This is a genomic window from Pseudoalteromonas sp. SWXJZ10B (genome assembly GCF_015864475.1).
In the GTDB taxonomy this organism is placed as follows: domain Bacteria; phylum Pseudomonadota; class Gammaproteobacteria; order Enterobacterales; family Alteromonadaceae; genus Pseudoalteromonas; species Pseudoalteromonas arctica.
This window is the reverse complement of the sequence record NZ_JADYXD010000009.1, coordinates 115,344-163,820: the sequence shown is the minus strand read 5'-3', so window position 1 is coordinate 163,820 and position 48,477 is coordinate 115,344. Positions and strand designations below refer to the sequence as shown.

General features: G+C 40.3%; 41 protein-coding genes (1 of these 41 cut by a window edge). 20 read left to right on the top strand and 21 right to left on the bottom strand.

Going from position 1 to position 48,477, the window contains the following annotated elements; translation table 11 throughout:
• Positions 1-1,149, top strand: a 1,149-nt coding sequence (gene tuf / locus I6F54_RS10825) for an elongation factor Tu (protein ID WP_024589504.1), incomplete at its 5' end; no start/stop codon positions are given.
• Positions 1,150-1,576: 427 nt separating this feature from the next.
• Here the strand turns inward: tuf and I6F54_RS10820 are convergent.
• The 5 genes from I6F54_RS10820 to I6F54_RS10795 form a co-directional block, all read right to left on the bottom strand.
• On the bottom strand, positions 1,577-2,773 hold the full coding sequence (locus I6F54_RS10820; protein WP_165729563.1) for a dipeptidase: 1,197 nt from the start codon (positions 2,771-2,773) through the stop codon (positions 1,577-1,579).
• Between the two features lie 64 nt (positions 2,774-2,837).
• Complete coding sequence (locus I6F54_RS10815) at positions 2,838-3,092, bottom strand: YheU family protein (RefSeq protein ID WP_007582257.1); 255 nt, start codon at positions 3,090-3,092, stop codon at positions 2,838-2,840.
• Entirely contained in the window at positions 3,089-4,081 is a 993-nt protein-coding gene (locus tag I6F54_RS10810; RefSeq protein WP_165741905.1) for a hydrolase, read from the bottom strand. The genes I6F54_RS10815 and I6F54_RS10810 overlap by 4 nt, the downstream gene beginning before the upstream one ends.
• 843 nt (positions 4,082-4,924) lie before the next feature.
• Complete coding sequence (locus I6F54_RS10800; RefSeq protein ID WP_165729561.1) at positions 4,925-5,347, bottom strand: TIGR02444 family protein; 423 nt, start codon at positions 5,345-5,347, stop codon at positions 4,925-4,927.
• Positions 5,331-7,253 (bottom strand): ATP-binding cassette domain-containing protein, encoded by a 1,923-nt coding sequence (locus I6F54_RS10795; RefSeq protein ID WP_197141340.1) that lies wholly within the window; start codon positions 7,251-7,253, stop codon positions 5,331-5,333. Before I6F54_RS10795 ends, I6F54_RS10800 begins: the two co-directional genes overlap by 17 nt.
• Positions 7,254-7,385: 132 nt before the next feature.
• Here I6F54_RS10795 and I6F54_RS10790 point away from each other — a divergent pair, with 132 nt between their 5' ends.
• Positions 7,386-7,589, top strand: coding sequence for a YheV family putative zinc ribbon protein (locus I6F54_RS10790; RefSeq protein WP_007378899.1), 204 nt, complete (start codon positions 7,386-7,388; stop codon positions 7,587-7,589).
• 32 nt (positions 7,590-7,621) lie between these two features.
• Here I6F54_RS10790 and I6F54_RS10785 read toward each other — a convergent pair whose 3' ends face one another.
• The gene (locus I6F54_RS10785) at positions 7,622-7,837 is read right to left on the bottom strand and encodes a SlyX family protein (RefSeq protein WP_007378900.1); all 216 of its coding nucleotides are present in this window, start codon (positions 7,835-7,837) and stop codon (positions 7,622-7,624) included.
• The gene (locus tag I6F54_RS10780; RefSeq protein ID WP_024589508.1) at positions 7,824-8,822 is read right to left on the bottom strand and encodes a WD40 repeat domain-containing protein; all 999 of its coding nucleotides are present in this window, start codon (positions 8,820-8,822) and stop codon (positions 7,824-7,826) included. Before I6F54_RS10780 ends, I6F54_RS10785 begins: the two co-directional genes overlap by 14 nt.
• Positions 8,823-9,037: 215 nt before the next feature.
• Between I6F54_RS10780 and fkpA the strand changes: the two genes are divergently transcribed.
• Complete coding sequence (gene fkpA, locus I6F54_RS10775; RefSeq protein WP_197141332.1) at positions 9,038-9,784, top strand: FKBP-type peptidyl-prolyl cis-trans isomerase; 747 nt, start codon at positions 9,038-9,040, stop codon at positions 9,782-9,784.
• Between the two features lie 65 nt (positions 9,785-9,849).
• Here the strand turns inward: fkpA and I6F54_RS10770 are convergent, their stop codons facing one another.
• Complete coding sequence (locus I6F54_RS10770; RefSeq protein WP_007582240.1) at positions 9,850-10,320, bottom strand: Rsd/AlgQ family anti-sigma factor; 471 nt, start codon at positions 10,318-10,320, stop codon at positions 9,850-9,852.
• 530 nt (positions 10,321-10,850) lie between these two features.
• On the opposite strand from I6F54_RS10770, the gene hemE reads away from it, so the two are divergent.
• The gene (gene hemE, locus I6F54_RS10765) at positions 10,851-11,915 is read left to right on the top strand and encodes a uroporphyrinogen decarboxylase (RefSeq protein WP_002961084.1); all 1,065 of its coding nucleotides are present in this window, start codon (positions 10,851-10,853) and stop codon (positions 11,913-11,915) included.
• A gap of 107 nt (positions 11,916-12,022) precedes the next feature.
• On the opposite strand, the gene sthA is transcribed toward hemE, so the two are convergent.
• Complete coding sequence (sthA, locus tag I6F54_RS10760; protein WP_033040546.1) at positions 12,023-13,453, bottom strand: Si-specific NAD(P)(+) transhydrogenase; 1,431 nt, start codon at positions 13,451-13,453, stop codon at positions 12,023-12,025.
• 13 nt (positions 13,454-13,466) lie between these two features.
• A complete protein-coding gene (locus I6F54_RS10755; protein ID WP_024589509.1) occupies positions 13,467-14,600 on the bottom strand; it encodes an acyl-CoA desaturase in 1,134 nt (377 codons plus the stop codon).
• Between the two features lie 126 nt (positions 14,601-14,726).
• Between I6F54_RS10755 and fabR the strand changes: the two genes are divergently transcribed.
• The 10 genes from fabR (at position 14,727) to leuD (ending at position 28,735) form a co-directional block, all read left to right on the top strand.
• The gene (fabR, locus tag I6F54_RS10750) at positions 14,727-15,350 is read left to right on the top strand and encodes an HTH-type transcriptional repressor FabR (RefSeq protein WP_007582233.1); all 624 of its coding nucleotides are present in this window, start codon (positions 14,727-14,729) and stop codon (positions 15,348-15,350) included.
• Between the two features lie 129 nt (positions 15,351-15,479).
• On the top strand, positions 15,480-16,667 hold the full coding sequence (locus tag I6F54_RS10745; protein ID WP_231611911.1) for a hypothetical protein: 1,188 nt from the start codon (positions 15,480-15,482) through the stop codon (positions 16,665-16,667).
• 9 nt (positions 16,668-16,676) lie between these two features.
• Positions 16,677-17,333 (top strand): PGRP and LysM peptidoglycan-binding domain-containing protein, encoded by a 657-nt coding sequence (locus tag I6F54_RS10740; protein ID WP_197141328.1) that lies wholly within the window; start codon positions 16,677-16,679, stop codon positions 17,331-17,333.
• Position 17,334: 1 nt separating this feature from the next.
• Positions 17,335-17,697 carry a hypothetical protein gene (locus I6F54_RS10735; RefSeq protein ID WP_197141319.1) on the top strand — a complete coding sequence of 121 codons (363 nt, stop codon included), beginning with the start codon at positions 17,335-17,337 and terminating at the stop codon, positions 17,695-17,697.
• Positions 17,698-17,791: 94 nt separating this feature from the next.
• The gene (locus I6F54_RS10730) at positions 17,792-18,862 is read left to right on the top strand and encodes a hypothetical protein (protein WP_197141317.1); all 1,071 of its coding nucleotides are present in this window, start codon (positions 17,792-17,794) and stop codon (positions 18,860-18,862) included.
• Between the two features lies 1 nt (position 18,863).
• A complete protein-coding gene (locus tag I6F54_RS10725; RefSeq protein WP_197141316.1) occupies positions 18,864-23,492 on the top strand; it encodes an OmpA family protein in 4,629 nt (1,542 codons plus the stop codon).
• A 556-nt stretch (positions 23,493-24,048) separates the two neighbouring features.
• The gene (gene leuA / locus I6F54_RS10720) at positions 24,049-25,602 is read left to right on the top strand and encodes a 2-isopropylmalate synthase (protein ID WP_008171909.1); all 1,554 of its coding nucleotides are present in this window, start codon (positions 24,049-24,051) and stop codon (positions 25,600-25,602) included.
• Complete coding sequence (leuB, locus tag I6F54_RS10715) at positions 25,599-26,675, top strand: 3-isopropylmalate dehydrogenase (protein ID WP_007582207.1); 1,077 nt, start codon at positions 25,599-25,601, stop codon at positions 26,673-26,675. The genes leuA and leuB overlap by 4 nt, the downstream gene beginning before the upstream one ends.
• A gap of 60 nt (positions 26,676-26,735) precedes the next feature.
• On the top strand, positions 26,736-28,136 hold the full coding sequence (leuC, locus tag I6F54_RS10710) for a 3-isopropylmalate dehydratase large subunit (protein WP_197141313.1): 1,401 nt from the start codon (positions 26,736-26,738) through the stop codon (positions 28,134-28,136).
• Positions 28,136-28,735: a 3-isopropylmalate dehydratase small subunit gene (leuD, locus tag I6F54_RS10705; protein ID WP_197141312.1), complete on the top strand. Its 600-nt coding sequence runs from the start codon at positions 28,136-28,138 to the stop codon at positions 28,733-28,735. Before leuC ends, leuD begins: the two co-directional genes overlap by 1 nt.
• Before the next feature lie 91 nt (positions 28,736-28,826).
• On the opposite strand, the gene I6F54_RS10700 is transcribed toward leuD, so the two are convergent.
• Positions 28,827-30,326, bottom strand: a complete 1,500-nt coding sequence (locus I6F54_RS10700) for a DUF3360 family protein (RefSeq protein ID WP_197141310.1) — start codon at positions 30,324-30,326, stop codon at positions 28,827-28,829.
• 1,105 nt (positions 30,327-31,431) lie between these two features.
• Positions 31,432-33,057, bottom strand: a complete 1,626-nt coding sequence (locus I6F54_RS10695) for an endonuclease (protein ID WP_197141308.1) — start codon at positions 33,055-33,057, stop codon at positions 31,432-31,434.
• 303 nt (positions 33,058-33,360) lie between these two features.
• On the opposite strand from I6F54_RS10695, the gene I6F54_RS10690 reads away from it, so the two are divergent.
• From I6F54_RS10690 to I6F54_RS10675, 4 genes are all read left to right on the top strand, one after another.
• The gene (locus tag I6F54_RS10690) at positions 33,361-35,175 is read left to right on the top strand and encodes an assimilatory sulfite reductase (NADPH) flavoprotein subunit (RefSeq protein ID WP_197141306.1); all 1,815 of its coding nucleotides are present in this window, start codon (positions 33,361-33,363) and stop codon (positions 35,173-35,175) included.
• A gap of 61 nt (positions 35,176-35,236) precedes the next feature.
• The gene (cysI, locus tag I6F54_RS10685; RefSeq protein WP_197141304.1) at positions 35,237-36,934 is read left to right on the top strand and encodes an assimilatory sulfite reductase (NADPH) hemoprotein subunit; all 1,698 of its coding nucleotides are present in this window, start codon (positions 35,237-35,239) and stop codon (positions 36,932-36,934) included.
• Between the two features lie 42 nt (positions 36,935-36,976).
• On the top strand, positions 36,977-37,717 hold the full coding sequence (locus tag I6F54_RS10680) for a phosphoadenylyl-sulfate reductase (protein WP_197141296.1): 741 nt from the start codon (positions 36,977-36,979) through the stop codon (positions 37,715-37,717).
• A 144-nt stretch (positions 37,718-37,861) separates the two neighbouring features.
• Positions 37,862-38,410, top strand: coding sequence for a DUF4124 domain-containing protein (locus I6F54_RS10675; protein WP_165739221.1), 549 nt, complete (start codon positions 37,862-37,864; stop codon positions 38,408-38,410).
• Here I6F54_RS10675 and I6F54_RS10670 read toward each other — a convergent pair whose 3' ends face one another.
• From I6F54_RS10670 to I6F54_RS10655, 4 genes are all read right to left on the bottom strand, one after another.
• Positions 38,411-38,665 carry a hypothetical protein gene (locus I6F54_RS10670; protein WP_165739223.1) on the bottom strand — a complete coding sequence of 85 codons (255 nt, stop codon included), beginning with the start codon at positions 38,663-38,665 and terminating at the stop codon, positions 38,411-38,413.
• A gap of 137 nt (positions 38,666-38,802) precedes the next feature.
• A complete protein-coding gene (acnA, locus tag I6F54_RS10665) occupies positions 38,803-41,547 on the bottom strand; it encodes an aconitate hydratase AcnA (RefSeq protein ID WP_197141294.1) in 2,745 nt (914 codons plus the stop codon).
• 365 nt (positions 41,548-41,912) lie between these two features.
• Complete coding sequence (locus I6F54_RS10660) at positions 41,913-42,341, bottom strand: hypothetical protein (protein ID WP_197141292.1); 429 nt, start codon at positions 42,339-42,341, stop codon at positions 41,913-41,915.
• Between the two features lie 101 nt (positions 42,342-42,442).
• Complete coding sequence (locus I6F54_RS10655) at positions 42,443-42,826, bottom strand: RNA-binding S4 domain-containing protein (protein WP_010554787.1); 384 nt, start codon at positions 42,824-42,826, stop codon at positions 42,443-42,445.
• A 255-nt stretch (positions 42,827-43,081) separates the two neighbouring features.
• Here I6F54_RS10655 and I6F54_RS10650 point away from each other — a divergent pair, with 255 nt between their 5' ends.
• Both I6F54_RS10650 and I6F54_RS10645 read left to right on the top strand, forming a co-directional pair.
• Positions 43,082-43,369 carry a hypothetical protein gene (locus tag I6F54_RS10650; RefSeq protein WP_165739228.1) on the top strand — a complete coding sequence of 96 codons (288 nt, stop codon included), beginning with the start codon at positions 43,082-43,084 and terminating at the stop codon, positions 43,367-43,369.
• 55 nt (positions 43,370-43,424) lie between these two features.
• Positions 43,425-44,090 (top strand): hypothetical protein, encoded by a 666-nt coding sequence (locus tag I6F54_RS10645; RefSeq protein WP_197119408.1) that lies wholly within the window; start codon positions 43,425-43,427, stop codon positions 44,088-44,090.
• 9 nt (positions 44,091-44,099) lie between these two features.
• Here the strand turns inward: I6F54_RS10645 and I6F54_RS10640 are convergent, their stop codons facing one another.
• The 5 genes from I6F54_RS10640 to glnA form a co-directional block, all read right to left on the bottom strand.
• Positions 44,100-44,558 (bottom strand): cyclic nucleotide-binding domain-containing protein, encoded by a 459-nt coding sequence (locus I6F54_RS10640; RefSeq protein ID WP_166421825.1) that lies wholly within the window; start codon positions 44,556-44,558, stop codon positions 44,100-44,102.
• 29 nt (positions 44,559-44,587) lie between these two features.
• On the bottom strand, positions 44,588-45,973 hold the full coding sequence (gene ntrC, locus I6F54_RS10635) for a nitrogen regulation protein NR(I) (protein ID WP_165739232.1): 1,386 nt from the start codon (positions 45,971-45,973) through the stop codon (positions 44,588-44,590).
• Between the two features lie 14 nt (positions 45,974-45,987).
• Positions 45,988-47,058 carry a nitrogen regulation protein NR(II) gene (gene glnL, locus I6F54_RS10630; RefSeq protein WP_010554790.1) on the bottom strand — a complete coding sequence of 357 codons (1,071 nt, stop codon included), beginning with the start codon at positions 47,056-47,058 and terminating at the stop codon, positions 45,988-45,990.
• A gap of 82 nt (positions 47,059-47,140) precedes the next feature.
• Positions 47,141-47,662: a DUF4124 domain-containing protein gene (locus tag I6F54_RS10625; RefSeq protein ID WP_024589531.1), complete on the bottom strand. Its 522-nt coding sequence runs from the start codon at positions 47,660-47,662 to the stop codon at positions 47,141-47,143.
• Positions 47,663-47,775: 113 nt separating this feature from the next.
• On the bottom strand, positions 47,776-48,477 hold the end of the coding sequence (gene glnA, locus I6F54_RS10620; protein ID WP_024594310.1) for a glutamate--ammonia ligase. 705 nt of this gene lie beyond the right edge of the window; the window shows 702 of its 1,407 coding nt (coding positions 706-1,407); its start codon lies off the right edge, out of view — the gene reads right to left on this strand; the stop codon is at positions 47,776-47,778.

Here is a 48,477-nt window from a genome sequence, read left to right as displayed (position 1 = left end):
GTAAACGTTGGTACAATCGGCCACGTTGACCACGGTAAAACTACACTAACTGCAGCAATCACTAACGTACTTGCAAAAGTATACGGCGGTGTTGCTAAAGATTTCGCATCAATCGACAACGCTCCAGAAGAGCGCGAACGTGGTATCACTATTTCAACGTCTCACGTTGAATACGATACTCCTTCACGTCACTACGCACACGTAGATTGTCCTGGTCACGCCGATTATGTTAAAAACATGATCACTGGTGCTGCTCAAATGGACGGCGCGATCTTAGTAGTTGCTGCGACTGATGGCCCTATGCCACAAACGCGTGAGCACATCCTTCTTTCTCGTCAAGTTGGCGTTCCTTACATCATCGTGTTCATGAACAAATGTGACATGGTAGATGACGAAGAGCTACTTGAACTAGTAGAAATGGAAGTTCGTGAACTTCTTTCAGAATACGATTTCCCAGGTGATGACTTACCTCTAATTGCTGGTTCTGCGCTTAAAGCGTTAGAAGGCGAGAAAGAGTGGGAAGATAAGATTGTTGAACTTGCAAACGCACTTGATACTTACATCCCAGAGCCAGAGCGTGACATCGATAAGCCTTTCATCATGCCTATCGAAGACGTTTTCTCAATCCAGGGTCGTGGTACTGTTGTAACTGGTCGTGTTGAAGCTGGTATCATCCGCATCAATGACGAAGTAGAAATTGTTGGTATCAATGATACAACTCGTTCTACTTGTACTGGTGTTGAAATGTTCCGTAAGCTTCTAGACGAAGGTCGTGCTGGCGAAAACATCGGCGCACTTCTACGTGGTACTAAGCGTGAAGACGTTGAACGTGGTCAAGTACTAGCTAAGCCTGGTTCAATCAACCCACATACTACATTCACTTCAGAAGTATACGTACTTTCGAAAGATGAAGGTGGTCGTCATACTCCATTCTTCAAAGGTTACCGTCCACAGTTCTACTTCCGTACAACTGACGTAACTGGTGACGTACAGTTACCAGATGGCGTAGAAATGGTAATGCCTGGTGATAACATCAAGATGACAGTAACTCTAATCGCACCAATCGCGATGGATGAAGGTCTTCGTTTTGCTATCCGTGAAGGTGGTCGTACTGTAGGTGCTGGTGTTGTAGCAACTATCGTAGCGTAATAATTAACTTTAAAGTTAATTGTTAGAAAAAGGTCACTCAGGTGGCCTTTTTTAATGCCTGAAGAAAAGTGTCATATGAAGGTGGCGCTCTTACCTTAGGCGTAGGTGCTTTGTAGCAATTATCGTAGCGTAATAATTAACCTTAAAGTTAATTATTAGAAAAAGGTCACTTAGGTGGCCTTTTTTAATACCTGAAGAAAAGTGATTGGCTTTTCGTTATAACTTTATTGCCGTAGCTTGGATTGAGTTTTACGAAACCCGAGGAAAAAGATTGCTGAAAATAACTACGCAGTTAATGGACTATTTAATACGTTAAAATGATCATGCTTTTAATAAAATTGGTACCAATAAAAAGCACGGCTAGGCCGCGCTTATATTGAATTAGCTTTTGGTACTTTAGCCAATAACTAATATACGCTAAAAAGCTTTAATTTTTCTTCGCATATTCTTCAGCTTGCTTTAAAACTCTTAATAAATTACCGCTAAGAATTTTTTTAATATCAGCATCGCTGTAATCTCTATCCATTAAACCTTGAACAAGGTTAGGGTAGCTAGATACATCTTTTAAACCGATAGGTAATGAATCGCCTACTCCATCATAATCAGAGCCAATACCTACATAATCAATACCAATTAGCTCAACTACGTGATCAATATGATCAAGTACTTGCTCAAGGCTTGCAAATGGGTAAGGGTTTTTAGCACGGTAGGCAGCATCAAAATCTTTGCTTAATTTAGTCCCGTCTTTTTTAACCGACTCTTTTGTGCTTTTTAACTGCTTGCCCCAACTACCTGCTTTAGCGGTAACAAAACTTGAGCCAAAGTTGATTTGAATAACACCGCCATTTTCTTTAAGTGCCAATAGCATGTCGTCATTCATATTACGCTCAAAGCCTGGCGTGTATTTACGAAGTGATGAATGTGAGGCAATTACGGGTGTTTTAGAGAGATCCATAACCTGATAAAACGCATCATCAGAAATATGTGATACGTCGATTAACATACCAATATTATTCATTTCAGTAATTAGCTTTTTACCAAATGGGCTTAAACCTTTCCATTTGCGGCGAATATCATAAGACGAATCCGAAATATGGTTGCTTTGCGAGTGCGCTAGCGTGATGTAGCGAATACCGCGGTCGTAAAAGTGCTGAAGGTTTTTCATATCTCCTTCGATAGGAGAGCCATTTTCCATACCCATTGCAATAGACAGCTTACCTTGCTTAAACTGCTCTTCTATATCAGTGCTTGAGCTGGCAATAGCAAACTTATCGGGTGCGCGCTGGGCTATAGCTTCCATACTATCAATCATTTGATTGGCTAGTTGGTAGCTTTTTCCTTTACCTTCAAATTCCAAATGCGCAGGAATATAAATCGACATAAACGGTGCGTTTAAACCGCCTTTTACAGCGCGAGGGTAGTCAAAATCGCCATCAGTTGTCGCTTTAGTTACATCAACCCAGCTTTCGTGAATTCGATAAGGTACGTCGATATGGGTATCAATTAAAATGGTGTCTTTAGCGAGTTTAATTGCTTTGTCGGATGCTGTTATTGTTTGTTCTGCATGGACTTGACTAGTTAATGCTAGTGATACGGCTACCACTAGAGTGCTGAGTTTTATCATGTTTTGGCTCTTTGGGTAAAAAGCCATTGTGTACGTTCAATTCAAAAGTTACAAGTACTACACCTTAATCAAACGCCTCTGCTTGATGCTCTTCACTTTGCAGCGCTTTAAATTCGCCCTTAGAAATAATAGTAACTGACTCATGTAATTCCGAGAAAAACACCATTGCTTCGCCATTTTTAAGCTGTAGCTTAACTTGGTTAACTTTAGATTCAATGCTTGCTTCTACTTCGCCATAATCGGTGCCTTCGCGCAGTACATAGCTTTCTATTAGGTTGTATAGTGTATCTTTATCGAGTTGTTCAAAAGGGATAATCATAATTGCTCTTTGTTTGCGTTGCCTAAAACATGTTGCCCAAAATAGCATGGCACGGCTTTCTCTAACCAAAATATGGGCTTAAACGGATTTTTACCGCTAATAAAACCAACATGTCCGCCTTTGTCAGAGATGCGCAGCGTAACATGCTCACTTACATCTTGCCTACTCGGTACGGCCTTAATTGAGAGCATTGGGTCGTCTTTGGCATGAATAATAAGTGTGGGTATAGCGATATCTTTTAAGTACGGCATAGCACTGGCTTTACGATAGTAATCGTGGGCATTTTCAAAGCCATGTAACGGTGCTGTAAGTTGGTTATCAAACTCTAATAAATCATCAATATTCATTAATTGATCGGTAGTTATAGGAATTTGCTGCTTAATTTGTGGCAATTTACGTTGCATCGACTTTTTCATGCGATCGAGCAGATATTTTTGGTAAATTTTACCTAAGCTTTTACGAATAACATCGCTTGATGACGACAAATCATAAGGAGCAGATACCACCGCTGCAGCACTTAGTGGGCATGCTTGTGATTGTTCACCTAAGTATTTGGCCAGTACGTTACCGCCTAACGAAAAACCTACAGCGACCATAGTGCGCTCAGGAAACTGCAGCTTTAAGTGATTAATAAAAAAAGCTAAATCGGCGGTATCACCACTGTGATAAGCACGTGGAAGGCGGTTTACTTCAGTTGAGCAGTTTCTAAAGTGCATAAGCACAACTGCGTAACCTTGTTTTTTTAAGGCCTTCATCATGCCTTTGGCATAAAAGCTATTTATATTGCCTTCAAGGCCATGTAAAACAACGGCAAGTGGAGCGGTTTCGTTATGTGGAAGTGACCATGCGAGCTCAATAAAGTCACCATCAGGTGTATCAAGTTGCTCAAGTTCGTAGCGAGTGTGGTGAAATGGGCGGAAAAAACGCGGCATTATGGTTTGAACGTGACGATTGGTCATCCACCATGCTGGTTTGAACTGAGAGATCATGTTTGTACTACGCACTTTGTATTAAACGAAAAGCTAGTGTACCAAATTTTTCGCTTCAGAAAATAAAAAGCGCCTAACTAGTAAACTAATAAGGCGCTTTAGTGCGTCGTGCTTAATTTTGTTCGGGAATTTCTGCATCATGTATTTTTTTCAAAAAGAAAAAAGCAAAAAATATACACAAAGAAACAACGATGGTTAAAAACCCAAAAGACATAAATAAAACTGGATCTGTAAAAAAATCTCTAAAGAATACGTTCATGAGTTGTTCCCCTCGTTGTTGATGGGTTAATCATAGGCGGTGTTTGCAGGTCGCAACGTGATCGAGATCAAGTTATTTACATAAGCAGATATAGGGGTGAAGCTAAGTTGATTTAGATCATGCTTTAAAGGCTACTAAGTTATTACCACTGAGAGCTAAGAGAGTTTTTCACTTTACCTAAAAGCGTAGCGCTTTAAACTTTTTTGAGTAAACCACTTAAAGATTTTTTGCACAAAGAGAAAAGAATGAGAAGTAAATGAGGGTAGAGCAACAAACTGCTCAATATTTATATCTAAGTAATCTAGTTTGTTTTCCTCTAAAAGCGAAGCGCCTCTTAACTTCTTTGTGAATAAATTACTTAAAGGTCTTTGCGCAAAAAGAAGAAAAAGAGAAGTAAATGGGGGCAGGGTAATAAAATGCTGAGCTAAACAGCCGCTCAATATTTATATTTTTATCTAAGTAATCTAGTTTGTTTTCCTCTAAAAGCGAAGCGCCTCTTAACCTCTTTGTAAATAAATTACTTAAAGGTTTTTTGCACAAAGAAAATAGAATGAGCAGTGGAGGAGGGTATAAAAAGTCGCAGCCTAAGTGGCTTTCATATACAGCTCAATATTGTTTGGTTCTGCATGCTCGATTAATTCAAACTCATTTACTGCTTCAATCAACATATGTTGCTGTTGTTTTTCAAGCTTTAGCTCAGCGCTTAGTAACTCTGCGCGTATTGTGGCGTAATCACTTATCGTATTCTGATTAGCTTTTAAATAGCTACGAGCAGCGCGCAGAGGCTGTAATGCATAAGTATCAAATTCACTAACTACTTGCGTTAACTCATTTAGCTGTTGGGTATTAATACTTAAATTTAATGAGTCTAAATAAAGTAGCAATAAGCATAAATTAACATTTTTTCCTTGCTGGTTTTGTAGTGCCAGCAAGGTTGTTTGTTGCTCAGGCTTTGCGTACAAAGTGCACGCAAACTGCCAAAAATGGTCGCTATTGAGCAAGTTCATCGGCGAACGCCTGCTCTTTTTCTTCCATTTCTTCAAGTGCCATAAGTAACTCTTCTTCAACGTCGTTAAGTTTAGGTGTAAGCGTTGCTTGCTTGGCTAATAACTCTTTAAGCTTGGCTTTGTTGTCGTCGTTGTACAGTTCGTTATCACCTAAGGTCACTTCAACTTCACTTAATTCGGCGGTGAATTTATCGAGTTGCTTTTCAAGCTTTTCAATTTGCTTTTTAAGTGGCTGAATGGCTTTTCTAAACTCAGCCTCTAAGCGCTTTTGCTCCTTACGATTAACACCTGGGTTTGCTTTAGGCTCGTCGGTTTGCTGCGCTTTAACCGCTTCTTTATTCGCATTAAGTAGCCATTGGTAATATGCATCTAGGTCGTAACCAAACTGGGTTACTTTGCCGTCATCTACTAAGTAAAACTCATCGGCGGTATTTTTAAGCATATGGCGATCGTGCGATACGGTAACCATAGCGCCTTCAAAACCTTGTAGTGCCATAACAAGTGCATGGCGCATTTCTAAATCAAGGTGGTTAGTTGGCTCATCGAGTAGTAATAAGTTTGGTTTTTGATATACCAACATGGCAAGTACTAAACGTGCTTTTTCGCCGCCCGAAAACGGGGCTACAGGCTCAAGCGCTTTATCGCCAATGAAGGCAAAGCCGCCTAAAAAGTCACGTAGTGATTGTTCAGTGGCTTTTGGGTCTAGTCGTTGTATGTGCGTTATTGCACTGGCTTTTAAATCAAGCGATTCAAGCTGATGCTGCGCAAAGTAACCAATATTTAATCCGTGATGTTGAATAACTTTACCTGCTTGCGGCTCTAAATCACCAGAAAGCAGTTTAATTAACGTTGATTTACCCGCGCCATTTCGACCAAGTAAAGCAATTCGGCTACCTGGTACAAGGTTTAGCTCTATATTATTTAAAATAGTGACGTCACCATAACCCGCTTTGGCTTTATCTATTGTCATTAGTGGGTTTGGTAATGCTTTTGGCTCTGCAAACTCAAAGTTAAATGGCGAGTCGGCATGTGCTGGCGCTAGTTTTTCCATGCGTTCAAGTGCTTTTACACGGCTTTGTGCTTGTTTAGCTTTACTGGCTTTTGCTTTAAAGCGCGTTATAAACTGCTCAAGGTGCGCAATTTGATCTTGTTGCTTATCAAACATCGCTTGTTGTTGTAGCAAGCGCTCTGCTTTTTGGCGTTCAAACTGCGAGTAGTTACCTTTGTACACGTTGATAAGCTGCTTATCTACGTGCCAAATTTGATCAACCACCGCATCTAAAAACTCACGGTCATGTGATATAAGTACAAGGGTGCCGGTATAAGCACGTAAAAAACGCTCAAGCCAATAAACGGCATCTAAATCAAGGTGATTTGTTGGCTCATCAAGAAGTAGTAAATCGGCGTCGCGTATTAATGCTTGGGCAAGGTTTAAACGCATACGCCAACCACCCGAAAATGAGCTGACAGGGTTTTCTATAAGGTTATTGGCAAAGCCTAAGCCGTGTAATAGCTCACCGGCGGTTGATTCAATGCTGTAGCCTTTAATGTTTTCAAGCTGAATATGTACTTTGGCTTGTGTGTCGCCATCGTTGTTTTTCTCGGCCTCACGCAGTGCTATGCGCATTGCGTAGTATTCTGGGTGGCCTTGAAGTACATAATCAATCGCGCTTATTTCAAGTGCAGGTGTCTCTTGCTTAACAGAGGCAATAGACCAATCTTTTGGAATGCTGCAGTTACCGGCATCTAATTGCAGTTCTGATTTTAGTAAACCAAATAACGTTGATTTTCCGCAGCCATTAGCGCCAACAAGGCCTACTTTGTGCTCTGGGAATAACGTAGCTGATGCGTTTTTTAATAAGGCTTTACCGCCACGAAGTAGTTCTATTTCTGAGATTTGGATCATGAATGCGTTACTTTGCTGTGCCCTTGTTAAGTTGGCGCTATCATAACATAGAACTTAATGCTCTTATCAAGCGTATCAACAAGTGAAGTTATACGATAAAATAGCGGCAGTTCAAACCACAGGAAAAATGTTGTGAGACAAAAGAAGCGATTTATTGCTGGTGCATCGTGCCCTGACTGCAAAGCCATGGATACTATGATGCTATACAGAGAACATGATGTTGAAAAAGTAGAGTGTGTTGAGTGTGGTCATAAAATGGCGCAACCCGATAACGCTGTTCAGGCGTCTACTCGCCAATTTGAACAAGTAATTGGTGTATTTAAACCGGGCGACTAACCCGGTTTTTTATTGCCTAATTTTTACCGGTTTTAGTAATGCGGTGGAGGCGGCTCAGGTGCTTCAGACATCATAGACGATGATGACTGCGACTCTTTAATCTTCTCTGCTAGCAGCTCAGTTTGGCGTTTCATTTTTGCTAACAGTTGCTGGTGCACTTTTATTTCATCATTTAAGACTTCAATCGTTTCGTCTTGAAAAGCCACTTTGGCTTCAAGTTCCATTAAGCGATGTTCAATTGTGTTCATTATTCTCTCGTATAATAAATCGCTCTGCGATACCGCTGGAGCTTTCGGTTAACAACGACTTACCGTTATCTGTAAATGTCACATCTAGCACCACCGCCGATTTAGGCTTACTGCCTTCGCGCGGGGTAACCTGCCAAGTTTGAATCTTTTCACCGCTTGGTATTTGCCACAAATCTACGCGCTTATTTGGCGAGCCGGTTGCAAGCAAAGTGCCTTGTTCGTTAAAACGCACAGCAGTAAAAATTTTCTGACGCGCAATATACTTCAGTTTACTCACAAGATCACCTGTAGTCAGCTTCCATACATTTGCTTGTGCCATACTGTCGGCCGTAAACGCATAGCGACCCTGTGGATCGAGCGTCACTTGGGTAACACGCGTTGGGTGATTAAAACGATGAATTACTTGCCCTGTACGTGTATCCCAAAAGTAAGCAACATAATCGTTAGAGCCACTTAAGGCGTAGCGTCCGTTAGGTGATAGGTCAACGGTGTTAACTTTATCTTGATGACCTAAAAACTCAATACGACGTCCGGTTTCTAGGTTTACAAATACGACAACGCCGTCGCTACGGCCGTATAAAACACTACGGCCTTGATTGCTAATAGCAATATCGCGAATACTGGCTTTTTGTATTTTGTAATAACCTTTATTTTTGCCTGTGGCTATATCCCACACAGCAAACGTGTTTTTTTCGGCGGTAACAGCCACGCTGTTATCAAAAGCAATAGCAACGGCGTATACCAAACTGTCTTGATCTTGCTGCTGAAACCATTGGTATTTTAGTACCTGCTGTTGATTATCCCACAGGGCGACCCCATGGTTGATAGAGGAGATCAAACTGTATTTACCATCGTTTGAAAGTGTTGATGAAAACGCACCTTGTGCAGCATGTTCGTAACTTGCTACAGCGTGTTGTTTTTTATCGGTACAGGCGATGGCTAAAAAACAGCTAAATACGATTAAAAAAGTACGAAATATCGACATATTACAGGTATTTCCCCTTAACTCTTAGTGACTGAGAGGTTAGACTAGGACGCGTTAAATGCCTAGGTTGTTTGTCTAATCACTGGATATGTTTTTAGTTTAGCTAACAATGTGGAATTTAGTCATTAAACAAGCAGCCTATCATGTGGGCCGTTAATCTTTAACTAGTAATAATACATTAAAATGACAACTGCAAAGTGTGTCGGAGATTTAAAATGAAAAAGACGATTAGATTGTCATTGATTGCAGCGTCAGTTTTAGCGCTTACAGCTTGTAATCAAGAAGCAAAAAAAGAACAAGCTGAAGTTAAATTAGACACTGTAGAACAGCAACAAGCATACGGTATTGGTGCATCTGTAGGTAACTTTTTAAATAAAGACCTAGCAGACAAAACAGAAATTGGTATTGAGCTAGACCAAGCACTTCTAATCCGTGGTTTTGAAGATGCACTTGCTGGTAATGCAAAAATTGACGAAGAAAAAATTCGCGAAGTATTAACTGAACTAGATACATCAGTACGTACTAAGCAAGAAGAAAAAGCAAAAGTAGAGTCTGAAAAAAGCAAAGAAGCGGGTGTTAAATACCTAGCTGACAACGCTAAAAAAGAAGGCGTTACAGTAACTGAGTCTGGCCTGCAGTATGAAGTACTTAGCGAAGGCGATGGCGAAAAGCCAGTAGCAACAGACGTAGTTAAAGTACACTACAAAGGTACTTTATTAGACGGTACTGAGTTTGATAGCTCATATGCACGTAACGAACCTACAACTTTCCCTCTTAACCGCGTAATTGCTGGTTGGACTGAAGGTTTACAACTTATGTCAGTGGGTTCTAAGTACAAGTTCACTATTCCTTCAGAACTTGCTTACGGCGACCGTGACTTAGGTAAGATTCCAGCTAATTCAACACTTGTATTTCAAGTTGAATTACTTGAAATTCAAAATGAAGAAGCACCAGCACAATAATAAGTTTATTGTGTAAATGCAAAAAGGGACCTTAGGTCCCTTTTTTAATATGCGTAAATAACATATTAGTTTGCGTGATTAGAAAACAAGTTATCAATAAGCTCATCTTCAAGTGCAAAGCGTGCTTCTAATGCCTCACCAATAACAGACAAGTCATCATCAAAACCCTTTAACAAGTCTTCTTTGTCTACTTCAGCGTACTTATCATTAAAATCTAACGCTATGTCGGTTGTACTGGAAATACGCGGGTAAATAGAGTTTGCAAGCTCTTGGCTCTGTAAGCCCTTTTTTTCACATGCTTTTGCTATATCGTCATACACTTCAAAATGGCCCGCAGATAGGTAATCCATTAAAAGTTGGCAAAATGATTCAATTAGTTTTGGCTCTGGCAATGCTTGATCTTGTTTTTCGTACGGCGTAAAACCTGCAATTTTGCAATAAAGTACAATAAGGTCTTGGCGTTCGTTTAGCCATTTATCAATTACTGTGTGGCTACCACCCCATTTTTGTTGAGCTTTTTCTACACGCGTCAGCATAACTGTTCTCCTAGCTGGGTTGGTCTTTCAATTAGAATATAATAAGTTTATGTACATCAAGATATATTTAATTTGCGAGTATATCAACAAGTAAAGTTGAGCTACTTTGAGGGGTGTACCTTTTTATATAATCTAAGGCGAGGGATTTTATTTTAGGCAAGAAAAAACCACCAGTTACGGTGGTCTAATTTCTTTCATTGACTTGTTATAACAAGCTTTCTTATTTTTATGAGATGATTTTTATTGTTATTATTTTAAAACATTTATTTTTATTGTTTTAAGATTTTTATTATTGTTTTTGTTAACGCGGGACAAACAATAACAAGGTTTTTGTGATGTTGCAAACATATTAATAAAAAGTTTTAAATGTTATTCTTTTTTGCTTGTTTTATAGTCAAAATGGATTAAAGCACGCCATTATATTGATCTGCCTCTAGGTAAAGCTGTTTTCGTCCCTAAGCAATAGAGGGTCGGAGAATATGGTGGTACAATCTTGCACAATTTATACAAGTCTTAGGATCATTTACGCCATGAGCGAATTAAAAAACGACCGTTATTTACGTGCACTTGCAAAACAACCTGTTGATGTAACTCCGGTATGGATGATGCGCCAAGCAGGACGCTATTTACCAGAGTATCGCGCTACACGTGCACAAGCGGGCGATTTTATGAGCCTGTGCCGTAATGCTGAACTTGCATGTGAAGTAACACTGCAGCCACTACGTCGCTACCCGTTAGATGCCGCTATATTATTTAGTGATATTTTAACGATTCCAGATGCGATGGGTTTAGGTCTTTACTTTGAAACTGGCGAAGGCCCTAAGTTTGAACGTCCTATTTCATCACTTGCTGATGTTAAAAAAATTCCAAAGTTAGACCCTACAGACGAGCTTGGCTACGTAATGAACGCAGTAAGCACTATTCGTCGTGAACTTAAAGGTGAAGTACCGCTTATTGGTTTTTCTGGTTCACCTTGGACGCTAGCAACTTATATGGTTGAAGGCGGTAGCAGCAAAGTATTTGGTAAAATCAAAAAAATGGCGTTTGCAGAGCCGCAAACACTTCATTTATTACTCGATAAGTTAGCTGACTCAGTTATTGATTATTTAAATGCTCAAATTAAAGCTGGCGCGCAATCGCTAATGGTATTTGACTCATGGGGTGGTGTATTAAGCCCGCGCGATTACAACGAATTTTCACTGCAATATATGCATAAAATTGTAGATGGCTTAATTCGTGAATACGATGGTCGTAAAGTACCGGTTACTTTGTTCACTAAAAATGGTGGTCAATGGATTGAAGCTATTGCAGCAACAGGTTGTGATGCAATTGGTCTTGATTGGACTATTAATATTAGCGACGCTAAACGCCGTGTGGGTGATAAAGTAGCTCTACAAGGTAATATGGACCCATCTATGTTACACGGTACACCAGAGCGTATTCGCCAAGAAGTAGGCACTATTTTAGAAGACTTCGGTACAGGCAATGGCCACGTGTTTAACTTAGGCCACGGTATTACACCAGATGTAGACCCTGAAAATGCTGGTGTATTCATTAATGCAGTACATGAGCTAAGTGCTAAGTACCATAAGTAATAGCTACTTAAATAAACTTTAAAACTGTTTAAAAGTAAAAAACCCGCTAAGTTGCGGGTTTTTTGTTACCTATTTATAAAGGCTTTTAAAACTTCTTAGTTAAGCAGTTATTTAAATAAGCGATTTAAACCATTTAATGCCGCAACACGGTAGGCTTCAGCCATGGTTGGGTAGTTAAATGTGGTATTTACAAAGTAGTCGATATTATTGCCACCATTTTTTTGCTCCATAATGGCTTGGCCAATGTGAACAATTTCAGAGGCACGTTCGCCAAAACAATGTACGCCAAGTACTTCTTTGGTTTCAGTGTGGAATAATATTTTTAAACTACCTACTTCAGTACCAGCAATTTGCGCGCGAGCCAAATGCTTAAACTGTGCACGGCCAACTTCATACGGTACTTTAGCGGCTGTAAGTTCTTGCTCTGTTTTACCTACTGAGCTCATTTCTGGAATGGTATAAATACCAGCTGGAATATCAACAATCAGGCGGTCGTCACAGTTACCACACGCAATTGCATCAGCAGCTATGCGACCTTGGTCAAACGCAGCACTTGCAAGGCTTGGATAGCCAATTACATCACCTACAGCGTAAACGTTATCAATTTCTGTTTGATATGTTTCGTTAACTTTTAATTGGCCACGGCTATCGGCTTTTAAACCAATGGCTTCAAGGTTTAATGTATCAGTGTTACCAGTACGGCCATTAGCAAATAAAATACAGTCAGCTTTTACGCGTTTGCCTGATTTTAAATGCATAATAACGCAGTCGTCACGGGTCTCTATTCGGTCAAACTCTTCGTTATGACGAATAACAATACCGCTGTTCCAAAAGTGATAGCTAAGCGCGTCAGATATTTCAGCATCCATAAAAGCAAGTAATCGGTCGCGTGTATTAACTAAATCAACTTTAGCGCCTAAACCTTTAAATATAGAAGCGTACTCACAACCAATTACACCAGCGCCGTATATAAGTACGCGGTGAGGGTCGTGTTTAAGACCTAAAATAGTGTCGCTCTCATAAATACGAGAATGCGTAAAATCGACTTCAGGTGGGCGATAAGGGCGTGAGCCGGTTGCTATAACAATCGTTTTAGCAGTCAGTCGCTCAGTTGAACCATCATTTCTTTTTACTTCAATTGTGTGCTTATCTACAAAGCTCGCATCACCTTGAAACATATGAATGCGGTTACGATCGTAAAAGCTACTACGTAAATTAGATTGCTTAGAAATAACAGAACTTGCGTGACGTAAAATATCAGGAAATGTTAAGCGGCTAGGGCGCTCACCAACATTAAATAACGGATTTGCTTTGTATTCAATATAGCGGCTAACAGAGTGGCGAAGCGCTTTTGAAGGAATTGTTCCCCAATGCACACAACCGCCACCAACTGATTCTTGGCGTTCAATAACCGCTACTTTTTTGTCATTTTTTGAAAGGTTCATGGCGGTACCTTCACCGCCAGGACCCGTGCCAATAATTATTGCATCATATTGGTATGTCACGGGTACTTTTTTTTGTTCTGGTTGTTTGGCCACAGCCACTCCTAAATTAATTAAAAGAGGCTTTTAATAACCTCGCATTAAGTGCTAGCCATGCCTGTTTTTGATTTTCCCAGGCGGCTTCCAACTCATGGTATTGTGCCATTAATGCTGAGCGTTCACACTGCTTTGCCATGTTATTTTTTTTAACTTCTAACACTTGTTTTTGTAGTGAACAATAATTTTGCAGTTTTTTCAGCAGTAAATCGTACTCTTGTTGTAATAATGTAATCTTATCTTGTGCTAAAGGCAATTTTGCAAGACGCGTTTGCGTTTTGCTCATTAGCGTTTCGGCCTTTGCTTTTTCGATACGTTCAACTGGCGTACGCTTTAATTTATTAGCTAAACCAACAGCTGCTAAAGAGCGGATCATCCATTTTGTTGGATCGTAATGAAACCATTTAATACCGTTACGGTAGTCGCTTGCAAAAATATGGTGGAAGTTGTGATACCCCTCACCGTATGTAAATAACGCTAAAAAGCCGTTATCGCGTGCCGTATTTTTTTCGGTGTATGGGCGAGAGCCCCAAATATGTGCAACCGAATTTATAAAAAAGGTAAAGTGTTGGCTTAGTACTAAGCGTAGTAAACCTGCAAGAATTAACATACCCCACACATCACCAACTAATAAACCAAGTGCAAGAGGCAAACCTACATTCATAGCAATAGCTAGTTTTAAGTAGTGCTTATGTTGCCACATAACGACTTTATTTCGTTGTAAATCACGACAATTACTATAGTCGTTGTAGCTATCGCCTTGGTAGTCACGTAACATCCAGCCGATATGGCTATACCAAAAACCATTGGTAGCCGCGTAAGGGTCTTTTATTGGGTCGTCAACTTGACCGTGATGTATACGGTGATCGCTACTCCAATGCAAAGCACTGTTTTGTAGTGCAAAAGCACCGCCAAGCGCAAAAATAAATTCAACAGCAGGGTGTGCGTTATAGGTTTTATGTGCCCATAATCGATGGTAGCCAGCAGTAATTGATAAGCCTGCATAAAACATGCAGCCAACAAAAGCAATCCAATGCGCGCTGGTAAATCCGTAGCTAATGGCGTACCAAGGTACAAGTGTGGCAGCCGCCAAAAAGGTTAGGCTAAAAAATAGGACGTTTGTCCAAATAATCGGTGGTTTATTCATAATTCTCAATCTCAGCGTACAACTGTAAGCTAAAATAGTATTTCAAACTCTCGTCGTCAAGTATTAGACTGTACAATTGAGCTAATATCACTAAATATTCATATAAAATAATTCAGGGAGCTGTTGATGTCGGGTGTTAGAGCGCAACAGAAACAAAAAACACGACAGGCGTTAATTCAAGCGGCATTTAATCAGCTGAGTGCTGATCATAGTTTTTCGAATTTAAGTTTACGCGAAGTAGCACGAGAAGCTGGTATTGCCCCAACTTCTTTTTATCGTCATTTTAAAGACATGGATGAGCTAGGTTTAACCATGGTAGACGAAGCCGGTTTAACCCTTCGTCAACTAATGCGTCAAGCACGCAGACGAATAGCAAACGATGGCGGCAGTGTTATAAATACCTCAGTGGTTACTTTTATGGAGTTTATTGATAACTCAAGTAACCAATTTAGGTTGTTGCTGCGAGAACGCTCAGGGACTTCTAAAGCATTTAGAGCCGCTGTAGCGCGCGAGGTAAAACATTTTATTTTAGAGCTGGCTCATTATTTAGAAAGCGAAACTAAATGTAATGCTATGCATGCCTATATTCAGGCGGAATCTATGGTAACGCTCGTATTTAATGCGGGTGCAGAAGCGCTCGATATAGAAGGATTGCAACGCGACGAATTAATTGAGCGCGTTATTTGGCAGCTGCGTTATATTACTCGTGGAGCCGGACATTACGTAAGAGAAAACACTGAACAAAGTTAGCAAATTTAAAAATTCATTGTAGATTTTTTGTGCCTATTTCTTTATATTAACGCACTATAATAACGGCATACCTTTTAGCCGTAACTAAATAATAAATAAGTCTCTTATTAAGAGAAAGCGAGGATGCAAATGCTCACCAAGGATCCGGTGAACTTAAATTACCCCCCACTATTTGAACAACCACATAATGAGCCTGAAAATTCAGAGCCTGTGGTTACATTCTCTTATTTAAGTCGTGCTCAGCTTTGCAAACTTCCTAAAGTGTTGCAAAGGCAACTGCAAGACAACCTGTTTGGTGCGCTAGATAAACACCAAGCTGCGCGATTACGCGACGACACTCGGTGCCAATATTGGGCTAAAGACAAAGAGTGGAAAAAGGTACCATATTCTCTGTTTAAGCAAGCTAGTACACGCCTAGCTGTTTACCCAAAACAAACTCAAGCACCAACAAAGTACTCGGGCGCGGTTAATAATGGTTCAGTTACATCATCGCAAACAGCGTTGCAAAACAATACTTTTATAAATAACACAGTAATGACGCCAAGCACTTCTGCATTTATAAACAGCCAATCAGCTGCGCAAAATAGTCCGCAATTTATAAATCAGCAAAGTTATAATCAAAAACCTAAAAAAGCAGCGCAACCTGTACAACAGCATGCGCCCGCTGTACGTATTTATAAGCCAGAGCTAAACAGCACAATGCTACTAAAAGCATCGCACACTGTTAGGCAAAATTTTACAACCCACGTACTTAGCGCCGCCGAAACCGTAGAGCAATTAGCACAGCAATATACCGGCTATAAAAATGCCAATTTAATTTACGATTACAACCTAGGTTATAGCGAGCGCAAACCTGCTAAAGCAGGCACAAGCTTAACAGTACCCAGTGGTTGGAAACTCAATATAGAAGGCTCATGCAGTAACAGTCGCAGTGTAGTTATTCAATGGCAAGGGCCAACAAGTGGTCAAATAACACTACAACTAGAAAAAAAACGCCCAGACGAAGTCTCGTTTTGGCAGCACTACGCTGAGGTAAAACCGGGTCTTTATAATGTTACGGTAACGGCCAGTGGCGCAACCGACACCACCACATTTACTGTTGAACAACCCACTTTAGCCTACGAAATAGAACTACTCGACGAAGCTGGCGAACCACAAGCCAACATGGGCTACAAAATACGCCTACGCAACGGCCACATTATTACCGGGCAGCTAGATCAAAACGGTTATACCAACGTATCAGGCCCCGACTTTGAAAACGCTAAAGTCAGCTTTTTTGAACTCGACAGCGAAGATTGGTCTGTAGGCAAAGTTTAAGGATACACAATGACCCAACAACACACTGTAGCTCAAGGTGAAACGCTATTGCGCATAGCAAAGCAATACGGCTACCAAACATCTAAAGCGCTTTACAACCACCCAAGCAACGCAGAGTTTAAAGCCTTACGCCCAGACCCAAACTTAATTTACCCGGGCGATAAAATTACTATTCCGCCAAAAAAAGAAAAGTTTATACCGCTGCGCACCAACAGCATTAATAGCTTTGTTGTACAAAACGAAAAAGAGTATTTTCGCCTGCAAGTATCGTACGACGACGGCGATAACGTAGCCGGTAAACGGGTAGTACTCAACATTGGTAGCCAAACAATAGATATCGTCTTGCAAAGTGATGGGCTTATCGAAGTAGAGCTTAATGATAACGACGCCCTAACCGGCACCGTCGATTTATACTTAAATAAAGGCGACACGACGCCAACTAAAAGCTTTAACGTACAAATAGGCAATCTAGACCCAATCGACACGCTTTCAGGTGTGCAAGGCCGGTGCAATATGCTTGGGTTTGATTGTGGTACGGTTGATGGTGTTATGGGTAAAAAAACTCGCATTGGTGTAAAAGAATTTCAGTACGAGCACGCTCTCGACATAGACGGCATACCAGGCCCTAAAACCAAAGCAAAACTACAACAAGTATTTGGGAGTTAGTATGAGTACCCCGCACAGTATGGCAATGGTAGTAAATAACATAAACCCGTTAACTATGGTTAAGCCTGCTTTTGTATTTATGTATCAGGTTGATCCAAATACGCCAAAGTATGACAAAGAGCAGCTTATACTTATAAATAAACAACATAGCTGGCAACAAGTACAATCTATAGCCAGTGTAAGGCTTGATTCCACGTGGGTAAAAATAAAATTTACTAATATCCCTCAAAGTGGCAACTTTGATTTAATGCAAGACCCAAATGATGGTCAACCAGCTTATTATATTTTCGACAATGTCCCATTCAGTAAGCTTTACAAGCAAACGCCAGAAACCGTTTTAATGGCAGAAATAGTAGAAGAGTAAGTACGAGCACTTTGACTCAATAACACAAGTTTTAATGAGTGCGCTTATTTATATTACCTCGTAAATAAGTGCATGTAGTAAAAGGATAGTTTTAATGACGTTTTTAAAAAATCACAGAATGCTTTGCGCCCTCAGCGTTTGTTTTAGCTTATTGCTAAGCGGTTGCTCAGAGCCCTCATCGCAAAGTTCACCACAAGTAGAGGTTGATGTTGCTAAATACCCATGGGCTAAAGAGCATAAAAACCATCCAGAGTGGCCACTAGACATACGTGAAGAGGTGTATGGCGATGCCGATACATTTTCAACCCCGCGGTTAATGTTCTGGAATAAATACAAATACAGCGAAGTACGCACGCTGTGGTCATCACGCCTTGATGGCTCAGATAGGCGCCGTATTATTCCTGAGAAAATATTTACTCAAATGGAGCCTGCGGGATTGCATCCACCAGCACGCTCACCAGATAACCGTTATATAGCTATTTCGGGTTATATAAATGACCGAGCGACTCGCCAGTTATACGACACCAAAGAAAAAAAACTCATTACCATGTCTGGCGGGGGTGGTTACCCGTGGTTTAACTGGACCTCAGACAGTGAAAACGTCATTTTTTACTCAGATGGCAAAAACTTTAATTACCATGTACCAACAGGGGATCTAACCCCTCGACCTCAAATTCACCACAGCGGCGCTGCTTTTTTACTCCCGGGAGATAAAGAATTTTTAGCCATAAAGCACGATGGCTTTTGGATACATAAGTTTAATGGTGAAATAGTACGCAAAGTTAATTTTGGTTTTCCGAAAGCGTGGGAGATGAAAAACCACCGTATTTCACCGGATGGTAAATATTTAGCGTTTATGACTCATTTAAGGCCAAAAGCACATTTTCATTGGGTTAATATTGCTAACCCTGAAATAAAACATTCAGAAATAGGGGAAGGTAATGGCGTTATTTTTTCTCCAGAGGAAGATTACCAATTGCAGTATGTAACAACGTTTTCAAAAGAGCGTGGTGAAAACGGCTTATATCCTTCAAGGCGTATAATAAGAACAAAAAATATAGTGACCGGTGAGCAAGCTGAGGCGCTAGTAAAAGAAAAGAGAATTTGGGGTCTGGATACATTAGGTCCAATAGCTGTTACAAATTTAGCAGCAGAAGGAAAATAAAATGCATGAAATGAGCAAAGGATCTGCAAGCCCATTGGTTTATTTACTAACTGGTTATGTTGAAAACAACAAACCGGTGGGTAAGTTAACCCCGGTAGCAAATCGAATCGTGGTGGCTGAGCAGCCAAAGCTAGCCACATATGATGCAAAAAAGCCTATTGTATTAAAAACAAATAAGGCCGGTATTTTATCCACGATAAACAGTGGTTCATTAGATGTCCGGCAGCCATTTCATTCATACACTGCCATTAATGAACGACCTATTATTATTCCGCCAATGGAGTCTATTGGGCTTATTGCCAATAATAACCCTAATGGATGGGCTCAAGAGTTTGTTGATAATTTAAAAAATTACAGTAGCTCAAATACGCCGTTATTAGAGTTACAAACAGTCCCTGTTACAAATTTAAAACAGCCTGCAGAAAATAGCGAAGACGACACGTACAATAAGTGGTACGCAAAAGAAATTACTCAAAAAAATGTTAAAAGTATTCAAGCGTATGTGTTGGCTAAAACACGGGCAATAGTCTTAAGCATTAACCCAAATATACCTCTCTATTCTCCAGATGAAAATATTGTTTTGTCACCACCAGTGGGGGAGGACATATTTGCTACTTTCGATCCTGAAACAAAGTTAGCTGTTATATCAGGTACTGACAAGAAGTTACCTAAAGGGTTGTACCGCACTAAAGTAAGGTTAAATACAGAGTTATTTGAAGAGCAGACTAAGCGCTGGTGCAATAAATCTATTCAATTTGATGGTACTTATTATTACTATGAATTAGCCGAAATGGTGCGTTTTGATATAAAAAATGAAGCGGGTGAGTTTGATGTAATTAACTGCGACCCGCTTTCGGTTGAAGAGGCAATAATAAAACAATTTCCTCGCTTTTATAGCCACTTAATAAGTTATGCAAAAGATTTAAAAACCGAGCATGCCACGTATGATCCTAAAAATATTAGTGTTAAAGATGAAAACGGTAAAGAAATTGGTCGCGCCAAAGTTAGTGATGAACCTATAAAAATAGCCAGTGGCTTTGAGAGTTTTTGCCATGGCTGGTCTGTAGCAAAAGGTCGCGCACAATTAGCCGCAGGATTAATAAATACCGATATAACCGCTAGCGCCAGTAACGGTAATTTTACCACTAATGGTAAGTTTGTTTTAGGGAGTAAAATTGCTAAAGCAATACATACTCATTTAAATGAAACAGAAGATAAAACCATTCAAGCAACGCTAGATGCCGTGTTTGCTATGCAAGATGGGCAGGATGCTTGGAAAAAACTACGTGAAGCTCGCGCAGCTTTAACAACTGATAACTGGAAAGATGCACTCGCAAAAAACCTTTGGCGCTTACCTACTTCTACACCAGAACAAATGGCACAGTATAATAGCAGTATAGCTGGACGTATTGGCATTCCTAAATCGGCAATGGATGCAACAGGCAATGCGCTCAATATAGCTGACTTAGCTACTAACATTGCTGCTCTTGGGCAAACGACAGTACAACAAATTGGTACAAACATCCCTAATCTAGCGCAAGCTAAACAGCATTATAAAACCGTTGCCCAGGATTACTTTGAGCATTTAAGTGCTAAAGAAATTGTAAAAGATGTAGTAATTGAAGGGACGTTTTCGCTTAATAGCGAGCAAGTAACCGATGATTACCGCAATACCATTTTGCAGCAAAGCGAGGCTGTTATAAAAGCGCTTAAGCAAAATGAGAGCCTTAAAGTGACCGTGGCAGGCCACACCTGCGATATAGGTAATTACGATTATAATATAGCATTATCTGAGCGACGAGCAGAGGCTGTTAAGCACATTTTAGTGACCCAAGCAGGCATTGATGAGGCGCGTATTGAAGTACTAGGGCTGGGTTATGCTCAACCACTTATAAATAATAAAGATGAGGCAAGCCGAGCACAAAACCGCCGTGTACACATTACCGCATATGCTATTAGCCAAATAAATGTTTGCCCATCTCGTGAAGGTATGGACAGTTTAGAGCGTTTTCGTAATTTAACCGTAGCCAATGATATAAAAGTAGATGAAACAGGCGACGCTATGGCGTGGCAAATGATTAACATTGCTTTGGGTGTTATGGCATTTATTCCGGCAACAGCTCCCATTGCTGCGGCAGTAGCTGTTATAAAAGCGGGCGGCGCTATCGCCACGTCAGCTGCGAATTTAATGGATGAAGTACTCCTCGATAACGCCTGTAAACATTATTATGCAGAAATTCAGCGAGATAAACGCCTAGGCCAAGAGTGTGCAGCTAATCAAGGTATGATGCATGAGCTATTAAGTGAATATAATAAAGACGGAAAAGCGCAGCAAAGCACACAATGGGCTGCCCAGTTTAGACTACGTTCAGAGGCAATATCGGGCCTTATGGGATTACTACTAAGGGCTCAGCGTGAAGGTGATAAAAGCCAGTATTATTCAAACTTAGAGCGCTATAAAGTAAAAGAATACATAGAAAACTTTTTATTAGGTGATAGCTGGGCACTGCCTAATTTACCTGGTGCATCAATTAGGATGGATACCTTTTGGGTGTTTTTAATTGATAGCATTACCAATCAAAAGCAAAAAAAAAGCGGTGATAAAAAAGCACTTTACGGCTTTAGTGACAACTACAGCTTGCTAGATAAAGCGGCACGTAAAGCCGTAGTTACAGATCCTGAAAACACGCTTTATTTGCAATCGCAATTTAATCCGTATGGCTTTTATATGATGACGGTGCCAACTCTCGCGCGTGAGCATAATTATATTACGGCTGAATTTCAAAATTACTTCCCCATTCACACATTTTCTACGCAAGAAAAAGAAGGCAGTAAATACCTCGAAAGCTTTGCAAACACCTTTGAGCCGGTATTTTCTGAATATGGTGAGGCAAGTTATCATCACAGTGCCATATATTATCAAGACCAAGCCTCCAAGGAGTGGTTGCCTATTGTATCGAATAAAACAAGGCGACTATCCCCTTTTACACCCATTCGTGTGTTGGTTGTGTTTAACGACACGATGACCGGTATTGCACCTATTACGTTTAAAGTAACGCGCTGTGATGGCGTAAATAACGAACTTGCTTATAAAGAGCTCGTAAGGCCGCTTGTTGAGTCTGAGCTATTAGAGAGCGAAAAGCACTTTGCAGGAAAGTTTGGTTGTGTATTTACACCATTTTTTCAGTTAGGGCCAAAAACGTATTTAGGTACTAAGCCTATGGTGCACGACAATAATTTTTTACCATTTATGTACGATACCGCTTATGAGTATTACCAATGTAATAACTTTGTAGACATGCGTTATTACATTAGTGCACAAGTAGGTAGTAGCAGTAAGGTTGTATTGCCATTAATGGGGGAGCGTAAAGACAATAGCGATGAAATGATGTTTGATTCAGGTTATTTAAATCTAATCAATGGCTTAGGTGTAAAAAACAAATATATAGCTACTGATTATCATGTGGATTTAAACACAGATCGCGATGGTGGTAATGAAGAGTCATTACTAATAAAAGATTTTTTAACGAGTAAAAGTTCTAGTTTTGTTCGTCCTGAGCTGTTTGCAGGAAATAAAAGCATTCGAATTTTGGTGCGCTTTGGTGGTGAAGGCAAACCTTACTTAATGACGAGCAAGATGGAAAGGCAAGGGACAGCTATACGTTTATTTAGTAGTGAATTTAGCGTAGCACAAAATTTAGGCTTTAAAGTACGTCAGCATGGTGATGACATCATTTTTGATGAATTTGACTGGAGTACCCAGGTTGACCTAATGGTGATCGCGACCTGCACTGAGTTAGAGTCAGAAAACTATACAAAAAAACTAATTGGTTTAAATTGGCGCAGCGTGCCATGCGAATTAAAACTTCAGCAAACAATAGGCATTAATGATGAGGGGCCTACTTACAAGTCAAAACTTTATTATTTAGGCAAAGCGACCCGTAATGCAAGTAAAGGTTATAACCAAGTGTTAAATAGATGGGAAGATGATAACTATCAATTTAATGATTCAACCGGTGCTAAATTTAGGGAGTACCGAGAATTTGTAGATTTACTCAATAAAGCGGGCTCAAATAACGAAAAAGGCATGCAAGGTAGGGCGCTTCTCAATTGGCAAGATGCTAAAGCATTTGCCGGTGAAGAACAGGTTTTTGTTTTTGCCGCTAATTTCAGCTTAGATTATGAATCGCCAAAGCGAGTTTTTATTAAAGGTTTAAGGCCTTTTGGAGACATATTTACAAGCCAATTTAGTGATATGTTTACTGACAAAGAAGACAGGCAATATACAATGGAGTTGGGTGTTGCTAACTTTAACTCTGCTGGCAATTCTGGTTTTAACTTTAATGATATTGGCTCAATTACAGATAAAACAAGTAATAATGGTTTGCAGCTAAAATTACCGTTACCTAATCCAACAAGGGAATATTTACCTTGGAGTAAAACGCTACCCGAGGCAGATTTAAAAGAGCTCGCCGCTAAATTAAATGGTGAGCAGGCAACTCCATCACAAAAGAATACATATCAGCGACTATTGCAAAAAGGGTTAACGGAAGAAGAGGTGAAGCAGTGGTTTGTTGAAGATGCCAAAAATACTAAAGTTAGGCCTCTGAGTGCTTTTAAAAGTGATTAAAATAAGTTGCTAATTTTATTAGCAAGGCTGATAGCTCGATATTGTTGTAAATTGCTTTGTAGCTGACTTATACAACTAATTTTTGGCTAAAAGTAAATAAAGCTCATTAAGATGGGCTTTTTAATTATTAAACATGGGATTACTTTATAAGCCCAGATAAAAATAATAAAACTTATCTAATCGGGGATCACTTTAAAGCCGATTTGATTATGGTGACAAGAAGCGTGTTTGGTATTTTTAATCTTGTTATTTGAGGTTTATTGGTTTTTATTTTCTTTATGGTTGTGTTTTAAAGGTGTTTTGTGGAATTTTTATGCTTGCTTCCGTCGCTTTGTAATGTTAAAAATAGGCTTCACTGAACACACACACAAGAAAACAAGATGCATATTATTCGTTTAATTACACTAAAACTTAACCTCTTACTGCTATGGCAAGTAAGCGGGGATTAGTGTGTTTGCATCGAGTTGAACACTAAAAACCCCGCAATTGCGGGGTTTTTTTTATCTCGCGGCTGGGATTAATTGAAATTTGGGTAACATAGGAATGAGGGGCAGTTATGCAAGAGCAAGATAAAGTATGGATTTTTGATACCACCTTACGTGATGGCGAACAGGCACTTAAAGCAAGCCTTACTGAAGATGATAAAATTCAATTAGCACATACAATTAGCCGCTTGAATGTGGATGTGATGGAAGTGGGTTTTCCGGTTTCGAGCCCTGCTGATTTTCGCTCGGTGCAACGTATTGCAACCGAAGTAAAAGGCCCGATTATTTGTGGTTTAGCGCGCTCAGTTGCTAAAGACATTGAAGCCTGTGGCGAAGCACTTCGCACAGCACAACAAAGCCGTATTCATACTTTTATTGCAACTAGCCCTTTGCACCTTGAACATAAATTACGTATGAGCTTAGACGATGCAACAGCAATGGCTGTTAAATCAATTAAATTGGCACGTAACTATACTGATGATGTTGAGTTTTCGTGTGAAGATGCCGGTCGTACGCCGCATTGGGATTTATGTAAAATTGTTGAGCAGGCAATTAATGCCGGCGCTTCAACTATTAACTTGCCAGACACCGTTGGTTTTGTAACGCCAGACGAATACGCCGCTATGATCCGCCATTTAATGAATAACGTGCCAAATATTGATAAAGCGCGCTTAAGTGTGCATTGCCATAACGATTTAGGTTTAGCCGTAGCAAACTCGGTGGCTGCAGTGCAAGCCGGAGCACGTCAAATTGAGTGTACTATTAATGGCATTGGTGAGCGTGCTGGTAACTGCTCGCTTGAAGAAGTGGCGATGATCATGAAAATGCGCCACGACCACTTAAAAGTATACACAGATATTAAAAGTGAAGAAATTTATCGCGCCTCTCGTCAAGTGGCTAAAATTTGTAATATGCCAGTACAACCAAATAAAGCGATTGTTGGCGAAAACGCCTTTGCACACAGCTCAGGCATTCACCAAGACGGTGTATTAAAAGCGCAAAATACTTATGAGATTATGTCGCCAGAAAGCGTTGGTGTGCCAAGTAACCAATTAAATATGACTTCGCGTTCGGGTCGCCATGTTATTGAGCATCGCCTAGAAGAATTAGGCTATCAAAAATCTGATTACGATATGGATGGCTTATATAAAAGCTTTATCGAGTTGGCTGACCAAAAAGGCACAGTATACGATTACGACCTTGAGGCGATGATTTACTTTAATCAAATTAACGACAAAGACGAAAAATACCAATTAGAATTTGTTAACTCAGCCTCTAACTCGCAATCGGTAGCAAGCTCTACCATTGGAATGCGCATTGATGGCGAAGCTAAACAAGAAGCCGCGACAGGTAATGGCCCAGTTGAAGCTTCGTTTGCAGCTATTGAGCGCTTAACCGGTATGAGCGTTGAAATGATTGAATATAACTTAGAAGCGACAGGCCAAGGTGCAAGCTCATTAGGCCAAGTAAATATTATAGCTAAATACGATGGCCGACCTTACCACGGTGCGGGCATTGCAGCGGATGTGGTTGAAGCGTCGGTACGCGCCATGATCCGTGTTTATAACTTAATTTATCGTGCACAAAAAGTGTCTGATTTAAAACAACAAAGGAAAGCAGGATGAGTAAAACAAACTACAGCGTTGCGGTATTAGCTGGCGACGGTATTGGTCCAGAAGTAATGGCAGCAGCAGAGCAAGTACTTGATGCTGTGAGCAATAAGTTTGGTTTTACCCTAAACCGCGAGCATTATGCAATTGGCGGCGCAGCCATTGACGAATTTGGTAAAGCATTACCAGAGAGTACACTTACTGCGTGTGAAAACTCAGACGCTATTTTATTTGGTTCGGTAGGCGGTCCTAAATGGGAAAACTTACCACCAAACGAGCAGCCTGAGCGCGCATCGTTATTGCCGCTTCGTAAGCACTTTGGTTTGTTTTGTAATTTACGCCCTGCACAGTTATTACCTGCATTAAGTGCAGCGTCGCCACTTCGCGCTGATATCAGCGAAAAAGGTTTTGATATTCTATGTGTGCGCGAGCTAACCGGTGGCATTTACTTTGGTGAAAAAGGCCGCAGTGGTGAAGGCGCAGAAGAGTTTGCATTTGATACGCAAACATACTCACGAAAAGAAATTGAACGTATTGCACGCTTTGCTTTTGAAGCTGCAAAACTACGTAGTAACCATGTTACCTCGGTTGATAAAGCAAACGTACTTGCATCAAGCGTATTATGGCGCGAAGTAGTAACCGAAGTAAGCAAAGACTACCCAGAAGTAAGCTTAGATTACATTTACGTAGATAACGCCGCTATGCAGTTAGTTAAGCAGCCTAGCCAATTTGATGTATTACTTTGCGATAACTTATTTGGCGATATTTTGTCAGATGAGTGCGCCATGATCACAGGCTCAATGGGCTTATTACCATCGGCAAGCTTGAATCAATCGGGTTTTGGATTGTACGAGCCAGCAGGCGGTTCAGCACCAGATATTGCAGGTAAAGGCGTTGCAAACCCAATAGCACAAATTTTAAGTGCCGCATTAATGCTACGTTACTCGCTAGGGCAAGACGAAGCTGCACGCACCATTGAAAAAGCAGTAGCAGAAGCCGTAGAAGCAGGCGTTGGCACACCAGATATATATCCAAATGCAGGTTACAGCACAAGCGATGTGGCAGCAGCCATCGTTTCACGCATTTAATAACATATTAAAGTTGCAGCACCGTTATGCTGCAACTCAAACAGATTAGGGAATTAGCAAGTGGCCCAAACGTTATACGAAAAAATTTGGCAATCACATACCGTTGCCAGCATAAACGAGCAAACCGACTTACTTTATATTGACCGCCATTTAGTGCATGAAGTTACTTCTCCGCAGGCCTTTGCAGGTCTACGTGAAAAAAACCGTACTGTACGTTGCCCAGAAAAAACCTTTGCAACGATGGATCACAACGTATCGACTAAAAGCCGCTCGCTCGATGCGGCAAGCGAAGTATCTAAAAACCAATTAATGGCGCTTGATAAAAACTGTAAAGAGTTTGGTATTGTGCTTTACGATTTAAACTCAATTAATCAAGGTATTGTGCACGTAATGGGCCCAGAGCAAGGTATTACTTTGCCTGGCACAACCATTGTATGTGGCGATAGCCATACCTCTACGCATGGTGCGTTTGGCGCATTAGCGCATGGTATTGGTACGTCTGAGGTTGAGCACGTATTAGCAACGCAAACGCTACAGCAAAAAAAGGCGAAATCGTTAAAAATTCAAATTAACGGTGTATTGCGTCCAACGGTTACGGCTAAAGATTTAATTATGGCGGTAATTGGCAAGTTAGGTACCGCTGGTGGCACAGGTTATGTAGCAGAGTTTTGTGGTGAAGGCATTGAAGCGCTTTCAATGGAAGCCCGTATGACGCTATGTAATATGAGCATAGAAATGGGTGCAAAAGCGGGTTTAATTGCATCTGACCAAATTACTTATGATTACTTAAAAGGTCGTCCGTTTGCACCAAAAGGCGCAGATTTTGATGCAGCCGTTAAATATTGGGAAACATTAAAAACGGATGAAGGCGCACACTTTGATTTAGTTGTTGAGCTAAATGCCGACGACATTCAGCCACAAATTACCTGGGGCACAAGCCCAGAGCAAGTAATTGGTGTTGATGAGTGCATACCCGATCCAGACCAAGAACCAGATTTAATTAAAGCCGATGCTATTCGCAGCGCACTTAAATACATGGACTTAAAAGCGGGCGATAAATTATCAAGCGCAAAAGTAGACACGGTATTTATTGGCTCATGTACAAATAGCCGCATTGAAGATTTACGCGCAGCTGCAAAAATTGTTGAAGGCAAACATGTGGTAGCCGGCATTGAAGCGTTAATTGTACCGGGCTCTGGCTTAGTTAAAAAACAAGCCGAAGACGAAGGCTTAGCTGATATTTTTAAAGCCGCTGGCTTTGAATGGCGCGAACCGGGTTGTTCTATGTGTTTAGCGATGAACGATGACCGCCTAGGAGCAGGCAAGCGTTGTGCATCTACTTCCAACCGTAACTTTGAAGGTCGCCAAGGTCGTGGTGGGCGTACCCATTTAGTTAGCCCCGCAATGGCTGCAGCCGCTGCAATACATGGTCACTTTGTTGATATTAGAGGAGAAGCCTAATGAGCGTATTTTTTAGTGGCTTAATGGCCCCACTTGATAAAAACAATGTAGATACTGACCAAATTATTCCTAAGCAGTTTTTAACATCAACTAGCCGCGAAGGTTTTGATGCAGCATTGTTTTATGATTGGCGTTACCTAGATAACGACGAGCCAAACCCTGACTTTATTTTAAATCGCCCGTGTTACCAAGGCGCGCAAATATTATTAACGCGCGATAACTTTGGCTGTGGCTCATCTCGTGAGCATGCACCATGGGCACTTAAGCAATACGGTTTTGAAGTGATTTTAGCTGAAAGCTTTGCAGATATTTTCTTTAATAACTGTGGTAACAACCAAATGTTAGCCATAGCGTTACCTGCCGATACGCTTGAGCAGTTGTTTGTACTTAGCGAACAGCATGACGATATAAACATTGAAATCGATCTTGAAAATCAAACACTAACAAGCAGTAAATTTGCGCCAATTAACTTTGATATTAGTAAAGAAGTAAAAGAGCGCTTATTAAGTGGCTTAGATTTTATCGGTGTAACCGAAACGCTAAACCCACAAATTGATGCGTTTGAAAAACAACTAGCGACTGAGCGTTCTTGGCAGTAATTTCTTAACCTGTAATTAAGAATCACGTATTAAAAAGCACGGCAATTGCCGTGCTTTTTTATGGGTAAATATTAGATGTGGTAGCTAAAGGTTAATGCCTAAAGTCAGCCATTAACGCCGGTATGCCAGGTAACATGCCTACAATTGCCATTACGGTGGTAAGTAACACAAACATAATAAGTGGAATCACCCAGCGGCTCATTTTAGTTAATTCTGCGCTGCGCTCTTTACAACCAATTAGCCCTAAGTTATCAAGTAACATAGTAAGCGACCAACCAAAAGCCGGATTAACCAAGGTTGAAGCAAATACCACAATAGCGGCTGATTGCGTTGTTTTACCTTCGCGTGTCATTTCCATGCCAGCCTCAAGTAGCGGGATAAACACGCCCACAATAAGCGCAACACAAAGCACAGGCTGCCAAATTGCTAAATCCATAGGGTAACCCCATAAACCAGCAATAATACAAAATAATGCAGTTAAAATAGCGCCAGCAGGAATAGGGCGCTTAGCAATAGCGGCAGGCACAATATAAGTACCCCAAGACGAGGCAAAGTTAGCACCACCGGCAAGTGAGCCAAACGTTTGTCTAACCGATGCACTTAGCATGGTGTCGTCGATATTCATTTGCACTTTTTCGGTGCGTTGTGGATAGCTTATTTTTTGAAATACTTGATGGCCTAAAAAATCAGGTGACCACATAGCAACGGCGAGCACTGCAAATGGGAGTACAACAACAAAGCTTTCAAGCGTTGGTAGGCCAAGCATCCAACCTGTGTTTTCGCCCCACCAGTATGCTGGGTTCATATTTGGTAAACCCGGTGCAGTATGAAACTCAAACGGTGCACCTAAAGCAAAGGCAACCACACCACCAATAAGGCAGCTCAATGGCACCGCTAACCAGCGCTTTTTAAAGTGCTCTAAAAGTGCATACAATAAAATGGTGGCTAAAATAACAATAAATGCAATGTGTGCCATATCAATGGCTTCAGCCCAAGCAAACAGCTTTTTAACTTGCGAAATAGTGCCAATAAAGCCCAAATAAATAAGTAGTCCGCCACACACTCCTTTACTGGTTAGGCGCGCGAGCATACTTCCTCCCTTGGTTATGGCTAAAATAAAACCAAAGGCACCAATGAGTAAGCCAAACGCCATAGGATGGCCGCCAGCTGCAACTACAATAGGAATTAATGGAATAAGTGGGCCGTGAGTGCCGGCTAAGTTGGCTGTTGGTAAAATAAAGCCTGAAAACAAAATGATAAAAATAGAAACAATGAGTAATTCGTAACGCACATTTTCTAAAACAAACGCATCGCCTAAACCAAGAGGTGCCGCGAAAGTTGCTGCAATAGCACCCACCATAACCACTTTACCAATAGTACCGGCCATTGCTGGAATGGTGTCTTCAAATTCAAATCGGTAATCTCTAAACGGTAAATTAGGGCGCCAACGTTTAGGCTGCATAATTTGTAATTCATGTTCGAGATACTCGTCGCGAGTATTAAACTCTGAGCTCGGTTTATGAAGCTGCTCGTAGCTTTGAGCATCCTTGTGCGTGTTTGATGGTACATCACCGGGCGGTGTAGTTTGCATGCGTTCTCCTGCAACATTGTTGCTTAGTCAAATAAATACGGCTTTTGTTAAAGCAAATGAATATTGAACATGCAGGGTAAATCAGCTTTTAGGCTGGGATGTATAGGCAAAAGGTCGTGCATGGTTGTTTTTAATACAGTTAATTTAAAAAACTGCTTTACGTTAAAAATTATAAAACTATACAAAATAATTTAAAGTTACTATAAATCAATGGCTTGTTTTTTATTTTAAGGAGTTTGATCACTGTTTATAGCGGGGAATAGTGTTAATGCAAGGTTATTATCCTTTAGTCTTAGTGGTTGTAAAAGCAGCTTTTATAGGATTGGTTCAGGTTGAGTGATATATAGCTCTATGGGATAAAGTTTTGATCCGGTAGATATAAAATTTATTCCACGATAAAGTGCGCCTCTATAGCTGGTACATTAAATTTAATTCAAGCAATTGATTTTAATATCAATTTAAAGTTGACAGTTTGCATGTTTGTGTGTTATTTGCAACGAGTGAGTTTAATCTATATAATAGTAACTATAAACAGATAGTTTTATCTTAATCAATAGATTCCATATAACTTTATTAACAAAGGAGGTGCATACTAAAAGTAACGCAGATAAACCCATTCGATTTTGAGCTAACCACCTACAAGCACAGCTACCTTCAAACTAAAATAAATAATACACATTAAGTTTAACCTTAATGTGGGTTTAGTTGTGCTTATAACAAAATAAGGAACCAGATAATGGAAAACAACAAGAATAATACTTATATTGACTGCACTATCATCACAATTAATACCCAGCAGAGTAAGCAAAAAACTAAACAAGAGAATTCTCATTGGAGCCTAAGTATTAATAATCTACTGAAATTTTTATTAGCTTTATGTTGTTTCTTTACAAAGCTAATATTTAGTTCATGGTTCGGTACTAGCATTTACCCAAGTATAGCTAAGTTATTAGTATGTAACTTTGTAGACAGTTATTTGTCAATTATTAAGTATTTACTCTTCCTTTTTATATAGTGGGTAGGCTATTAATTAGGAGTATATAGCTTGTTTTTGCAAAACTAGTTAAGGCCTCAATAAATACTGAGGCCTGTATTTATCAATTTTTTACCAAATCATTTCTACAAATTCAGGGTGGTCGATATACGGATTACGATTACCTTGAAACTCAAATGCGGCTTGGTTACGGTCTAATTCCATTTGACTCACAGGGTCACTGTTATGCCAGTTAAGCAGCATTGCTACAACCCAGCTTTCAAATACTTTATTGCTTGAGCCATTAAGTACCGCATTACTTGAAGTTGTTTTAGTTTGCCAAGAACCAATTATATTTTCGTAGCGCGTTGCCATGTAAAAATAAGCGCGAGCAAAGTCACCTTTAAATTCGTCAATTGGCTCAAATACAGTACCTGAGTAATTTAATGAACTTGCGGCAGAACCTAATTTACTTCCGTTAGTTGATGTAAATGAAGCGCTTGCTACTTCACCAAATGGGAAGTTACTACGTTTTGAGTTTACATAACCGTCGGTTGCGTAAATATGATGCACATCTGAGTTCATTGGCTCAATAGTGCCGCCAAACCAGCTTTTAGGGAATGAATGCTCACGGTTGTAACAGCCGCCTTCTCCACTATAGTTACCACATTGATCGCTCACCGCAGCATAATTGTAGCTGTCAGAGCCGTTTGGTTTTTCGCTATACATATCTAAAATGCTGTTATCGTTTTCAAAGTATGTATCACGTGCTGATGAGTCGTAAAAATTCCAAATAGCCGAGTAACCCTGTGCATTATGATCTTTAATAATATTATAAAGCTCAGTTTTTAGTGCATAACCCGATAACCCTTGAGCAGTAACATAGTAGCCAGTGGGTGTTGGGTTGGTCCCGCCGCCATCACCAGAGCCACTACCTAAAGTAAATGCTGTGCTGTCTGTATTATTAAAACTTGCACCGCTAGCAAATGTGGTAGAGCCTTGCTTAAGTGCATAACTGCCATTACCTGTTGAACAACACATGCCATCGCCGTAGCTGTCGTTAATAACAAGTGTGTAAGTTCCATCAGTTAGGCATATTTGCTCATCATACTGAGTGTTTGATGCGTAACCACTGCCGTTAGCAACAGCACTACCTTGATTGTTATTAACGGCCCAGCTAGTTTCGCTACCGTAATTATCGGTACTAAGCGTTAAGATGAGGCTATTGTCAGTACAGCTTGTTGATGCGCTGCCATCAGCGTTTGGTAAAAAGTTATCTACGTATACGGTTTCGCTGCCATCAAATCCACTTACATCGTAAAACCTAAGGCCAACACTAATTGTTTTATTACTGCTTGCTGTATAGCTATGGCTAACTGTTTGCCATTGGTTAGTTTGTGCTTGATTTGAATAGCCTTGATAACCATCTACATACAAGCGAGCTTTAATTTTACCTTCGGTGTGGTAAACATCAGCCGAAAAGTTATAGGTTTTACCTGCTTTTACAGCAACTTGTTGTAGTAAATCAGTGTTACTTTGCGATCCTGTTGTTACATTGACAGCAGCAGAGCTACTACCACTTTTAACTGTACTGGTTGAGCGAGATAAAGCAATTCCGCTATCTATCGTAGTCCATGCATCAGGTGTATTACCTGACCATTGTTCAAATCCGCCATTAGCTACATTGGCCATTACAGGTAATGAGCCAAGTAACAATGCGGTACTAAGTAGTTTATTTTTATATTTCCCGTGTAACATAGTTGTTCCTATTTTTATTTTGAATGAGGAATATACCCTACATTAGTTAGGTTACAAAATTGTTAATTTAAAGCACTGTAAAAGGCAATAATCGCCCTTTAATCTGTTTTTGAAGGTGTTTTTATAAATTAATAACTAAATGGAATATCAAAGCAGATTCTATTCTTTTTTTATCTATGCAGAGCCCGTTATCCTACATACTTAGAAAACCTCAACAGATACGCTCTGGATGAGGTAAAACTCATTTTTAACAATACACAAAGTGTGTTGTGTTTAATTTTCAGGGTTATGGGGAATCGATTCATGTTGTTAGGTCAACTAAATGCTGCGGCAAGCCCGCTATCGCAAGATCAAGTACAAAAGCTGCAAGGTTTAGTGGCTGAACTTAATCCAATTCAACAAGCGTGGGTGAGTGGTTACTTAGCTGCAAATGCTAATTCGGCTGCGTTAGGTGCACCTACGGCAGGCGTACCGGCTGCGGGTGATGCAGCAGCGCTAACTATTTTATATGGTTCGCAAACAGGTAACGCAAAAGGTGTAGCTACCAAAATGAAAGAGCAGGCTGAGTCGCGAGGCTTAGCAGTTAAGCTTGTTAGCATGTCAGATTACAAACCAACAGCCCTGAAAAAAGAAAAGTTTTTAACTATCGTTGTATCTACTTACGGCGAAGGTGAGCCACCTGAAGACGCAGAAACACTTCACGAATTTTTAGCCACTAAAAAAGCGCCAAAACTAGACGATGTAAAAATAGCGGTTATTGGCTTAGGTGATTCTAGCTATGAGTTTTTCTGCCAAACAGCAAAAGATTTTGAAGAGCGTTTAAATAAACTCGGTGCGCAAACCATATATCAACGTGCTGATTTAGATGTAGATTACGAAGATGAAGCTGCAACATGGATTGCCGGTGCAGTTGATGCATTCGAACCTGATTTAAAAGCGCAGCAAGAAGCCGCTGGTGGTCAAGTTGTATCAATGCCATTTGGCGCACCAACGACCGCTTCAAGCCAATACACAAAGCAAAATCCATTTGAAGCAGAGCTATTAACAGTTCAAAAAATTACCGGTCGCGACTCAACTAAAGATGTACGCCACGTTGAAATTTCGCTTGAAGGGTCAGACATTACTTACACACCAGGTGATTCGTTAGGTGTGTACTTTTTAAATGATGATGTATTAGTTGATGAAGTACTTACACTTACTCAAATAGATGCAACAAGCATTGTAAAAGTAGGTGATGAAGAGCTAAGCGTACGTGATGCACTTATTGAAAAACTAGAGCTGACTCAGTCATACCCAGGTTTTGTAGAAAAATACGCAATAGCAACTGGTACGCCTGAATTATTAAAGCTTGTAGAAGATAAAGCTGCAATGCGTGCGTATATTGAACCTCGTCAAATATTTGATGTGATTCGCCAAAACCCTGCAAACATTGATGCGCAAACATTAGTAGATTGCCTACGTAAACTACAAGCTCGTTTGTACTCAATTGCATCTAGCCAAGCTGAGGTTGAAGACGAAGTGCATTTAACACTAGGTCTAGTGCAGTTTGATACATTTGATAGCGAGCATTTAGGTGGTTGTACGGGTTACTTAACTCGTCGTGCAGAAGAAGGCTGTAAAGTTAAAGTATTTAGCGAACATAACGACAACTTCCGCTTACCAACTAACGATGATACACCTGTGATTATGGTTGGCCCTGGTACGGGTATTGCGCCGTTCCGTGCATTTTTACAAGAACGTGATTCGCGTGAAGCGCAAGGCAAAAACTGGTTGTTTTTTGGTAACCCACATTTCACTCAAGACTTTTTATACCAAGTAGAAATACAGGGTTATTTAAAATCGGGTTTACTTAACAAAGTAGATGTTGCATTTAGCCGTGATCAAGCCGAAAAAGTATATGTGCAAGATAAGTTACGCAGTAACAGTAAAGACGTGTTTGAATGGTTAGAAGCCGGTGCTCACTTTTATATTTGTGGCGATGCAAATCGCATGGCAAAAGATGTACACAACGCCTTGCTTGATATTGTTAAAGAAAACACAGGCAAGAGCAATGAAGACGCAGAGCAATATTTAAAAGATTTGCGTAGCGCAAACCGCTATCAGAAAGACGTGTATTAATCACGTTTCTTATTTTATTTAACAGCTAACAGCCGTCACTGTAACAAATTTAGGATTTAAAATGAGCGAACAAGATAAAAACGTAAAACTTTCTGATAACGAACGTTTGAAAAGAGAAAGTAACTTTTTACGTGGCACCATAGAAAAAGATTTAACAGACGAAATTACCGGTGGCTTTACAGCCGATAACTTTCAGCTAATTCGTTTTCATGGCATGTATCAACAAGATGACCGCGATATACGTGGAGAGCGCGCTAAGCAAAAGCTAGAGCCGCTACATAATGTGATGTTACGTGCACGTATGCCTGGCGGTATTATTAAGCCAGAGCAGTGGTTAGCAATCGACAAGTTTGCAGATGACAAAACAAGCTACGGCAGCATTCGTTTAACAACGCGTCAAACGTTTCAGTTTCATGGAGTGTTAAAGCCTAATATTAAAGGCATGCACCAAATGCTTGATAGCGTAGGTATAGACTCTATTGCTACAGCGGGTGACGTTAACCGTAATGTACTTTGTACCACTAATCCCGTTGAGTCTGAGTTACACCAAGAAGCTTACGACTGGGCTGCAAAAATTTCTGAACATTTATTACCAAAAACGAAAGCGTATGCCGAAATTTGGTTAAATGGCGAAAAAGCAGAAACCACAGAAGAGCCAATTTTAGGATCTAACTACTTACCGCGTAAGTTTAAAACCACGGTGACTATTCCACCTAACAACGAAGTTGATGTGCACGCTAACGATTTAAACTTTGTGGCAATTGCTGATAACGGCAAACTTGTTGGTTTTAACGTATTAGTGGGCGGTGGCCTTGCCATGACGCACGGCGATACAGCAACTTATCCGCGTAAAGCAGATGACTTTGGCTTTATTACGTTAGAAGATACCTTAAAAATTGCAGAGCATGTTGTATCTGTGCAGCGCGATTGGGGTAATCGTTCAAACCGTAAAAATGCAAAAACTAAATACACATTAGACCGTGTAGGCGTTGATGTATTTAAAGCAGAAGTTGAAAAGCGCTCAGGCGTTACGTTTGCACCAAGCCGTCCGTTTGAGTTTACTCATCGTGGCGACCGCATTGGTTGGGTTGAAGGCATTGATGGTAAGCACCACTTAACGCTATTTATTCAAAGTGGTCGTATTTTAGACTACCCAGGCAAGCCGCTTAAAACAGGTTGTCGTAAAATCGCAGAAGTTCACCAAGGTGACATGCGTATGACGGCAAACCAAAACTTAATTATTGCTGGCGTACCTGCAGATCAAAAAGCCGTGATTGAAGAGATTGCACGTAGCCATGGCCTGATTGACGACACAGATTCGCAGCAGCGTAAAAATTCTATGGCGTGTGTTTCACTGCCAACGTGCCCACTTGCAATGGCCGAAGCAGAGCGTTACTTACCAAGCCTAGTAGAAAAAACTGAAGCATTACTTGCTAAGCACGGTATACCCGATGACAGCATTATTATGCGCGTTGTAGGTTGCCCTAACGGCTGTGGCCGCGCAATGCTTGCAGAAGCTGGTTTAGTGGGTAAAGGCCCAGGTAAATACAACGTTTACTTAGGTGGTAATTTAGAAGGTACACGTATTCCTAAATTGTACCTTGAGAACGTAGGCGAAGACGTTTACCTAGAAGCATTCGATAAGCTAATTGGCCAGTGGGCTAAAGAGCGTAACGAAGGTGAGTGTTTTGGTGACTTTGTTATACGCAAAGGCATTGTTGCTGAAGTAAAAGTATCAGTAACCGATTTTCACGCATAATTTAATACCAGCGCTTAGCGCTGGTGAGGCTTGGAATTTTCCATGAGTGAATTTAAAAATATTTTACAGCTAGATAAACAAAGCCAAACGGCAATGTTAGCTGATGCTAATGGTTTACTAGCGGGTATGAGCGCTGAGCAGCGCGTTGCATGGGCGCTTGATAACTTGCCTAATACGGCATTTTTATCATCTAGCTTTGGTATTCAAGCAGCAGTGATGCTGCATTTAATGACCTCACAACGCCCAGATATTCCTGTTGTATTAACCGATACTGGTTATTTATTTCCTGAAACGTATCAGTTTATTGAACAAATGAGTGAGCGTTTATCGCTTAACTTAAAGGTGTATAGAGCGCCGCTTAGCCCAGCATGGCAAGAGGCTAAATTTGGTAAACTATGGGAGAAAGGGGAGGACGGCATTAAGCAATATAATCAGCTTAATAAAGTAGAGCCGATGACCCGCGCGCTAAAAGAGATTGAAGCCGGTACTTGGTTTAGTGGCCTGCGCCGCGATCAATCATCATCGCGTGCTGATAAACAGTTTGTAGAAATTAGCCGTGGCACGGTTAAAGTGTACCCAATTATTGAATGGTCTAACCGCGACGTGTATCAGTACCTAACTAAGCACGATTTACCTTATCACCCATTATGGGAGCAAGGTTATGTGTCGATGGGCGACGTGCATACAACGCGTAAGTTAGAACCTGGAATGACAGAAGAAGAAACTCGCTTTTTTGGTTTAAACCGAGAATGCGGACTACACATGGATGGTGACGGTATTTAACGTTACTAAGTTGTAGTTAAATCAATAACAACAACGCAGCTTAGGCTGCGTTTTTATTTTCTTTAATTAGGGTACAAAAATTGCCTAATTAAGTATTTTTTATTAAACTCAAGGAAATAAAGGATTAATTAAAGCAGGAACGCTATGAAATACTTTACCTACTTAGCTATATCAATCATGGCTATTGCAGTCATCTCTTTGTTTTATTTAAAAAAGCCCGATGGTCAAACATGGCTTTCTGCATCATCTATTAGTAATGAATCTCAGCAAATTAAAGAAAAAATGGTCGCGCTTTCAAGCAATACTCTAGATCAAGCTGTGCAGGGCGTTAAGCAAGCGGGCGATAAAATTGCGAGCAGTATTTCTGATGAACCAATGCCTGCAAGTACTAACTCAAGTAGTAAAATTTTTAAGTGGCAAGACGAAACCGGTCAATGGCACTTTTCTGATACACCTAACCCGCATGCAAAAAGTATTGAAGTAAAACTCGATCCTAAAGATATTACTGTTATTGCTGCAGAAGACACGTCTATTTTAAATACCTCTCCAAGTACAAATACAATGTCGGCTGCACAAGAGGGGATCAGTATTTTGAACCCAGACTCTGTTAAAAAGCTATTTAATGACGCCGAAAATGTAAAAGACAAACTAGAAAAACGTAATAAAGAAATTAATAATTTAAGCGCACTTTAGCTATTCTGAGTTAGGGCTTTTATGGTTTTTTAAATAACGTTTTTCGGCTTCCATTAACAGTATGGTTAAATATATTTTAGTGGGAAGTGATAATAGCACCCCTATAGCGATAAATGCTGCCGCTGTAATTATTCCTTTAATACCATGATTAACAGTGAAATAACTCGACACAATTAAAGAGTGGCCAGTCACAATAAGGCATAATCCAAACACTATTGATGTTTTAAGCAGTCGAATAATCATTATTTGCGACATAGTCACCTCACTAAGAGTAACCCTAGTGTAGGCCGGCTTTAAATATTCGGCATTGATTTGAAACAATAAACGGCACACATAAAAAAGCCCAGCTTATTACTAAACTGGGCTTTTAAATGCACTAATTACAGCGCGTATTAATCGAGCATATTACGCAATACATATTGTAAAATGCCGCCGTGTTTGTAGTAATCCCACTCTTTAGGGGTATCAATACGTACATCAGCACTCAAGGTTACTTTTTTACCTTCGGCATTGGTTGCAATAACAGTGACTTCATCTGTTTTGTCGAACAAGCCATCAATATCAAATTGTTCTTGCCCAGTTAACCCGTGCGACTCGTAGCTTTCACCTTCTTTAAATTGCAGCGGTAATACACCCATGCCAATTAAGTTAGAGCGGTGAATACGCTCATAGCTTTGTGCTACAACGGCTTTTACACCAAGTAACAGTGAGCCTTTAGCCGCCCAGTCACGAGATGAACCTGTACCGTACTCTTTACCCGCTAAAATAATAAGTGGTGTATTATTTTTTTGATACTCCATAGCAGCATCATAAATGCTTTCTAGCGTATCGCCAGGCTGAGTACGTGTTACGCCGCCTTCAGTACCTGGGGCAAGTAAGTTTTTAAGGCGAACATTGGCAAACGTGCCACGCATCATCACTTCGTGGTTGCCACGGCGTGAGCCATACGAGTTAAACTGCGATTTTTCTACACCTTTTTCTTGCAAGTACAAACCTGCTGGCGAATCGGCTTTAATAGCTCCTGCTGGAGAAATATGGTCAGTGGTTACTGAATCCCCAAGTTTAGCTAAACAACGTGCACCCTCAATAGTAGGAATACCTGGTGGTTCTACTTTCATACCGTCAAAAAAGGGTGCTTTTTTAATGTAGGTAGATGCGTCATCCCAATCGTAAAGTTTGCCATCTGGTATTTTAATTTGCTGCCAACGGCTATCGCCTTCGTAAACGTTAGCGTAGCTTTTTTCGAACATTTCTTTAGTTACTGTTTCTTTAACTAGGTCACTAACTTCTTTAACACTTGGCCAAATGTTTTTAAGGTAAATATCGTTACCGTTAGCATCTTGGGCAAGGGGTTCGTTGTATACGTCAATATCTGTTCTACCGGCAATAGCGTAAGCTACAACAAGCGGAGGAGACGCTAAAAAGTTCATTTTAACATCTTGGTGAATGCGTCCTTCAAAGTTACGGTTACCCGATAAAATAGAACTAACCACTAATTTGTGCTTTTGAATGGCATCAGATATTTCAGTTGGAAGTGGGCCTGAGTTACCAATACAAGTTGTACAACCGTAGCCAACAAGGTTAAAGCCTAAGCTTTCTAAGTCATCCATTAGGCCTGCTTTTTCCAGGTAGTCGGTAACTACCTTAGAGCCTGGCGCAAGTGATGTTTTAACCCAAGGTTTTACATTAATACCAAGCTGTTTTGCTTTTTTAGCGACTAAGCCTGCGGCTAAAATAACACTTGGGTTAGAAGTATTAGTACAGCTGGTAATCGCGGCAATAACACAAGCGCCATCGTTTAGCTCAAACTCTTGGCCTTTAAATTTAACCTTAGCGGCACCCATAAACTGCGCTTCGTTAACTGGTTCGTCTGGGTTTGTTGCTGGGCCTTCACTTTCAATACGAGCTTGTTCTTCATCGCTTTTATCGCGACGAGCCATACGCTCGTCTTGGAAGCCTTTTAAATGATCGCCAATAACTTTGCCAGCTTCGTTTAGGGCAATTCTATCTTGTGGACGTTTAGGGCCTGCAAGGCTCGGTACAACATCATCTAATTTAAGTTCAAGTGTATCGGTGTAGCTAGCTTCGTCGCCATCGTTACGCCATAAGCCTTGATGCTTAGCATAATCTTCAATTACTTTTAGCTGCTTTTCGTCGCGGTTTGTTAAGCGAAGGTAGTTAATGGTTTCATCATCAATCGGGAAAATACCACATGTAGCACCGTACTCTGGTGCCATATTCGCTATGGTAGCTCTGTCTGCAAGTGGTAAGTCGGCAAGGCCGTCACCATAAAACTCTACAAATTTACCTACTACGCCGTGGTTACGCAGTATTTCGGTTACCGTTAGTACTAAGTCAGTCGCGGTTGTACCTTCAGGTAATCTGCCGCTTAGCTTCATACCTACTACTTGTGGAATGAGTAAGCTAATTGGCTGTCCGAGCATAGCTGCTTCGGCTTCAATGCCGCCTACGCCCCAACCAAGCACACCTAAGCCATTAATCATGGTGGTGTGAGAGTCAGTCCCTACAAGCGTATCTGGGTAAGCGTATTTTTTGCCGTCGCACTCTTCATTAAAAACAACGCGTGCTAGGTATTCTAAATTTACTTGGTGAACAATGCCGGTTGCTGGTGGCACTACTTTTAAATTATCAAAAGCGGTTTGTCCCCAACGCAAAAATTCGTAACGTTCTTTATTTCGGTCATATTCAAGTTTTGCATTTAAATCAAATGCACCATCATTGCCGTAACCATCTACTTGTACCGAATGGTCAATAACAAGTTCAGCAGGCGATAACGGGTTTATTTTTGCGGGATCTCCACCTAGTTTTTCCATTGCGTCACGCATCGCGGCTAAATCAACAATAGCGGGTACGCCGGTAAAGTCTTGCATAACTACGCGAGCGGGGGTAAAGGCAACTTCAGATGCAGGTTTCGCTTGAGGGTCCCAATTAAGGAGGGCTTGAATGTCTTGTTCTTTAATATTTGCGCCGTCTTCGTTACGAAGAAGGTTTTCAAGTAATACTTTTAAGGAGAAGGGCAATCGTTTCGCTTTGTCGCCAAGTCCTTTTAGAGAATGAATATGATATTGCTCACCATTTATTGTGAGCTGATGTTGGGTATCGAAACTATTATTCATTATTTGCCCCTTTATGAATTAGAAAAATATTTTGAAGAGTGACCTCTGTAGTGCTTGAGTTGCAAAGTGCATACCAGTGTAAAAAATCGTGTTTAGAGAACGAGTTTTATACAGTTAATATAGTAGAGATGATGCTGAAAAGTTTAATTTCAAGAGATGATTTGAAAGAGGTAGGGTCAAAAGTTATTTCGACCCTTATTAATACCAATTTTATTAAAAACATGATCATTTTATCGTATTAAATAGCGCACTCACTGCGTTAAAAATTATTCATATAGAACAACTATATGTCGTAATTTTCGCCTTGTTATTACGCTATTTTCTTAGCGCTATAATAGATCACTAATTTAATGCAATTGGTATAATTACCGTAACCAGCCCTGCTGCTTACCTTTAATACTCAAACAAAGTAAAGCAATGGCAATAATGATTACAAAAATAGGCATAAATACAGCACTTGCGCCAAGTAGCTCAATACTCTTTATGACCACAAAATTATAATATTGCTGAATTAAAATAGCGCCGAGCGATAGCGCAAAAGTAGGTGTTGCCAGCGCGTTTTTAGCAAGTAAAAACAGACAACCAAAAGTGCTTCCAAATACAGCTATAGCAAATGCAATGGTTGACCAAATAGGAGCGTTAGAGTAGGCAGCTTGTTGATCTAGCGGAAGTTTATCTATCATTTCGGGTGTCATCATTATGTGCATAGCAAATGCAATAACGCCAAGTAAGTTCCATACGAGTGCCGCCCATACAACGGGCTTAAACCAATTTTTAGGTGTTTTAACAGACATTTTATAACCTTGTTTTTATTATTATTAACTAGGTTATTAAAGAGTAAAAAGGCCAACTATACAAGTTGACCTTTTTATATAAAAAGAGGGCTTTTAAATGCTTAACCAAATGAAATAGGTCGACGACCTGTTTTATCATCTACTTTTGGTTTTTTAGTTCGCTTACGCTTACTTTTAGCTGGCTGATTTGTTGGTTGTGGTGCAGCTTGCTTTGACTCTGCTTGAGTTTGTACCGCAGGTTTTTCTGCAGGGGTTGCATCTTCACTTAGCGCAAGTTTAAAAAATTCACCATCAAATTCTAATACATCGCCACTGTATAATTTTTTCCGCTTTATTGTACAAATTTCATGGTTAACACCCACATAGCCTTCGGTAATTAGGTTTTTAGCTTGGCCGCCACCTTCAACTAAGTTTAATACTTTTAATAATTTACAAAGCTCAATCGGCTCTTCTTCTAACTCTATTTCTATATATTCTTCGTTCATATTTGCTCTCGGTGGGGTAACGCACAGGCTTTAGTATAAAGGCTTACAGCGACTTTTGCACCAAAGCAAGTAACTTTAGATAGTGGTAATACACAATTAGTTATGAAAGTTTTTAGGTATTTTATCTGTCTTTAAAAAAACTGAAGCAATTAAAAGTTAAGCTTCGTTGCAATCTTTTTTACGTATGGCTCGCTAATTGCTAAAACTCTGGCGGATTAATCAATGTGTAATGAATACATATAAACGGAGTAGAAAATGGGCGTAAGATTAGCAATGAAAAAAGAGCTAATGGGCTTAGATAATTCAGATATGTTGACCGCAGATGATGTTAGGTCACATCTTACTAATCAAGTAAAAGAGCAAAAGGAAAATGCTGAACGTGGTTTTTCTGTGATTTCAAAATTTAACGATCACCATAGCCGCTTAGTGAGTGGCGATATGAAAAAAAAATCGGTACTTGAATTTCAACGTCATCGTTTATTTAAAGAAGTTTTATACACTCGTAAAAGTGTTGATGCGTGGTTAAATAGCCAAACAAATTAAATTGCTATAAATAGTTACCTTTAATAGACTACAAGCGTAATCAAAAGGGGTAACTATGAAAAATGGAATTTTAATATATGTGTTGGCATTACTATTAGCTGCGTGCCAACAACCTACCGTGTATGTATTTAGTGAAAACTTGCAAGATGAACAGCGCGATCAGCTCGATGCTGCGCTAAAAGCACAATCGCTCCCTTATGAATATGTACCGCTGGCAATCCCATCAGAGTTTGGTGAGGCTACATTACTCTTATCAAGTGACAAAATTTACCCAAAAGAGACTGAGCAGTTAGCTACTATTATGCAGGGGCTAGGTTACGAGCCACAAGTTAGCTATACAACGCGTTCAAATCATTTTTATGGTGATGGCAATATAGGCTTTTATCTAAAAAATGCAGTGGCGGGTACAACCTTTGTTATGCCTAAAAAGTTACGAACAACTCAATGCAGCGAAGACAAGTACAATGATTTACTCGTCACATTTACAGATAAATATGCCGACTTTACCTTACCAAGTGGTGCGGTTGTGAGGCTTAATTGGGAGTATTTGTATGGGTATGTTGTTATTTATTATAAAATCTATTCCCAGACATATAGCCACTCACAGCCGCTTGTAAATACTCCCTTTGGCGCCAAGCCATCCGATACTTACAGGTTTACAGCTCATGTTAATAACCCCAGCTGGCTTGATTGCTCACTACAAATTGTTTATATGGACTGAGTGATAGAGTTAACCGTGGGTTTCTATATGCTCGCTAAGTTTTGCAATACGCAGACTCATACCTTCTATAATTCGGTCTTTAATTTTTTCACGGATAACGTTAGGTAAACGGGTGAGTGCTTCAGGGGTAATGGCAAGGACGATACTGTCGGTTTTAGCGCGTGCGCTAGTGCTACGCTCTCGGTTATTTATAAAAGCGCCTTCACCTATAAATTCACCAGGTACTATCGTTCCAAGTTCTAGCAAATGATTATGTTTAAATACTAACAACGCACCGCTAAGTACAATATATAAGCGCTTGTCGTTATCGTATTGCTTAAATAAAAACTGATGCTGGCTTACTAAATATAACAGGCCGAACGACTCCAATAAGACTTGGCGCTCGCTGAGCGTAAATTCTTTAAAAAAGTGCAGCCTGTTTATAATTTCCATTTGTTTGAATAATGGAATATGTTCGATTAGCTTCATCAATAACCAAATGTGTTAAAAACGTTTAATTAGCTAATATTGCGCTCTTTTAATTTTCGGGTCAACGTGTTGCGTCCCCAACCAATTTTTATAGCGGCATCTTGCTTATGGCCAGAGCAATTAGCCAGTGCCGTTTTTATTAAGCGGGTTTCTAGCTGAGCTTGAATGTCAGGCCAAATATTTTCTTTGCCTTGTTTAAGTTCTTGATTAAGCCATTGCTGAAACGCATCTAACCAATCACCTTCTTCTTGAGTTGGTGTTGCATCAAGAATTTCAGGCGGTAAGTCTTGCTCGCTCACAAGCTCACCCGGTGCCATTACAGTAAGCCAGCGACAGGTGTTTTCTAATTGGCGTACATTGCCTGGCCAATTAAATAAACGTAACTGCTCAGTCGCTTTAGGGCTCAGCACTTTGCTTTCTACTTGTAGCTCTTTAGCGCTTTTATGTAAAAAGTGTTGCGATAAGCTTTCTATATCTTCAGTACGCTCTCGAAGAGCAGGTAAACGTAGGCGCACAACATTAAGACGATGGAATAAATCATCCCTAAACTTGCCCTGTTTAACTAAATCTTCAAGGTTTTGGTGCGTAGCCGCAATAATACGCACATCTACTTTTATACTTTGATGGCCACCAACGCGATAAAACTCACCATCGGCAAGAACGCGTAATAAACGTGTTTGTACATCAAGTGGCATATCACCAATTTCATCTAAAAATAGTGTGCCGCCATTGGCTTGCTCAAAGCGGCCTTTACGCACGCTGTCGGCGCCCGTAAATGCGCCTTTTTCGTGGCCAAATAACTCTGACTCAACAAGCTCTTTTGGAATGGCTGCCATGTTAAGTGCAATAAATTGATTTTCTTTACGTGGGCTATGATTGTGCAGCGCACTGGCGACAAGTTCTTTACCTGTTCCAGATTCGCCATTTATTAATACGCTCATGCTAGAGGCCGATAGCTTACCTATCGCTCTAAATACTTCTTGCATGGCGGGTGCTTCACCAATTATATGCGCACTTTTTGGTGGAGCTTGCTTACGCTTAGTTTTTTTAGTGGAATTTGCTCTGCATGCGCTTTCGACTAGTGCTACCGCTTCGTTTAAATCAAACGGCTTAGCGAGGTATTCAAAAGCACCTTTTTGAAATGCATTAACGGCAGAGTCTAAATCTGAATGCGCGGTCATTATAATAACGGGCAATCCAGGGTTTTGCTCTGCAATAAGTTCAAGCAACGCCATACCATCCATACCTGGCATTCGTACGTCCGAAACTAAAACAGTAGGTTGGCTAAACTTCAATGCGCTTAATACATCTTGCGCGTTAGAAAAGCTTTCTGCGTTAAACCCTGCACGGGTTAGTGCTTTTTCGAGTACAAATCGAATAGAAGCATCATCATCTACAAGCCAAACTGTTTTCATGCAAACTCCAAACATTAATCTGCAAAGGGCAGATAGATATTAAATTCAGTATGTCCAGGCCAGCTATCACATTCTATATAGCCATCATGTTGATCAATCAGTGTTTGCGCTATTGAAAGGCCCAACCCAGAGCCACCTTCTTTATTGGTGATCATAGGGTAGAACAGTGTTTCGCGTACACTGGGATCAATACCTGGTCCGTTATCAGATATTTGGATCAACAAGGCTTTTTTAGGTGCTTTACCCGGGCGACGATGCTGATGATTTATGCGGGTTTTTATTGTTATTTCACCGCCATCTACAAGCGCCTGTTGGGCATTTCGAACAATGTTTAATACCACTTGCTGAATTTTGCCTTGATCAATGTATACATCAGGAATACTCGGGTCGTAATCTTTAACTAAGCTAATGTTAGAACAATTATCTAACGTACTTAGCCTTGCAACTGATTCAAGTGATTGATGTATATTGCCATACGATTTTTGAGGAAGTTGATTGGGCCCCAAAAGCCTATCTACTAGCTCGCGTAATCGGTCGGCTTGCTCAATGATGAGCTCAGCACATTGATCTCTTTCTTGTTGATCAACCTCATACTGCAATAACTGCGCCGCTCCGCGAATTCCACCTAAAGGATTTTTAATTTCGTGAGCTAACCCTCTAATTAGGTTTCGGGCAGCTTGATATTGATGCATTTGATTAGACGCTTGGTCGTGCTTAATTTCGTCATCGGTTTGGCGCCACTCAAATAAAATATAAAGCGAGCCATTAAACTTAATTTGTCGTGTACTTACGGCTACTTTTGCATGGCGAGAATCGCTAAAAACCACGTCAGCTCTATGCTGCTGGCAATCTACGCCTTCAACTAGTGAGTATTGTTCTATACGCTGTAAATCGATTGAATGGTAGTTAAAAAGGCTATCAAACGGTTGATCTAATAGGCGCTTATTACCAAGGCCAAGCAGCTCGCTGGTACTGGTATTGGCATATACAACGGTGAAGTTTTTATCAAGTAACATGATAGCGGTTGTTTGATTTTGCCAAATGGCATCGAGTAGCTCAGGGCTAAAGTTTTTATTATTAATCATAGCTGCACCATTTTAGTGCGTGGATGTTTGCAAGCAAGTTATATGGTTAAATACACTGCTGCACGTTTAGTAATGCCCCAATTTAGTTACCTAGGTTTAGCCCTTTTCGGTGCATAAAAAATATGCAGGGTTCGCTTGTAGCAATAACTTGGTTTTTACTATTAAAAAGCTTTAATTGTAGTGTGTGCTGACCACGTTCTACATCTCTAATTGCAAAGGTTGAGCTGTCACTGGCTGGGCCGTGTGCTTTACCATCAATAAAAAGTTGTATAGTAAAACCAGTTTCAAAGCGTGGTTTTATTCGGCTAGTTACATAAACAGTGCCGGTATTTTCACGAATAGTCTGGTTATGATCAGGTGAGGAAATAGCAATACTAAAGGCCGCTTGTTGAGGCTGAGGTTGCTCGTCAAAAATGTCAGTATTTGTTGCAGGCATATTAAGATCTTGGCTGGTGAGCTTTACCTCTTGGGCCCCTTTATGAGGGGTGTCTGAGAACACTAATACGCCATTTTTATCTTTCCAAGCGTATATTTTTGTTTCACCGGCATAACCATAATTACTTAATCCTAAAGTAATTAATAGTAATAAAATCTTGTTATTCACTCTGCAGCCCTGCATTTTTATCGGTAGCTTAACTTTAGTGGAGTTTGTTTAATTTTACCATTAAAAAAGCCCGCAAAGCGGGCTTGAGAACACACATATTTTTTACAGCTTAATTAACAGCTGTAGTACATTTCAAACTCAACTGGGTGAGTTGTCATGTTAAGCTTTTCAACTTCTTGAGACTTAAGTGAGATGTAAGCATCGATTAAGTCATCAGTGAATACGCCACCTTGAGTTAAGAATTCACGGTCTGCGCTAAGTGCAGATAGTGCTTCGTCAAGTGATGCTGCAACAGTTGGAATTTCTGCTGCTTCTTCAGCTGGTAAGTCGTATAAATCTTTATCCATAGCATCGCCAGGATGGATCTTGTTTTTGATACCATCAAGGCCAGCCATAAGCATTGCTGAGAAAGCAAGGTATGGGTTAGCAGTTGGATCCGGGAAGCGTACTTCAATACGACGACCTTTTTCAGATGGAACCACTGGGATACGGATTGATGCAGAACGGTTACGTGCAGAGTATGCAAGCATAACTGGTGCTTCAAAACCTGGTACTAAACGTTTGTACGAGTTAGTAGACGCATTTGCGAAAGCGTTAATTGCTTTAGCATGCTTGATGATGCCGCCAATGTAGTAAAGCGCATCTTCAGAAAGGCCGCCGTACTTATCGCCAGCAAAAAGGTTAACACCGTCTTTAGCTAAAGACTGGTGACAATGCATACCAGAACCGTTATCACCAACAACTGGCTTAGGCATAAACGTTGCTGTTTTACCGTATAAGTGAGCCATGTTATGGATAACATATTTCATTTCTTG

Coding starts and splice junctions, on each gene's coding strand:
- I6F54_RS10820 (WP_165729563.1), bottom strand. CDS start 2,773: ATGATAAAACTCAGCACTCTAGTGGTAGCCGTATCACTAGCATTAACT.
- I6F54_RS10815 (WP_007582257.1), bottom strand. CDS start 3,092: ATGATTATCCCTTTTGAACAACTCGATAAAGATACACTATACAACCTA.
- I6F54_RS10810 (WP_165741905.1), bottom strand. CDS start 4,081: ATGATCTCTCAGTTCAAACCAGCATGGTGGATGACCAATCGTCACGTT.
- I6F54_RS10800 (WP_165729561.1), bottom strand. CDS start 5,347: ATGAACTTGCTCAATAGCGACCATTTTTGGCAGTTTGCGTGCACTTTG.
- I6F54_RS10795 (WP_197141340.1), bottom strand. CDS start 7,253: ATGATCCAAATCTCAGAAATAGAACTACTTCGTGGCGGTAAAGCCTTA.
- I6F54_RS10785 (WP_007378900.1), bottom strand. CDS start 7,837: ATGAACACAATTGAACATCGCTTAATGGAACTTGAAGCCAAAGTGGCT.
- I6F54_RS10780 (WP_024589508.1), bottom strand. CDS start 8,822: ATGTCGATATTTCGTACTTTTTTAATCGTATTTAGCTGTTTTTTAGCC.
- fkpA (WP_197141332.1), top strand. CDS start 9,038: ATGAAAAAGACGATTAGATTGTCATTGATTGCAGCGTCAGTTTTAGCG.
- I6F54_RS10770 (WP_007582240.1), bottom strand. CDS start 10,320: ATGCTGACGCGTGTAGAAAAAGCTCAACAAAAATGGGGTGGTAGCCAC.
- hemE (WP_002961084.1), top strand. CDS start 10,851: ATGAGCGAATTAAAAAACGACCGTTATTTACGTGCACTTGCAAAACAA.
- I6F54_RS10755 (WP_024589509.1), bottom strand. CDS start 14,600: ATGAATAAACCACCGATTATTTGGACAAACGTCCTATTTTTTAGCCTA.
- fabR (WP_007582233.1), top strand. CDS start 14,727: ATGTCGGGTGTTAGAGCGCAACAGAAACAAAAAACACGACAGGCGTTA.
- I6F54_RS10745 (WP_231611911.1), top strand. CDS start 15,480: ATGCTCACCAAGGATCCGGTGAACTTAAATTACCCCCCACTATTTGAA.
- I6F54_RS10740 (WP_197141328.1), top strand. CDS start 16,677: ATGACCCAACAACACACTGTAGCTCAAGGTGAAACGCTATTGCGCATA.
- I6F54_RS10735 (WP_197141319.1), top strand. CDS start 17,335: ATGAGTACCCCGCACAGTATGGCAATGGTAGTAAATAACATAAACCCG.
- I6F54_RS10730 (WP_197141317.1), top strand. CDS start 17,792: ATGACGTTTTTAAAAAATCACAGAATGCTTTGCGCCCTCAGCGTTTGT.
- I6F54_RS10725 (WP_197141316.1), top strand. CDS start 18,864: ATGCATGAAATGAGCAAAGGATCTGCAAGCCCATTGGTTTATTTACTA.
- leuA (WP_008171909.1), top strand. CDS start 24,049: ATGCAAGAGCAAGATAAAGTATGGATTTTTGATACCACCTTACGTGAT.
- leuB (WP_007582207.1), top strand. CDS start 25,599: ATGAGTAAAACAAACTACAGCGTTGCGGTATTAGCTGGCGACGGTATT.
- leuD (WP_197141312.1), top strand. CDS start 28,136: ATGAGCGTATTTTTTAGTGGCTTAATGGCCCCACTTGATAAAAACAAT.
- I6F54_RS10700 (WP_197141310.1), bottom strand. CDS start 30,326: ATGCAAACTACACCGCCCGGTGATGTACCATCAAACACGCACAAGGAT.
- I6F54_RS10695 (WP_197141308.1), bottom strand. CDS start 33,057: ATGTTACACGGGAAATATAAAAATAAACTACTTAGTACCGCATTGTTA.
- I6F54_RS10690 (WP_197141306.1), top strand. CDS start 33,361: ATGTTGTTAGGTCAACTAAATGCTGCGGCAAGCCCGCTATCGCAAGAT.
- cysI (WP_197141304.1), top strand. CDS start 35,237: ATGAGCGAACAAGATAAAAACGTAAAACTTTCTGATAACGAACGTTTG.
- I6F54_RS10680 (WP_197141296.1), top strand. CDS start 36,977: ATGAGTGAATTTAAAAATATTTTACAGCTAGATAAACAAAGCCAAACG.
- I6F54_RS10675 (WP_165739221.1), top strand. CDS start 37,862: ATGAAATACTTTACCTACTTAGCTATATCAATCATGGCTATTGCAGTC.
- I6F54_RS10670 (WP_165739223.1), bottom strand. CDS start 38,665: ATGTCGCAAATAATGATTATTCGACTGCTTAAAACATCAATAGTGTTT.
- acnA (WP_197141294.1), bottom strand. CDS start 41,547: ATGAATAATAGTTTCGATACCCAACATCAGCTCACAATAAATGGTGAG.
- I6F54_RS10660 (WP_197141292.1), bottom strand. CDS start 42,341: ATGTCTGTTAAAACACCTAAAAATTGGTTTAAGCCCGTTGTATGGGCG.
- I6F54_RS10655 (WP_010554787.1), bottom strand. CDS start 42,826: ATGAACGAAGAATATATAGAAATAGAGTTAGAAGAAGAGCCGATTGAG.
- I6F54_RS10650 (WP_165739228.1), top strand. CDS start 43,082: ATGGGCGTAAGATTAGCAATGAAAAAAGAGCTAATGGGCTTAGATAAT.
- I6F54_RS10645 (WP_197119408.1), top strand. CDS start 43,425: ATGAAAAATGGAATTTTAATATATGTGTTGGCATTACTATTAGCTGCG.
- I6F54_RS10640 (WP_166421825.1), bottom strand. CDS start 44,558: ATGAAGCTAATCGAACATATTCCATTATTCAAACAAATGGAAATTATA.
- ntrC (WP_165739232.1), bottom strand. CDS start 45,973: ATGAAAACAGTTTGGCTTGTAGATGATGATGCTTCTATTCGATTTGTA.
- glnL (WP_010554790.1), bottom strand. CDS start 47,058: ATGATTAATAATAAAAACTTTAGCCCTGAGCTACTCGATGCCATTTGG.